Annotated in this window: 56 protein-coding genes (1 of these 56 running past the window's edge); 26 read left to right on the forward strand and 30 right to left on the reverse strand. The window is 71.5% G+C overall.

Annotated features, from left to right (window positions below):
- Positions 1 to 216: 216 nt before the first annotated feature.
- The 4 genes from ACFV46_RS01670 (at position 217) to ACFV46_RS01685 (ending at position 4364) form a co-directional block, all read left to right on the forward strand.
- On the forward strand, positions 217 to 915 hold the full coding sequence (locus tag ACFV46_RS01670) for a TerB family tellurite resistance protein (RefSeq protein WP_361923809.1): 699 nt from the start codon (positions 217 to 219) through the stop codon (positions 913 to 915).
- A 75-nt stretch (positions 916 to 990) separates the two neighbouring features.
- Entirely contained in the window at positions 991 to 1401 is a 411-nt protein-coding gene (locus ACFV46_RS01675) for a VOC family protein (protein WP_361923807.1), read from the forward strand.
- A 2-nt stretch (positions 1402 to 1403) separates the two neighbouring features.
- Positions 1404 to 3767 carry an ATP-binding cassette domain-containing protein gene (locus ACFV46_RS01680; RefSeq protein ID WP_385496694.1) on the forward strand — a complete coding sequence of 788 codons (2364 nt, stop codon included), beginning with the start codon at positions 1404 to 1406 and terminating at the stop codon, positions 3765 to 3767.
- 180 nt (positions 3768 to 3947) lie between these two features.
- Positions 3948 to 4364 (forward strand): helix-turn-helix transcriptional regulator, encoded by a 417-nt coding sequence (locus ACFV46_RS01685; RefSeq protein ID WP_385496760.1) that lies wholly within the window; start codon positions 3948 to 3950, stop codon positions 4362 to 4364.
- Between the two features lie 63 nt (positions 4365 to 4427).
- Here the strand turns inward: ACFV46_RS01685 and ACFV46_RS01690 are convergent, their stop codons facing one another.
- Positions 4428 to 5348 (reverse strand): hypothetical protein, encoded by a 921-nt coding sequence (locus ACFV46_RS01690; protein WP_385496695.1) that lies wholly within the window; start codon positions 5346 to 5348, stop codon positions 4428 to 4430.
- Positions 5345 to 5869: a SigE family RNA polymerase sigma factor gene (locus ACFV46_RS01695; RefSeq protein WP_385496696.1), complete on the reverse strand. Its 525-nt coding sequence runs from the start codon at positions 5867 to 5869 to the stop codon at positions 5345 to 5347. Before ACFV46_RS01695 ends, ACFV46_RS01690 begins: the two co-directional genes overlap by 4 nt.
- A gap of 81 nt (positions 5870 to 5950) precedes the next feature.
- Here ACFV46_RS01695 and ACFV46_RS01700 point away from each other — a divergent pair, with 81 nt between their 5' ends.
- Positions 5951 to 6388: a protein-tyrosine phosphatase family protein gene (locus ACFV46_RS01700; RefSeq protein WP_385496697.1), complete on the forward strand. Its 438-nt coding sequence runs from the start codon at positions 5951 to 5953 to the stop codon at positions 6386 to 6388.
- Positions 6389 to 6395: 7 nt separating this feature from the next.
- Here the strand turns inward: ACFV46_RS01700 and bla are convergent, their stop codons facing one another.
- Entirely contained in the window at positions 6396 to 7322 is a 927-nt protein-coding gene (gene bla / locus ACFV46_RS01705) for a class A beta-lactamase (RefSeq protein WP_385496761.1), read from the reverse strand.
- 63 nt (positions 7323 to 7385) lie between these two features.
- Entirely contained in the window at positions 7386 to 7919 is a 534-nt protein-coding gene (locus tag ACFV46_RS01710) for an N-acetyltransferase (RefSeq protein WP_361923797.1), read from the reverse strand.
- A 181-nt stretch (positions 7920 to 8100) separates the two neighbouring features.
- Between ACFV46_RS01710 and ACFV46_RS01715 the strand changes: the two genes are divergently transcribed.
- The 6 genes from ACFV46_RS01715 to ACFV46_RS01740 all read left to right on the forward strand — a co-directional run bounded on the left by ACFV46_RS01715 (position 8101) and on the right by ACFV46_RS01740 (position 14675).
- Entirely contained in the window at positions 8101 to 8898 is a 798-nt protein-coding gene (locus tag ACFV46_RS01715) for an SCO2525 family SAM-dependent methyltransferase (protein ID WP_361923795.1), read from the forward strand.
- A gap of 72 nt (positions 8899 to 8970) precedes the next feature.
- A complete protein-coding gene (locus tag ACFV46_RS01720) occupies positions 8971 to 10821 on the forward strand; it encodes an SCO2524 family protein (protein WP_376726552.1) in 1851 nt (616 codons plus the stop codon).
- 3 nt (positions 10822 to 10824) lie between these two features.
- The gene (locus ACFV46_RS01725) at positions 10825 to 11742 is read left to right on the forward strand and encodes an SCO2523 family variant P-loop protein (RefSeq protein WP_151783910.1); all 918 of its coding nucleotides are present in this window, start codon (positions 10825 to 10827) and stop codon (positions 11740 to 11742) included.
- Complete coding sequence (locus ACFV46_RS01730; RefSeq protein ID WP_361923792.1) at positions 11739 to 12719, forward strand: SCO2522 family protein; 981 nt, start codon at positions 11739 to 11741, stop codon at positions 12717 to 12719. The genes ACFV46_RS01725 and ACFV46_RS01730 overlap by 4 nt, the downstream gene beginning before the upstream one ends.
- 1 nt (position 12720) lies before the next feature.
- Positions 12721 to 13695 carry an SCO2521 family protein gene (locus ACFV46_RS01735; RefSeq protein WP_385496698.1) on the forward strand — a complete coding sequence of 325 codons (975 nt, stop codon included), beginning with the start codon at positions 12721 to 12723 and terminating at the stop codon, positions 13693 to 13695.
- A gap of 44 nt (positions 13696 to 13739) precedes the next feature.
- The gene (locus ACFV46_RS01740) at positions 13740 to 14675 is read left to right on the forward strand and encodes a DUF6879 family protein (protein ID WP_361923788.1); all 936 of its coding nucleotides are present in this window, start codon (positions 13740 to 13742) and stop codon (positions 14673 to 14675) included.
- On the opposite strand, the gene ACFV46_RS01745 is transcribed toward ACFV46_RS01740, so the two are convergent.
- Positions 14659 to 14853, reverse strand: a complete 195-nt coding sequence (locus tag ACFV46_RS01745) for a DUF397 domain-containing protein (RefSeq protein ID WP_385496700.1) — start codon at positions 14851 to 14853, stop codon at positions 14659 to 14661. The genes ACFV46_RS01740 and ACFV46_RS01745 overlap by 17 nt on opposite strands.
- Positions 14835 to 15665, reverse strand: a complete 831-nt coding sequence (locus ACFV46_RS01750) for a helix-turn-helix transcriptional regulator (protein WP_361923785.1) — start codon at positions 15663 to 15665, stop codon at positions 14835 to 14837. The genes ACFV46_RS01745 and ACFV46_RS01750 overlap by 19 nt, the downstream gene beginning before the upstream one ends.
- An 86-nt stretch (positions 15666 to 15751) precedes the next feature.
- Here ACFV46_RS01750 and ACFV46_RS01755 point away from each other — a divergent pair, with 86 nt between their 5' ends.
- From ACFV46_RS01755 to ACFV46_RS01770, 4 genes are all read left to right on the forward strand, one after another.
- The gene (locus ACFV46_RS01755; RefSeq protein WP_376726548.1) at positions 15752 to 15985 is read left to right on the forward strand and encodes a hypothetical protein; all 234 of its coding nucleotides are present in this window, start codon (positions 15752 to 15754) and stop codon (positions 15983 to 15985) included.
- Entirely contained in the window at positions 15982 to 16197 is a 216-nt protein-coding gene (locus ACFV46_RS01760) for a hypothetical protein (RefSeq protein ID WP_361923783.1), read from the forward strand. The genes ACFV46_RS01755 and ACFV46_RS01760 overlap by 4 nt, the downstream gene beginning before the upstream one ends.
- A 110-nt stretch (positions 16198 to 16307) precedes the next feature.
- Complete coding sequence (recO, locus tag ACFV46_RS01765) at positions 16308 to 17054, forward strand: DNA repair protein RecO (protein WP_062669369.1); 747 nt, start codon at positions 16308 to 16310, stop codon at positions 17052 to 17054.
- A 27-nt stretch (positions 17055 to 17081) separates the two neighbouring features.
- Positions 17082 to 17921 carry an isoprenyl transferase gene (locus ACFV46_RS01770; RefSeq protein WP_361923779.1) on the forward strand — a complete coding sequence of 280 codons (840 nt, stop codon included), beginning with the start codon at positions 17082 to 17084 and terminating at the stop codon, positions 17919 to 17921.
- Positions 17922 to 17990: 69 nt separating this feature from the next.
- Here ACFV46_RS01770 and ACFV46_RS01775 read toward each other — a convergent pair whose 3' ends face one another.
- From ACFV46_RS01775 to ACFV46_RS01795, 5 genes are all read right to left on the reverse strand, one after another.
- The gene (locus tag ACFV46_RS01775) at positions 17991 to 18392 is read right to left on the reverse strand and encodes a hypothetical protein (protein WP_361923777.1); all 402 of its coding nucleotides are present in this window, start codon (positions 18390 to 18392) and stop codon (positions 17991 to 17993) included.
- 125 nt (positions 18393 to 18517) lie between these two features.
- Positions 18518 to 18934: a Fur family transcriptional regulator gene (locus ACFV46_RS01780; protein WP_055620854.1), complete on the reverse strand. Its 417-nt coding sequence runs from the start codon at positions 18932 to 18934 to the stop codon at positions 18518 to 18520.
- A gap of 60 nt (positions 18935 to 18994) precedes the next feature.
- The gene (locus tag ACFV46_RS01785; protein WP_385496701.1) at positions 18995 to 19897 is read right to left on the reverse strand and encodes a metal ABC transporter permease; all 903 of its coding nucleotides are present in this window, start codon (positions 19895 to 19897) and stop codon (positions 18995 to 18997) included.
- On the reverse strand, positions 19897 to 20664 hold the full coding sequence (locus tag ACFV46_RS01790) for a metal ABC transporter ATP-binding protein (RefSeq protein WP_361923773.1): 768 nt from the start codon (positions 20662 to 20664) through the stop codon (positions 19897 to 19899). Before ACFV46_RS01790 ends, ACFV46_RS01785 begins: the two co-directional genes overlap by 1 nt.
- A gap of 20 nt (positions 20665 to 20684) precedes the next feature.
- A complete protein-coding gene (locus tag ACFV46_RS01795; protein WP_376726547.1) occupies positions 20685 to 21650 on the reverse strand; it encodes a metal ABC transporter substrate-binding protein in 966 nt (321 codons plus the stop codon).
- Positions 21651 to 21813: 163 nt separating this feature from the next.
- Here ACFV46_RS01795 and ACFV46_RS01800 point away from each other — a divergent pair, with 163 nt between their 5' ends.
- The 3 genes from ACFV46_RS01800 to ACFV46_RS01810 all read left to right on the forward strand — a co-directional run bounded on the left by ACFV46_RS01800 (position 21814) and on the right by ACFV46_RS01810 (position 24479).
- Positions 21814 to 23196 (forward strand): glycine--tRNA ligase, encoded by a 1383-nt coding sequence (locus tag ACFV46_RS01800; protein ID WP_151783899.1) that lies wholly within the window; start codon positions 21814 to 21816, stop codon positions 23194 to 23196.
- 97 nt (positions 23197 to 23293) lie between these two features.
- Entirely contained in the window at positions 23294 to 23959 is a 666-nt protein-coding gene (locus tag ACFV46_RS01805) for a 1,4-alpha-glucan branching protein (RefSeq protein WP_361923769.1), read from the forward strand.
- Between the two features lie 7 nt (positions 23960 to 23966).
- On the forward strand, positions 23967 to 24479 hold the full coding sequence (locus ACFV46_RS01810) for a GNAT family N-acetyltransferase (protein ID WP_385496702.1): 513 nt from the start codon (positions 23967 to 23969) through the stop codon (positions 24477 to 24479).
- On the opposite strand, the gene ACFV46_RS01815 is transcribed toward ACFV46_RS01810, so the two are convergent.
- On the reverse strand, positions 24480 to 25526 hold the full coding sequence (locus tag ACFV46_RS01815; protein WP_385496703.1) for a chitinase: 1047 nt from the start codon (positions 25524 to 25526) through the stop codon (positions 24480 to 24482). It abuts the gene before it with no gap.
- A 162-nt stretch (positions 25527 to 25688) separates the two neighbouring features.
- On the opposite strand from ACFV46_RS01815, the gene ACFV46_RS01820 reads away from it, so the two are divergent.
- Positions 25689 to 26696 (forward strand): aldo/keto reductase, encoded by a 1008-nt coding sequence (locus ACFV46_RS01820; protein ID WP_385496704.1) that lies wholly within the window; start codon positions 25689 to 25691, stop codon positions 26694 to 26696.
- A gap of 41 nt (positions 26697 to 26737) precedes the next feature.
- Positions 26738 to 27337 (forward strand): TetR family transcriptional regulator, encoded by a 600-nt coding sequence (locus ACFV46_RS01825; protein ID WP_361923761.1) that lies wholly within the window; start codon positions 26738 to 26740, stop codon positions 27335 to 27337.
- A 4-nt stretch (positions 27338 to 27341) separates the two neighbouring features.
- On the opposite strand, the gene ACFV46_RS01830 is transcribed toward ACFV46_RS01825, so the two are convergent.
- The 7 genes from ACFV46_RS01830 to ACFV46_RS01860 form a co-directional block, all read right to left on the reverse strand.
- Complete coding sequence (locus ACFV46_RS01830) at positions 27342 to 27965, reverse strand: GNAT family N-acetyltransferase (RefSeq protein ID WP_361923759.1); 624 nt, start codon at positions 27963 to 27965, stop codon at positions 27342 to 27344.
- Positions 27962 to 28177 carry a hypothetical protein gene (locus ACFV46_RS01835; protein ID WP_361923757.1) on the reverse strand — a complete coding sequence of 72 codons (216 nt, stop codon included), beginning with the start codon at positions 28175 to 28177 and terminating at the stop codon, positions 27962 to 27964. The genes ACFV46_RS01830 and ACFV46_RS01835 overlap by 4 nt, the downstream gene beginning before the upstream one ends.
- Positions 28178 to 28271: 94 nt before the next feature.
- A complete protein-coding gene (locus tag ACFV46_RS01840; RefSeq protein ID WP_385496705.1) occupies positions 28272 to 30539 on the reverse strand; it encodes an FtsX-like permease family protein in 2268 nt (755 codons plus the stop codon).
- On the reverse strand, positions 30536 to 31222 hold the full coding sequence (locus tag ACFV46_RS01845) for an ABC transporter ATP-binding protein (RefSeq protein WP_376726542.1): 687 nt from the start codon (positions 31220 to 31222) through the stop codon (positions 30536 to 30538). The genes ACFV46_RS01840 and ACFV46_RS01845 overlap by 4 nt, the downstream gene beginning before the upstream one ends.
- Positions 31223 to 31342: 120 nt before the next feature.
- Positions 31343 to 31678, reverse strand: coding sequence for a hypothetical protein (locus ACFV46_RS01850; protein WP_385496706.1), 336 nt, complete (start codon positions 31676 to 31678; stop codon positions 31343 to 31345).
- The gene (locus ACFV46_RS01855) at positions 31657 to 31824 is read right to left on the reverse strand and encodes a hypothetical protein (RefSeq protein ID WP_385496707.1); all 168 of its coding nucleotides are present in this window, start codon (positions 31822 to 31824) and stop codon (positions 31657 to 31659) included. Before ACFV46_RS01855 ends, ACFV46_RS01850 begins: the two co-directional genes overlap by 22 nt.
- A 97-nt stretch (positions 31825 to 31921) precedes the next feature.
- Complete coding sequence (locus ACFV46_RS01860; protein ID WP_385496708.1) at positions 31922 to 33367, reverse strand: MFS transporter; 1446 nt, start codon at positions 33365 to 33367, stop codon at positions 31922 to 31924.
- A gap of 79 nt (positions 33368 to 33446) precedes the next feature.
- On the opposite strand from ACFV46_RS01860, the gene dusB reads away from it, so the two are divergent.
- Positions 33447 to 34589 carry a tRNA dihydrouridine synthase DusB gene (dusB, locus tag ACFV46_RS01865; protein WP_361923746.1) on the forward strand — a complete coding sequence of 381 codons (1143 nt, stop codon included), beginning with the start codon at positions 33447 to 33449 and terminating at the stop codon, positions 34587 to 34589.
- A 13-nt stretch (positions 34590 to 34602) separates the two neighbouring features.
- Here dusB and ACFV46_RS01870 read toward each other — a convergent pair whose 3' ends face one another.
- The 3 genes from ACFV46_RS01870 to ACFV46_RS01880 form a co-directional block, all read right to left on the reverse strand.
- A complete protein-coding gene (locus ACFV46_RS01870; RefSeq protein WP_385496709.1) occupies positions 34603 to 36420 on the reverse strand; it encodes a sulfatase-like hydrolase/transferase in 1818 nt (605 codons plus the stop codon).
- A 154-nt stretch (positions 36421 to 36574) separates the two neighbouring features.
- Positions 36575 to 38515, reverse strand: a complete 1941-nt coding sequence (locus ACFV46_RS01875; protein WP_385496710.1) for a glycogen debranching N-terminal domain-containing protein — start codon at positions 38513 to 38515, stop codon at positions 36575 to 36577.
- The gene (locus ACFV46_RS01880; RefSeq protein ID WP_385496711.1) at positions 38512 to 39993 is read right to left on the reverse strand and encodes a hypothetical protein; all 1482 of its coding nucleotides are present in this window, start codon (positions 39991 to 39993) and stop codon (positions 38512 to 38514) included. The genes ACFV46_RS01875 and ACFV46_RS01880 overlap by 4 nt, the downstream gene beginning before the upstream one ends.
- A 121-nt stretch (positions 39994 to 40114) precedes the next feature.
- Here ACFV46_RS01880 and ACFV46_RS01885 point away from each other — a divergent pair, with 121 nt between their 5' ends.
- Positions 40115 to 41311: an ROK family protein gene (locus tag ACFV46_RS01885; RefSeq protein ID WP_361923740.1), complete on the forward strand. Its 1197-nt coding sequence runs from the start codon at positions 40115 to 40117 to the stop codon at positions 41309 to 41311.
- 477 nt (positions 41312 to 41788) lie between these two features.
- The gene (gene ppdK / locus ACFV46_RS01890; RefSeq protein WP_361923738.1) at positions 41789 to 44509 is read left to right on the forward strand and encodes a pyruvate, phosphate dikinase; all 2721 of its coding nucleotides are present in this window, start codon (positions 41789 to 41791) and stop codon (positions 44507 to 44509) included.
- A gap of 227 nt (positions 44510 to 44736) precedes the next feature.
- Here ppdK and ACFV46_RS01895 read toward each other — a convergent pair whose 3' ends face one another.
- From ACFV46_RS01895 to ACFV46_RS01905, 3 genes are all read right to left on the reverse strand, one after another.
- Positions 44737 to 45519: a ZIP family metal transporter gene (locus ACFV46_RS01895; protein ID WP_376726536.1), complete on the reverse strand. Its 783-nt coding sequence runs from the start codon at positions 45517 to 45519 to the stop codon at positions 44737 to 44739.
- A gap of 79 nt (positions 45520 to 45598) precedes the next feature.
- On the reverse strand, positions 45599 to 46042 hold the full coding sequence (locus ACFV46_RS01900; RefSeq protein ID WP_376726535.1) for a VOC family protein: 444 nt from the start codon (positions 46040 to 46042) through the stop codon (positions 45599 to 45601).
- A gap of 95 nt (positions 46043 to 46137) precedes the next feature.
- Positions 46138 to 46965, reverse strand: coding sequence for an alpha/beta fold hydrolase (locus tag ACFV46_RS01905; RefSeq protein ID WP_376726534.1), 828 nt, complete (start codon positions 46963 to 46965; stop codon positions 46138 to 46140).
- 536 nt (positions 46966 to 47501) lie between these two features.
- Here ACFV46_RS01905 and ACFV46_RS01910 point away from each other — a divergent pair.
- Together ACFV46_RS01910 and ACFV46_RS01915 are read left to right on the forward strand one after the other, a co-directional pair.
- Complete coding sequence (locus ACFV46_RS01910) at positions 47502 to 47966, forward strand: LAETG motif-containing sortase-dependent surface protein (RefSeq protein WP_385496713.1); 465 nt, start codon at positions 47502 to 47504, stop codon at positions 47964 to 47966.
- 65 nt (positions 47967 to 48031) lie between these two features.
- Complete coding sequence (locus ACFV46_RS01915) at positions 48032 to 48958, forward strand: oxidoreductase (protein WP_385496714.1); 927 nt, start codon at positions 48032 to 48034, stop codon at positions 48956 to 48958.
- Between the two features lie 41 nt (positions 48959 to 48999).
- Here the strand turns inward: ACFV46_RS01915 and nirD are convergent, their stop codons facing one another.
- From nirD to ACFV46_RS01930, 3 genes are read right to left on the reverse strand one after another with little or no spacing between them, the layout of a single operon-like run.
- On the reverse strand, positions 49000 to 49350 hold the full coding sequence (gene nirD / locus ACFV46_RS01920) for a nitrite reductase small subunit NirD (RefSeq protein ID WP_361923730.1): 351 nt from the start codon (positions 49348 to 49350) through the stop codon (positions 49000 to 49002).
- Positions 49347 to 51959, reverse strand: a complete 2613-nt coding sequence (gene nirB, locus ACFV46_RS01925) for a nitrite reductase large subunit NirB (RefSeq protein ID WP_385496715.1) — start codon at positions 51957 to 51959, stop codon at positions 49347 to 49349. Before nirB ends, nirD begins: the two co-directional genes overlap by 4 nt.
- Positions 51959 to 53170 (reverse strand): NAD(P)/FAD-dependent oxidoreductase, encoded by a 1212-nt coding sequence (locus ACFV46_RS01930; RefSeq protein ID WP_385496716.1) that lies wholly within the window; start codon positions 53168 to 53170, stop codon positions 51959 to 51961. Before ACFV46_RS01930 ends, nirB begins: the two co-directional genes overlap by 1 nt.
- A gap of 191 nt (positions 53171 to 53361) precedes the next feature.
- Between ACFV46_RS01930 and ACFV46_RS01935 the strand changes: the two genes are divergently transcribed.
- Positions 53362 to 54144: a sulfite exporter TauE/SafE family protein gene (locus tag ACFV46_RS01935; protein ID WP_376726529.1), complete on the forward strand. Its 783-nt coding sequence runs from the start codon at positions 53362 to 53364 to the stop codon at positions 54142 to 54144.
- A gap of 6 nt (positions 54145 to 54150) precedes the next feature.
- Here the strand turns inward: ACFV46_RS01935 and ACFV46_RS01940 are convergent, their stop codons facing one another.
- Together ACFV46_RS01940 and ACFV46_RS01945 are read right to left on the reverse strand one after the other, a co-directional pair.
- A complete protein-coding gene (locus ACFV46_RS01940; RefSeq protein ID WP_361923722.1) occupies positions 54151 to 54828 on the reverse strand; it encodes a class F sortase in 678 nt (225 codons plus the stop codon).
- 82 nt (positions 54829 to 54910) lie between these two features.
- Positions 54911 to 55262 carry the 3' portion of a hypothetical protein gene (locus tag ACFV46_RS01945; protein WP_361923720.1) on the reverse strand. Its footprint extends 167 nt past the window's final position, so the window shows 352 of its 519 coding nt (coding positions 168-519); its start codon lies off the right edge, out of view; its stop codon occupies positions 54911 to 54913.

The following is a 55262-nucleotide window of genomic DNA, read 5'->3' on the forward strand; positions in this document are numbered from 1 at the left end:
GCACCCCGCCGCCCGCGGCCGGGGGGGGGGGCGTGCCCGGGGCGACCCCCCCAACACCACCACGCCGGCCGCCGGGGGGGGGGCCCACGCCTGTTTCCGGCCAGCACAACGTGCAGGTCACGGAGAGGTCTCGTCCGGGGTACTGACTCCACGTCCAGGATGTGGCTAACATCACGCAAGCGCGGCGATGTTGCCGTGGCGTTACGGAGGTGCGACGTGCTGCCAGGACGGGGACGAGACGGCCGTGCCGCCAGGCTTGCGCGCCTCGTGGGCACCCGCACCGTGTGGACGGCCGCCGGCGACGGCGAGTTCTTCTGCCCGGGGTGCGGGGGCGACCGCAACTACCAGCGGCTGACCGGACACCGCCGCTTCACCCTGCTCGGCGTCCCGGTACTGCCGCGCGGCGAGACCGGCCCCGTCGTCGAGTGCGCCGCCTGCCGCCGCCACTTCGGCACCGACGCCCTGGACCACCCGACCACCACCCGCTTCTCCGCGATGCTCCGCGACGCCGTGCACACCGTCGCCCTCGCGGTGCTGTCGGCGGGCGGCACCAGCGCCCGCCCCGCCCTGGAGACCGCCGCGGCCACCGTGCGCGCGGCCGGCTTCGACGACTGCACCGAGGAACAGCTCAGCGCCCTGGTCGACGCGCTCGCCGCCGACACCGGCCGGGTCCTGTCCGAGCCCTGCGGCCCCGGCCTCGCCATAGAGCTCCACGAGGCCCTGGACCCGCTCGCCCCGCACCTCGCCCCCGCCGGCCGCGAGTCGATCCTCCTCCAGGGCGCCCGCATCGCCCTGGCCGACGGCCCCTACACCCCCGCCGAACGCGACACCCTCGCGACGGTCGGCGCCGCCCTCACCCTGTGCGCGGACGACGTGGCGGGCCTGCTGGCAGCGGCGGCACGGACGCCTTCCTGAGCCCGTGCGGGTGCTCCGGCGACGAGGTCAGGAATCGAGAAGCGCCGCCCCCCGTCCGCCGCTAGCGTGACGGACATGGACATCAGCATTCACGCCAGCTTCATTCCGCACGACGATCCGGAGGCCTCCCTGGCCTTCTACCGTGACGCCCTCGGCTTCGAGGTCCGCAACGACGTCGGGCAGGGCACGATGCGCTGGATCACCGTGGGTCCGCCCGGACAGCCCGACACCTCGCTGCTGCTCGCGCCGCCCGCCGCCGACCCCGGCGTCACCGACGACGAGCGCCGGGTCATCGCCGAGATGATGGCCAAGGGCACCTACGGCTGGCTGCTGCTGGCCACCGCCGACGTCGACGAGACCTTCGAGAAGGTGCAGGCCGCCGGCGCCGAGGTCGTGCAGGAGCCCACCGACCAGCCGTACGGCATCCGCGACTGCGCCTTCCGCGACCCCGCGGGCAACCTCATCCGCATCCAGGCCAGGGGCTGACGATGACCGAGCCGCACATCGCCGACAGCCACGATCTGATCCGTGTGTACGGGGCGCGGGAGAACAACCTGAAGGACGTCAGCATCGAGATCCCGAAGCGCCGGCTGACGGTGTTCACCGGTGTCTCCGGCTCCGGCAAGAGCTCGCTGGTGTTCGACACCATCGCCGCCGAGTCGCAGCGGCTGATCAACGAGACCTACAGCGCGTTCCTCCAGGGCTTCATGCCGAATCTGGCCCGGCCCGAGGTCGACGTCCTCGACGGACTGACCACCGCCATCACCGTCGACCAGCAGCGCATGGGGTCCGACCCGCGCTCCACCGTCGGCACCGCCACCGACGCCAACGCGATGCTGCGCATCCTCTTCAGCCGGCTCGCCGAGCCGCACATCGGGCCGCCCTCCGCCTACTCCTTCAACGTCGCCTCCGTCTCCGCGAGCGGCGGCCTCACCGTCGACCGGGGCGCCGACCGGACGAAGACCGAGAAGGTCACCTTCAGCCGTACCGGCGGCATGTGCACCCACTGCGAGGGCCGGGGCCGGGTCTCCGACATCGACCTCACCCAGCTCTACGACGACTCCAAGTCGCTCGCGGAGGATCCCTTCACCATCCCCACCTACACGGGAGACGGGTGGGTCGTGCGGGTGATCACCGAGTCCGGCTTCTTCGACAAGAACAAGCCGATCCGCGAGTACACCAAGAAGGAACGGCACGACTTCCTCTACCGGGAGCCCACCAAGGTCAAGATCAACGGCGTCAATCTGACGTACGAGGGCCTGATCCCCAAGCTGCAGAAGTCCTTCCTGTCCAAGGACCGCGAGTCGATGCAGCCCCACATCCGCGCCTTCGTGGACCGCGCCGTCACCTTCGCCGTCTGCCCCGAGTGCGACGGCACCCGGCTCAGCGAGCAGGCCCGCTCCTCCACGATCGAGGGGCGGAGCATCGCCGACGCCTGCGCCATGGAGATCCGCGACCTCGCCGAGTGGGTCCGCGGCCTCGACGAGCCGTCGGTCGCGCCCCTGCTCGCCAAGCTCCGGCACACCCTCGACTCGTTCGTGGAGATCGGCCTCGGCTACCTCTCCCTGGACCGGGCCTCGGGCACGCTGTCCGGCGGCGAGGCGCAGCGCACCAAGATGATCCGCCACCTCGGCTCCTCGCTCACCGACGTCACCTACGTCTTCGACGAGCCGACCGTCGGACTGCACCCGCACGACATCGAGCGCATGAACAACCTGCTGCTGCGCCTGCGGGACAAGGGCAACACGGTCCTCGTCGTGGAGCACAAGCCGGAGACCATCGCGATCGCCGACCACGTCGTCGACCTGGGCCCCGGCGCGGGCACGGCCGGCGGCACCGTCTGCTTCGAGGGCACCCTCGAGGGCCTCCGGCAGTCCGACACCGTCACCGGCCGCCACCTGGACGACCGCGCCAAGCTCAAGGACACGGTCCGCACCCCCACCGGCACCCTGGAGATCCGCGGAGCGGACGCCAACAACCTCCAGAACGTCGACGTCGACATCCCGCTCGGTGTGCTGTGCGTCGTCACCGGCGTCGCCGGCTCCGGCAAGTCCTCCCTCGTGCACGGTTCGATCCCGGCGCCCGAGGGCGTCGTCTCCGTCGACCAGACGCCGATCCGCGGCTCGCGCCGCAGCAACCCGGCGACCTACACGGGGCTCCTGGAACCGGTCCGCAAGGCGTTCGCCAAGGCCAACGGCGTCAAGCCGGCCCTGTTCAGCGCCAACTCCGAGGGCGCCTGCCCCACCTGCAACGGCGCCGGAGTCGTCTACACCGACCTGGCGATCATGCAGAGCGTCGCCACCACCTGCGAGGACTGCGGCGGCAGGCGGTTCGACGCCTCGGTGCTGGAGTACCGCCTCGGCGGCCGGGACATCAGCGAGGTGCTCGCGATGTCCGTGACCGAGGCCGAGGAGTACTTCCGCGAGGGCGAGGCCCGCATCCCCGCCGCGCACCGGATCGTCCAGCGGCTGGCGGACGTCGGACTGGGCTACCTCACCCTCGGCCAGCCGCTGACCACCCTGTCCGGCGGTGAGCGCCAGCGCCTCAAGCTGGCCGTGCACATGGCCGACAAGGGCGGCGTCTACGTCCTCGACGAGCCGACGACCGGTCTGCACCTGGCCGACGTCGAGCAGTTGCTCGGCCTGCTGGACCGGCTGGTGGACTCCGGCAAGTCCGTCATCGTCATCGAGCACCACCAGGCCGTCATGGCCCACGCCGACTGGATCATCGACCTCGGGCCCGGCGCCGGTCACGACGGCGGCCGGATCGTCTTCGAGGGCACCCCCGCCGACCTGGTCGCCGCGCGCTCCACCCTCACCGGTGAGCACCTCGCGGCCTACGTGGGCGGCTGAGCGCCGATGTGCCTGACGGGATCACCGGCCATGGCCCTGCTGACGTCCCGCTCCCGCCTGCTGCGGGAGTGGACGTCCCCCAAGGTGCCCGGCCAAGATGTGGGGGTGACGTCCCACCGCTCCACGCCCGACGAACAGCGCCTGCGCACCCTGGTCGCGCTGCGCCGTGTCCGCGACCGGATGGACCGGGAGTACGCGCAGCCGCTCGACGTCGAGGCCCTCGCCCGCGGCGTCCACATGTCGGCCGGCCACCTCAGCCGCGAGTTCCGGGCCGCCTACGGCGAATCGCCCTACGGCTATCTGATGACGCGGCGCAACGAGCGCGCGATGGCCCTGCTGCGCCGCGGCGACCTCAGCGTCACCGAGGTCTGCTTCGAGGTCGGCTGCTCGTCCCTGGGCACCTTCAGCACCCGCTTCACGGAGCTGGTCGGCATGTCGCCGAGCGCCTACCGGCGGCAGGAGACCGGCGCCGCGGCCGGCATCCCGTCCTGTGTGGCCAAGCAGGTGACGCGGCCGATGCGGAACCGGGAGGCGCCGTTCTCCCTGGCCGCCGCCGTCAACGGCACGGCACCGGCGGGCGCCCGCGCCGCCTCGTGACGGCGGGCCGGGAGCGCCCTCCCCGGCGCGGCGCCCCCGGCCCTCCCTCCTTCGCGGGACGTCCTACGGCAGGGAGCCGTCCCAGTACTTGTCGTCGTCGGAGTCGTAGACCAGCTCGCCCCCGGCGTCGTACCCCTTGATGTGCGGTGCCCGCGTGACCTGCTCGTTCAGCACGCCGGACGCGACGAACCGGCCGTCGTCCACGGTGACCTCCGCGCTCGAGTCGCCGTAGGAGACGGTCACCCGGGCCACCGACGGCTTGGCCGTGCCGATCACCGCCCAGCGGAACGGCAGCTTCCAGCGGCCGTGGTCCAGGACCGTCTGCTGGAAGAGCCGGTTGCTGTTGGGGTTCACCAGCACCGCGCCCGCGTCCGGGATGTCGTCGCTCTCGTCGGGGAACCCGGTGATGCCCTGCGTCACCCCGTCCTCGAGCCGGCAGATCAGCGAGGACCGCTCCTCGTCGTCTGCCTGCGCGACCACGAAGACGCCGTCGCCCCCCGTGTTGGAGTCGCCGGTGCTGCGCATCGCCAGCACGATCGCGTACGCGTCCGGCGGGGCGAGACCCGGCCGGCCGGGCCAGTCGCGGGTGAACTCCGAGTCCAGGCAGTTCTCCAGCCCGTCCCTGGCCTGCCGGTAGGTGATCCCGTCGAACAGGGCCGCCGTCGCCCGGTCCGGCTCCGCGCTCGGCGTCGGGGACACCGACGGCGTGGCCGTGCGCGAGGGCGTCGGGGCCGCCGCCGTGCTGCCCTGGGCGCTCCCGGTCCCCAGCCCGTACACCGCGGCGGGCACCGCCGCCAGTGTCGCCAGCGCCGCTCCCGCCACCGCCACCCGGCGCCGCCGCTCCAGCGCGCCCCGCCGCCGGATCTGCGGATAGGGCGCCGCGGACGGCCGGATCGTGTAGGCGTCCTCGGCGAGCAGCTCCCTCAGTTCGCCCTCGAAGTCCCGCTCGTCATCCGTCACTTGCCGCTTCTCGTCGTCGTTCACCGGTTGCCTCCCTGACCGGACGGGGTCCTCCGGGCGAGCCCCGGATACGTACGCAACTTCGCCAGCCCTTTGGACGCCTGGCTCTTGACCGTCCCCACGGAGCAGCCGAGCAGATCGGCGACCTCCGTCTCGGACAGGTCCTCCCAGTACCGCATGACCACCACCGCCCGCTGTCTGGGCGGCAGTTGGGCCAGGGCGCCGAGCAGCGCACCGCGCTCGTCGACCCCCGCGTAGCCCTCGTCGCGTCCCGCGCGTTCCGGCGGGGCGTCGGTCAGCGCCTCGGAGACCCGCCGCTTACGGAACCGGTCGCTGTTGCAGCTGACCAGCATCCGCCGGACGTACGCCTCCGGGCTGTCCGCGCGCGACACCCGCCGCCAGGAGCGGTACGCCTTCGCCAGAGCCGTCTGGGTCAGGTCCTCCGCGTGGTGCGCGTCGCCGGTGAGGAGATACGCGGTCCGCACGAGGTGCGACCATCGCGCTCTGACGAATTCCTGGAACTGGGCCTCTGGTTCGGCCTGCATCAAGCACCCTCCCTCGCCCCACAGACCACCACCGCCCCGGAATCGGTTGCCCGGCGCGCGCCGCCCGGTTCGAATGGGACGGTGGAGACCGAGAAGCAGTGGCACGAGGGCGACCCGGGGGTGCTGAGGCTGCCGTCCGGGCGGCTCGTGCGGGGGCGCGCCCTGCGCCGCCCCCTCGACCCGGCGGCACCGCCGCCCACCTACGGCGTCTATCTGCTGGGCCGCAGGCCGCCCGAGGCGGACTGGGAGATCCACTGGATCCGCTGGCCCGACTTCCGCCTCCCCGCCGACCGGGCCGCGGCCCGCGCGGCGCTCGCGGCGGCCTGGGAACGGGCCCCGGAGGAGCGCGTCGAGATCGCCTGCGGCGGCGGCCGCGGCCGTACGGGGACGGCGCTGGCGTGTCTCGCGGTGCTGGACGGCGTGCCGGCCGGGGAGGCCGTGGGCTTCGTGCGACGGCACTACGACCGGCACGCCGTGGAGACGCCGTGGCAGCGGCGTTACGTGCGGACCTTCAGGTGAGCGACGTTCAGGTGAGCGTGTCCGCCACCAGCCGCGTCGCCTCGGCGATCAGCTCGTGGTCGTACGCCGCGTCCTGCTCGGGCCGGGTCGTCATGACCGCGAGGACGAGCGGGACGCCCGCCTCCGTCCAGGCGATCCCGGCGTCGTTGTTCGCGCCGTAGGAGCCGCCGCCGGTCTTGTCGGCGACCGTCCACGGCGGCGGCAGGGCCGCGCGGAACCGGTTGGCGCTGGTGGTGTTGTGCAGCATCCAGTGCGTGAGCCGGGCCCGGTCGCGGGCGTCGAGGGCGTCGCCGAGGATGAGCCGGGCGTAACTGCGGCCGATCGCGCGCGGGCTGGTGGTGTCGGTGACCCGCCACGGTTCCGCCGAGTTCAGCTCGGTCTCCCAACGGTCGAGCCGGGTCACCCGGTCGCCGATCGAGCGGGCGAAACGGGTCACCGCCGTGGGGCCGCCGATCTGGCGCAGCAGCAGGTTGCCGGCCGTGTTGTCGCTGAACCGGATGGCGGCGTCCGCGAGTTCGGCGACGGTCATGCCGGTCTCCAGGTGCGCCCGGGTGACGTCGGAGTTGGCCACCAGGTCGGCCTCGGTGTAGTGGATCCGCCGGGCCAGCACCTCGCCGTCGTGGTCGAGGTCGCGCAGCACGGCAGCGACGGCGAGCGGCTTGAACAGGGAGCACACCGGGAAGCGTTCGTCGGCGCGGTGGGCCACGGTCCGGCCGGTGCCCACGTTGTGGGCGAACACGCCCAGCCGGGCGCCGTGGCCGCGCTCCAGCTCGCGCAGCCGGGCCCGGACGTCACCGCCGGTCGTGGCGTGGGCCGGCCCGGCGGCCAGGGCGGCGGCCGCGGTGCCCGCCGTGAGGAGCAGGGCGCGGCGGCTGAGGGGGGAGGGTGTGGGGGAGGGAATCGTGCTCTCCTTCGGTCGAGGGACGTCGACGATCTACTGATCATCGACGCCGCCGCCCCGCTCTTGGTTGCGCGCGCCGTTCCTACGGGACAGCCCTTAGCCCGGCCCCATCTCCAGCACCATGATGAGCCGGTCCTCGCCCGGCCCCAGGTAGCCCCGGTGCACGCGGCCGTCCGTGGAGAAGCCCAGGGTGCGGTACAGCGTGATGGCCGCCGCGTTCGTCGGCTCCACGGTCAGCCGCACCTCGTGCACCCGATCCCGGCGCAGTTGCCGCAGCACCTCCAGCATCAGCCGTCTGCCGAGGCCCCGGCCCCGCTGGTCGGCGCTGACGGCGAGGCTGAGGACCCAGCACACATAGCCGTCCGAGGTGGTCACGAACAGCACATAGCCGTGCAGGCACTCCCCGTCGTCCAGGACGAGGATGCGGTCCCCGTGGACGTCGATGTGCTGCCGGAGGACGAAGTACGGGTACGGCTCCTCGGGGAAGACCTCCCGGTCCACGCGCAGCAACTCGGGCAGATCGGCCTCGGTGACGCCCCGCATGGTCAGGGGCCGTTCGGCGCGGTCGGCGAAGAACGCCTGGTCGGTGTGGTGTCCCGAGAAAGGGAAACGTTCCTCCGGTAGCGCCATCAGCCGCCCCCTGTGTGATGGAATGCCGTCACTCGTGCAGGTGAGTACCCGTTGCCCGCCGTTTCGGGTGCTCACCGAGGTCCGCCCCATCTTGAGCAGCGCCGTTCCCGCTGGACAAGACCGCACTGTGCCTATGCCTCAACGCGCTCCCGATGCGCCTCCTTTTGGTACCGTTGGTGGAATGACCCAGAGATCGTCGGGGGGCGTCCAGGTGATGAATGCCGATGTGCCATGGGACGCGGCATTCGACTCGATCGCCTACCTTGATCACAATTACCGCGCCTTACAGGCGGAGGACGCGGAGATCCTGCACATCATCCGGGACCATTTCGGCGACCATTTCCGGAAGCAGGGCGTCGGACCGGTCAGCGGGATCGACGTGGGAGCGGGGGTGAACCTGTACCCGGCCCTGGCGATGCTGCCCTGGTGCGACGAGATCACCCTCTTCGAGCGCTCGGCGTCCAACGTGGACTACCTGACGAGCCAGATCGACGGCTACGACGAGACCTGGGACACCTTCTGGTCCGTCCTCTGCCGCAAGGACTGCTACCGCTCCCTGGACATGGACCCGCGTGAGCGCTTCCGCAAGGTCGTCCACGTCGAGCAGGGCGACATCTTCGACCTCTGGCGGCACGAGGGACGCTGGTCCGTGGGCACCATGTTCTTCGTCGCCGAGTCGATGACCGCCGTGCACGACGAGTTCCGGCTCGGCGTCGAGAGATTCATGCGCGCCCTCGCCCCGGGCGCCCCCTTCGCCACGGCCTTCATGGAACATTCGAAGGGCTATCACGCCGGAGAGCATTTCTTCCCGGCGTGTGACGTGGGAGAATCCGAGGTGCGCGCGAGCCTCGAGGCATTCGCGGGTGACTTCAAGGTCCAACGACTCGAATCCGCGGCAGCCGTACGCGACGGATATTCGGGGATGATCGTCGCCTACGGCTGGCGCGCGAATTCGGATTCGGCCATTCCGGTCGACTGATCGACGAGGCTTCACAACAGCACAGCGGTATTCCTCAAGTGATGGCAGTGCGGCCTGTGTGAGGGGCATGGGATGCAGATCAAGCCACGCCAGCATCTGCTGGACATCTGGCAGGCGATTGCCCGCCACTCTTTCGACGGGGGAGAGTGGCAATGGGGCGACTGGGGCAAGGAGAGCAGCGTCGCCGACGCCGAGCGGCTGCTCTGCCTGCTCTATCCCGCCACCGAGATCCCCGCCTTCCGGCTCGACGACCCCGACACCACACAGGAGGACGTCCAGCAGGTCCTGAAGAAGGCCGGAGGACGCCTGGACATCCCGGCCAACCTCGTGACCGCCGCGGCCGAATTCATGCGGACGCACACCGGTGAGGACAAGAGGCCCACGTTCGCGGGCGGCTACTACTTCGGCTCCGCGGACAAGAAGAAGGAACTCACCGAGGAACAGCGCCAATTGGGCGTGGTCGACTCCTACTCCATGTCGATCACCCTGTGCCTCGCCCTGCTCGGTTTCCTCAAGGTCTACGAGACCAGGACCCGGCGCTCCGACATCAAGGAGACCATCGCCGAACTGCGCTCCGCCACCAGCAACCGCCTCACCGCCGCCATGGTGAGCCTGCTGCGCTCCTTCGTCGTCAACGTCTTCGACACCGACTCCTCCCAGGGCCGCACCCTGACCGAACTCCTCGGCCAGCAGCGGCTGTCGCAGCGCCAGGTGCTGAACAAGTTCCAGACGCGCTTCCGTTCGCTGCGCGCGGCGATCAACGAGAGCGTGTTCCTCGGCATCGACATCCAGGAAGGACTCAAGGACGAGAACCAGCTCTTCGAGTGCGGCTTCTCCTGGACCATGGTCAAGGACGCCCCCGAGGTCGAGACGAGCGAACCCATCGGGCCGCAGCCCGAGGGTGTCGCCAACCCGGTGCCGTACCTGTACTTCACCGTGGTCGCCCTCGACGGTATCCAGGACCTGTTCTCCGACCGCACCCTCACCCTCGGCCTGCTCAACACCGAACAGCAGAGACTGGCCGAGTCGCTGCGCCTGCGGTGGGAGCTGACCCAGCAGTACTGGTCCGGCATCGCCCGCTTCGACGCCGACCGCTGGCCCCTGGAGGACATCCCCTGGCGCACGACCGGACAGAAGCTGGAGTCCGAGTACTTCTCCCTCTCCGTCGCCGCCATCCTCGTGCACGACCTCATGCGTCGCCGGGCCACCGACGACGACCTGACCCGCACCGTCGGCGTCATGGAGCGCCTCGCCGAGCGCGGCCGCATCACCAGCCGCATGGTCCGCGACGACCCGATCGTCCACGAGCTGCACAATGTCGGCGTCGCCCTGCCGCTGCAGGGCAGCGAACGCCTCGGCCCGCCCATGACCTGGGCCATGACCGACTTCTCCGCGCAGCTGCTCAAGCGGACCGTCCAGCTGTGCACCCTCTCCCGCAACCTGGCCTCCCACGACCGGCTGCTCCGCCTCGCCGAGGACGTCTTCGACCACATGTGGCGCCGGCGCATCCGCGACGGCGAGGGCGTCGGCCTGTGGGACAACATCCACGCGGCCTACCCGGAAGCCGAGATCCACCAGCGGCGCGTCCCGGTGTCCTGGAGCATCACCGAGCGGGTCACCGAGGTCATGGTGCAGGCCAACGTCATGTACCGGCAGCCCCCGATCCGCAGCAACGAACTGACCGAACTGGCCCGGGCGCTGCTCAGCGAGTCCGCCCACCTGCTGGGCAACGAGCAGATGGAGCCCGCCCCCGCCGACGCAGGCCGGCACGGCATGCAGCTGCGCAACATCGAGGTCAAGCTGCGCCGCGCCCGCAGCCTCGTCGAGGAGCAGCCCGGCACCGCCTACGCCCTCACCCTCGACGTCCTCGGACAGCTCGACTCGCTCGCCCGCGCCCGCGAGGCCGCGGACCGGGGAGTGTGAGACGTGCTGATCTTCTCCGCCTCCGACAAGGGGGGCACCGGCCGCTCGGTGACGAGCGCCAACCTGGCCTACCACCGCGCCATGGCCGGTGACGACGTCTGCTACCTGGACTTCGACTTCGGCTCGCCGACCGCGGCGGCCGTCTTCGACGTGGCCGACGCCCGCCAGGCCACCGAGGACCACGGTCTGCACGCCTACCTGATAGGAGAGGTCGGCGAACCCGCCCGCATCGACGTCTGGGCCGAGACCGAGCACCAGGTGCTGCGCTTCCCGCCGCCCGGCTCCGGCCGGCTCGTGCTGATGCCCGGCGACGTCAGCGGCGGCGAGTTCGCCACCAGCGAGGACAACCTGCACCGCTGCGTCGACCTCCTGATGAACCTCTCCTACGAGTTCGACCTGGTCATCGTCGACCTCAGCGCCGGCCGCTCCTACGCCGTCGACATGGTCCTGGAGGCCACCGCACAGCCCGAGATGAGCGAGGTCACCGCCCGCTGGCTGGTCTTCCACCGCTGGACCCGCCAGCATGTGGCGGCCGCCGCGAGCCTGGTCTTCGGCAAGCGCGGCATCCTCGCCGGCGGCGTGGAACGCGGACACGGCGAGGAGGAGCTGCGCAACGCCATCCGCTTCGTCCGGGCCGCCGTGCCCGACCCCGAGTCGCCGCTGTGGTCCCAGGTCTCGCCCACCCAGTCGGCGTGGATGCGCAAGACCGACGGCGACCTCAAGCAGCTCGCCTCCACCCACGGCATCGGCTACAGCATGGTCCTCGGGTCCGTGCCGCTCGAACCGGTCCTGCAGTGGCGGGAGCAGCTCATCACCGACGAGGACGTCCTCGACAGCCAGATCGCCAACCAGGAGACCTGGCAGGCCCTCAGCCGCCTCGCCGAACGCCTGACCGACGACAAGTACTGGGAGCCGGCATGAGCGAAGCCGTCTTCCAGGAGACCACCGCCCAGCCGCGCACCCAGTCCGTGCCGCTGGCCCATCTCTCCCTGGAGATCGGCCACCTCTACATGGAGGACTACGAGGCCGGACCCAAGCGGCTGGGCGAGCACTTCGCGGAGGTCCGCGTCTGGGCGGACGCCGTACGGGCCTCGGCGGCCCGGCGCGGCAGGCGCCCCCGCATCAGCACCTGCTTCCTGATCGACGACTACTTCAGCCGTTTCTCCACCCCGGCCGAACTCGTCCCCATGATCCTCAAGGAGGCCGAGAAGGCGGGCCTGGTCATCGACTACCTGGCCCGCGAGTCGGCCTGCGCGGTGGCCGACCGGGTCGAGCTCGCCGAGTCCGTCATGCACCGCCTGGTCGAGTCGCCGCCGCCCGGCAGCCACGGCTCGCGCCCGCCCGTCAGCCGTACCGGCTGGCTGGCCAACGGCGAGCGCAGCCCCTCGACGTCCCGCAGCGCCCTCGGCGCGGTCAAGGGCTGGGAGCCGCCGCAGGAGACGGCCGCCCGCAACCACTCCATCTTCATGGACGTCGAGCTGTGGTCGGAGAAGGACGGCCGGCGTCTGTGGTCCTGCCCCTTCCTGGCCGCCGTGTGGCAGCTCGCCCGTCTCGGCCTGCTGCGGCACCTGGGCGAGCCGGTCCTGGTGCCGACCGGGTGGGAGGGCGCGGACTTCCCGCAGGAGTGGGACCGGCTGCCGCCGGTGGTCAAACTCAGCGACACCACCGCGGCGTTCAGCGCCTACCGCACCTGCAGCCTGATGCCGAACCGCTTCGTCGCCGTGGAGGACGCCGTACGGCTCATCCTCGACCAGATAGACGTCGACGCGGGCGCGCTGCGGCAGGTCGCCGAGCGGTCCGCCGCCGAGGGCGTGCCGGTGCCCGCCGCGGTGGCCCAGCGCGCCACTTACGTCTTCTACGAGGAGCCCGGCGACTCCGCCGAGGCCGAGGAGACCTGAGATGACGGCGGCCCCGGTCCACCCGGCGCGTTCGGTCCTCGCCTGCGGCGAGGTGCGCACCTGTCTGCTGCCGTCGCTCCAGGCCCTCGACATCCGGGCCGCCGCCCAACTGCTCCGGCTCCGCGCCGACGAACCCGTACGGGTCTCCGAGCGGCCCTCCATGCACGCGCTGTCGCCCGAGGTGCTGACCGGCGTGGACTGCCGGCTGCCGTCCTCCAACGGCAGCAAGGTCCGGGGCGTCGGCACGGTCGCCGCCCGCGCGGCGCTGACCGAGGGCCGGCTTCTGCAGACGACCGCCTGGTTCAGCGTGCCGGCCACCGGACCCGACCTGCGCCGGCCCTGGGGTCAGTACCTGGTGCGGCCGGGCCTCGTCGAGCCGTTCGGCAAACTGCCCGAGCAGGCCACCGCGGACGGCGTGCTGCGCGGCGCCGGACGCGGTGAGCTCGACCTCGGGGTGATCGCCGAGGGGCTGCTGGCCCAACTGCGGCGGCACGCGCTGCTCGACCGCCGGGTGCCGTTCAAGTCCAGCCCGACCCGGCTGCGGTGGGTGGCGCGGCGCGAACCGGCGGGGGAGCGGGCCTCGCTGACGAGTTTCACACTCGCCGAGGGGGGACTGCGCACGATGGAACTGCGCCTCCCGGCCGATGTCCCGGCCGCCTCAGCCGCCGGCCTCTGCGAGGATCTCGCCCTGCACGACTGGCTTTTGACGACCGTTCAGCACATGCTGGACAACAGCAGGCTCGGTGCGGCGGGCGGCCCGCCCGTGATCGAGACCCTGCAACCGGTCGTCGTCCACCTGCTGCATCTGTGGATGCCGCGGGCCCACGTGGACCCCGCGCTGGCCCATCTGTGGGACGTACTGGAGGAGCGGCCGGGATTCTCCCGTCAGTGGGAGAACCTGAGCCGGCGTATCAGGGACCGACTGGCCCTGCAGGCCGTGGCGGCGCCGCAGCAGGCGCTCAGCGACGCGCGCTGAGGGGAGTCACCGCAGCACAACCGGAACCCGACGGGGGATGACAGATGAGCGTGACGTCATTAGGGAACGGGAACGGCGGCAGGAACCAGCCGCAGCCGCAGAACCCGGGGCGGCACAAGGTGCTGCTGAGAGTGCTGGTCGCGGGTGTGGTGGGTGCCGTGACCTTCCTCCTGAGCGGTCTGCTGAACCAGGAGGACGACAACCTGTGGGAGTGGACGATGTCCATCTCCCTGGGCTGTGCGGTGCTGATCGTGCAGTACCTGGTGGACTTCGGTGAGCGGTTCGAGAAGGTCGACCAGGGCTTCGCCGAGATCCTCTCCGCCACCGAACTGTTCAGCCAGGTCGACGGATCGGTGCTGCGCTCGGAGGAGGTGAGCCGGCTCGTCCTCGGCTACACCCGGGTCCGCGAACGCGGCGGCGACATCATGCAGGCCTTCGCCGAGAAGGAACTCGGGCGCCTGGCCCGGATGATGGAGGGGCTGGGCAGCGGCACCGCGGACTGCCCCGGCGAGAACCACGAGTGGCTGATCGACCTCACCGACTGCACCAAGATGACCCTGGACGCCACCAGCACCTCCGTGGACCGGGAGTTCTGGTACAGCGGGCCGGCCGAGCGGTATCTCGCGGCGCAGGAGAAGGCGATCCGCCGGCGGGGCGTGGAGATCCGCCGCCTGTTCATCGTCCGCACCGAGGACGAGGTCACCCCGGAACTGCGGGCGCTGTGCGACGACCACCGCAGGCGGGGCATCGACGCGCGGATCGCGGTGCGGTCGCTGATGGAGTCCAACCCGAGGGTGAGCGACTTCATCGTCTTCGACGGCGAACTGTGCCACGAGACCAAGCCGGACCAGGAGAACAACCCGGACAGCACCCTGCTGAGCGCCGATCCGGACCACATCGAGGACCACGTCACGCAGTTCACGGACCTGTGGGCCGAGGCGGAGCGGCAGCAGACGCCGCGGGTCACCTCAGAGACGTGAGGAACCCTTCCCAGGCGTGAGCGGGGAACAGCAGCACGGGGCCGTCCGAGGCGAGCTTGGAGTCCCGGACGGGAACGGTGCCGGGGATGCCGCGGGCCATTTCGAGGCAGTTGCCTCCGTCGCCGTTGCTATAAGTGCTCCGGTGCCAGCGAGCGCCGCTCAGGTCGTCCGTGTGCATCGTCTGAAGTCCTCAGCTGCCGACTCGATCAGGGCCAGGGACGCGTCCGGAGACAGCGCGGCGCCCCTGAGCAGATCGTAGGCGCGGCTCGCACGCTTCACCACCGCCGGGTCGTCCAGGACGCTGCCCGAAAAGGACGTCTCCGTATAGGCAGTTGGCGGTGCGTCGTCGAACTCCATGAGGCGCAGCGAGCCGTTGTTCGCGACCGCTCCCGCTGCGAAGGGAAGCACCTGGAGCAGCACCTTGCGGCCGCGCGCGGCCGCCGCCAGATGCTCCAGCGCCCGCGCTGCGACGTCCGGGCCGCCGACCGGCACGCGCAGCACCGTCTCGTGCACGATCGCGCAGTACTCCGGCCGTGCGGCGTCCTCCAGGATCGCCGACCGCTCGGCGCGCGCCGCGACCCGCTCCTCGACGAGATCGTCGGTCGCGAACGGCTGCGTCGCCACCACGAGCGCCCTCGTGTACGCCGGTGTCTGGAGGAGCCCCGGAACGACGGAGGGCTCCCAGTCGCAGATCCTCGTCGCCAGCCTCTCCAGCTCCGCCGTCTTCGCGAAGTAATCCGCGTACCGCCGGTCCCTGATGAGCTTCTGCCAGAGACGCTCGAAAATACCGTCGGTTTGCAGGGCGTCGTCAATCCTCTGAGCGATATCGGGCTGAGGCTTTCGAATCGCCTGTTCGAACTGGCCGATGTATCCGCCCGACACGAAAACCCGGGCCCCCAGTTCCGACTGCGTAATACCGGCGTTCTCCCGGCGCCTCTTCAGCTCCGCCCCGAAGAACTCCCACGCCGCCTGACGTGAACCGTTGGCCATGGCAACCCCCCTGCCCTGCGGTGCACTTGTAGTGCACGGACTCCCGCCGAGTGTAGGCGCCACGCGTCACTATGGACCCGGGATGCGTGAAATCCGAATTCGAGGGGAGCAAGGTGACGGAACGGCACTCGGCGCACTGCGTCGAAGAAGCGGAGGAAGTGGTGAAGGAATTGCGGGCCGCGCTGGAGAAGGCAGGAATTACGCTCCCGACACTCCGGATCGATCCGGCGAGTCTCGCGCGTGAGGCGCCGTGCCCGCTCGTCGAATTGGGCCGCTGCCCGGTGGACACCGCGCGGCGCCTCGCGGCGGTGCTGCGGTGAAGCCGTCCATCGGGTCGTATGTCTATGACACTCTTTCGGGTCGAATCGGCGTGGTGATGGGCCACGAGGGCCCGTACGTGCAGCTGCGGCCGCACGGCGGCGGCAGGGAGTGGGACGCCGACCCGGTGTCGGTGCGCCCCGCCACCCCTGCGGAGCGGCTGCGCGTGGCGACGGCGTACGCGAACGCCCGCAGCAGGGGCGAGGTCCCCTGAGGGGGCGCCTCCGGCACTCAGCGCCACCGCCCCGGCACCGTCCGCACCGGCGGGGCGCTGGGTGCCCCCGACCGCACCCGCCGGTCACCCGCGTACGCGACAATGAGGGCATGAGTCTGTTCCGCGACGACGGCATCGTGCTGCGCACCCAGAAGCTGGGTGAGGCGGACCGGATCATCACCCTGCTCACGCGCGGGCACGGACGGGTGCGGGCCGTGGCCCGCGGGGTCCGGCGCACCAAGTCGAAGTTCGGGGCGCGGCTCGAACCGTTCTCCCATGTCGACGTGCAGTTCTTCGCGCGGGGGAGCGAGCTGATCGGGCGCGGGCTGCCGCTGTGCACGCAGAGCGAGACCATCGCCCCCTACGGCGGCGGCATCGTCACGGACTACGCCCGCTACACCGCCGGGACGGCCATGCTGGAGACCGCCGAGCGGTTCACCGACCACGAGGGCGAGCCGGCCGTCCAGCAGTACCTGCTCCTGGTCGGGGCGCTGCGCACCCTCGCGCGCGGCGAGCACGAACCGCACCTCGTGCTCGACGCCTTCCTGCTGCGCTCCCTCGCCGTCAACGGGTACGCCCCGAGCTTCGGGGACTGTGCCAAATGCGGCATGCCGGGACCGAACCGCTTCTTCTCCGTGGCCTCGGGGGGCTCGGTCTGTGTCGACTGCCGGGTGCCCGGTAGCGTCGTACCGTCGCCGCAGACCCTGGACCTGCTGGGCGCGCTGCTCACCGGTGACTGGGAGACCGCGGACGCCTGTGAGCCGCGGTACGTCCGGGAGGGCAGCGGGCTGGTGTCCGCCTATCTGCACTGGCACCTGGAGCGCGGGCTGCGCTCGCTCCGGTACGTCGAGAAGTAGAAGAAGCCAAAGGGAGACGAGAAACACATGGCCGTGAGTGGGTTCCTGGGGCGCCGGCGCCGTGAGTACAGGACGCCGGAGCCGCACCCGTCCGGTGCCCGCCCGCCCAAGCTGCCGGGCGAGCTGGTCCCGAACCATGTGGCGATCGTCATGGACGGCAACGGTCGCTGGGCCAAGGAGCGGGGCCTGCCGCGCACCGAGGGCCACAAGGTGGGCGCGGAGCGCGTGCTGGACGTCCTGCAGGGCGCCATCGAGATGGGTGTCGGCGCGATCTCGCTGTACGCCTTCTCCACCGAGAACTGGAAGCGCTCGCCGGACGAGGTGCGCTTCCTCATGAACTTCAACCGGGACTTCATCCGCAAGACCCGCGACCAGCTCGACGAGCTGGGCGTGCGGGTGCGGTGGGTGGGCCGGATGCCCAAGCTGTGGAAGTCGGTCGCCCGGGAGCTGGAGATCTCCCAGGAGCAGACCAAGGACAACGACAGGCTGACCCTGTACTTCTGCATGAACTACGGCGGGCGCGCCGAGATCGCGGACGCCGCGCAGGCGCTCGCCGAGGACGTGCGGGCCGGACGGCTCGACCCGTCCAAGGTCACCGAGAAGACCTTCGCGAGGTACCTGTACTACCCGGACATGCCGGACGTGGACCTGTTCCTGCGGCCCAGCGGCGAGCAGCGCACCTCCAACTACCTGCTGTGGCAGAGCGCGTACGCCGAGATGGTCTTCCAGGACGTGCTGTGGCCGGACTTCGACCGGCGTGACCTGTGGCGTGCCTGCCTGGAGTTCGCCTCGCGCGACCGCCGCTTCGGCGGCGCCATCCCGAATGAGGAACTGCTGGCCATGGAGGGCCGCCCCGAGGAGGCCTGACCTGCCCCGGCACACGGGAACGGCCCCGTCCCACCGAGGTGGGACGGGGCCGTTCGCGGTTCCGTGGACCTAGTGGTCGTTGAGGAACGTGTAGTCCTTGCACTCGCCGTCGGGCGCCCGGCAGAACTTGAAGCCGATGCGGGTGTTCTCCGGCAGGTCGAACTTGCCGCCCATGCTGGCCTTGCGGGTGGCGGTGTTGCCCTCGCCGCCGACGGTGAACGAGTAGCGCGGATTGCCGCTCGGGCTGCCGATGTACACGTTCATCGTCACACCGCGGCCGTCGGCGTCGTTGTCCTTGATCGTGACGACGTCACCGTACTCGTTGAAGAAGCCGGTGCCGCTCCAGTCGACACCCGGCACGTTCCCCCAGGCATCCCCCGTGTGCATGGTGTGGTCCGCGGCCACCGCCGAATTGGCGACGGCCAGCACCAGGGCGGCGCTCGCGGCGGTCACACCAGCGATACGTCCCATTCTCAAGTTGTACTCCCCTGTTTCCTGTGTGGCTCCTGTGGTCGCAGAAGCCATGACGATCATACAAACACATGATCGGAAACAGGTCACTTGGATATGTGATCCGGACAACTGTCCGGCAGGGGTCAGCAGTTGGCGGACGCGCAGTCCGCGCAGGTGCCGAAGATCTCCACCGTATGCGCCACGTTCACATAGCCGTGCTCGGCGGCGATGGCGTCCGCCCACTTCTCCACGGCCGGACCCTCGACCTCGACGGCCTTGCCGCAGACCCGGCAGACGAGGTGGTGGTGGTGCTCACCGCTGGAGCAGCGGCGGTAGACGGACTCGCCCTCGGAGGTGCGCAGGACGTCGACCTCGCCGGCCTCGGCGAGGGACTGCAGGGTGCGGTAGACGGTGGTGAGCCCGACCGAGTCGCCCTTGTGCTTGAGCATGTCGTGCAGATCCTGGGCGCTGCGGAACTCGTCGACCTCGTCGAGGGCTGCCGCCACGGCGGCGCGCTGCCGGGTGGCTCGGCCCTTCACGGGCGGTCCTGCCGTCGTCACCGTTGCCTCCTCACGTCTGCGCCTTGCCCGCGCCATTGTGCCAGCCTGACCTGTGCCCGGTCAGACGCCGACCCTGCCCGCGCTGTCCCCGCTGTCCGGAACCGCGCACTCCACAGGGTCCCCGGCCGGCTGCGCCGCCGCCAGGGCCCGAGCGCGTCGCCGGGCCAGCGGGGTCGCCAGCGCGGTCAGCACGATGAACGCGCCGATGGTCAGCAGCACGATCGTCGCGCCGGGCGGGACGTCCTGGTAGTACGAGGTGACCGTGCCCCCGATCGTCACGGTCACACCGATCGCCACGGCGATCGCGAAGGTCGCCGCGAAACTGCGGGACAGCTGCTGGGCGGCCGCCACCGGCACCACCATCAGCGCGCTCACCAGCAGCAGCCCGACCACCCGCATCGCGACCGTCACCGTCACGGCCGCCGTGACCGCCGTCAGCAGGTTCAGCGCCCGCACCGGCAGGCCCGTGACCCGCGCGAACTCCTCGTCCTGGCTGACCGCGAACAGCTGGCGGCGCAGCAGCAGCGTGATGAGGACCACGAACGCCGCGAGGATGCAGATCGCCGTCACATCCGACTCCGACACCGTGGACAGCGACCCGAACAGGAACGAGAGCAGGTTGGCGTTGGCCCCGCCGGGCGCGAGGTTGATCAGCAGCACGCCGCCGGCCATGCCGCCGTAGAAGAGCATCGCCAGGGCGATGTCGCCGCGGGTCTTGCCGTACCAGCGGATCAGCTCCATGAGCACCGCGCCGAACACCGAGACCAGGGTGGCGGTCCACACCGGCGACCAGGACAGCAGGAAGCCGAGGCCGACGCCGGTCATGGCGACGTGGCCGATGCCGTCGCCCATCAGCGCCTGGCGGCGCTGCACGAGGTAGATGCCGATCGCCGGCGCGGTGATGCCCACGAGGATCGCGGCGAGCAGCGCCCGCTGCATGAAGTCGTAGTTCAGGAATTCCATCAGCTCAGCAGTCCCGTCCGGATCGGTTCGGCGTCGTGAGCCGCGTGCGGGTGTACGTGGTCGTGGCCGGGCAGCGCGTGCTGGCCGACCGCCTTCGGGGGCGGGCCGTCGTGCAGGACACAGCCGTCGCGCAGGACGACGGCCCGGTCGATCAAGGGCTCCAGCGGGCCCAGTTCGTGCAGCACGAGCAGGACCGTGGCGCCGGCCGCGACCTGCTCGCGCAGGGTGTGCGCGAGGACCTCCTGGCTGGCCAGGTCGACGCCCGCCATCGGCTCGTCCATGATCAGCAGTTCCGGCTCGGCGGCCAGGGCGCGGGCGATGAGCACCCGCTGGTGCTGGCCGCCGGACAGCGCGTCGACCGAGTCCTTGGCGCGGTCCGCCATGCCGACGAGCTCCAGGGCGTTCCGGACGGCGGCGCGGTCGGCCTTGCGGAACAGGCCGAAGCGGGTGCGCGAGAGCCGGCCCGAGGAGACGATCTCGGCGACCGTGGCGGGGACGCCGCCCGCGGCCGTCGTGCGCTGCGGGACGTAGCCGACCCGCGCCCAGTCGCGGAAGCGGGCCCGGGGGGTGCCGAACAGCTCGATCTCGCCGGCGCTCACCGGCACCTGGCCGATGACGGTGCGCACGGCCGTCGACTTGCCGGAGCCGTTGGCGCCGAGCAGGGCGACGACCTCGCCGCGGCGCACGCCGAGGTCGATGCCGCGCAGGACCGGGCGCGAGCCCAGCTCGGCGCGGACGCCGCGCAGCGAAATGACGGACTCGCTCATGCCGTCCTCCAGAGAGTGGGTCATCGGGCGCCCAGCGCCGTCTTCAGGGCCGTGAGGTTGGCCTCCATGACCGCGAAGTAGTCGTCGCCCCTGGACTTGCCGGTGATGCCCTCGAGCGGGTCGAGGACGTCCGTCCTGAGTCCCGCGTCGCGGGCGAGGGTCTTCGCGGTCTTGCCGGACACCAGGGTCTCGTAGAACACGGTGGTCACCCCGTCCGCCCGGGCCTCGTCGCGCAGTTCCTTGATCCGGGCCGGGCTCGGCTCGCTCTCCGGGTCGACGCCGGAGATGGCCTCCTGGGTCAGGCCGTAGCGCTCGGCGAAGTAGCCGAAGGAGGCGTGGTTGGTGAAGAAGACCTTGGTCTTCGTGTTCTTCAGGCCCTCGCGGAACTCGGTGTCCAGCGCGTGCAGCCGGTCGACCAGCGCGTCGGTGTTCTTCCGGTAGTCGGCCGCGTGCTCCGGGTCCGCCTTCGCGAACGCGGTCCCCACACCCTCGGCGACCTCCGCGTACTTCACGGGGTCGAGCCAGACGTGCGGGTCGAGGCTGTGCGCGTCCTCCTCGGAGTGCTCCTCCCCGGAGTGCTCCTCGCCGCCGTGGTCGTGCTCGACGTCGCCGTGGTCCTCCAGCTTCGTGAGGTGCGCGGCGTCGATCTTCGTCTTCAGGTCCGCCTGTTCGATGGCCTCGTCGACGGACGGCTGGAGTCCGCTGAGGAACAGCGCCGCGTCGGACTCCTCCAGCTCGGCCCGCTGGTGGAGGCTGAGCTCCAGCTCGTGCGGCTCCTGGCCGGGTTCGGTGAGCGTGGTGACGTGCACATGGTCCCCGCCGATCCGCTCCGCGAGGAACTGCATCGGATAGAACGACGTGACGACATCGAACTTTCCGCCGCCGGCGGCGGCGCTGTCCGTCGAGCAGGCGGACAGGGAGCCGATCCCGAGGACGGCGACGGCCGCGAGGGCGGCCCCGGATATGTGAGGTCGTCGTACGTTCATGACACTCATTTTCAACTGCACTGGAAACCATTGTCAACAAGCGTGTTCAGGCGTCCACGGAGCGCTACCGATTTGATTGGAGGGCAGGCCCCGCCGGTACCCTGAAGCATTCGCTGTAGAAGCGCCTCGCTTCGTCGCCCGTCGTCGTAATGAAGAGAGCACCGTGGCCGCCGACAAGATCGACACCATCGTCAGCCTGAGCAAGCGCCGTGGCTTCGTATTCCCCAGTAGTGAGATCTACGGCGGCACGAAGGCCGCCTGGGACTACGGACCGCTGGGTGTCGAGCTCAAGGAGAACCTCAAGCGCCAGTGGTGGCGTTACATGGTGACCTCGCGCGAGGACGTCGTCGGTATCGACTCGTCCGTGATCCTCGCGCCCGAGGTGTGGGTCGCCTCCGGTCACGTCGCCACCTTCACGGACCCGCTGACCGAGTGCACCTCCTGCCACAAGCGGTTCCGCGCGGACCACCTGGAGGAGGCGTACGAGGCCAAGAAGGGTCACGCCCCCGAGCACGGCCTCGCCGACATCAACTGCCCGAACTGCGGCAACAAGGGCCAGTTCACCGAGCCCAAGCAGTTCTCGGGTCTGCTGTCGACGCACCTCGGCCCCACCCAGGACTCCGGCTCCGTCGCCTACCTGCGTCCCGAGACCGCCCAGGGCATCTTCACCAACTTCGCCCAGGTGCAGACCACCTCGCGCCGCAAGCCGCCGTTCGGCATCGCCCAGATGGGCAAGTCCTTCCGCAACGAGATCACGCCCGGCAACTTCATCTTCCGCACCCGCGAGTTCGAGCAGATGGAGATGGAGTTCTTCGTCAAGCCGGGCGAGGACGAGAAGTGGCAGGAGTACTGGATGGAGCAGCGCTGGAACTGGTACACCGGTCTCGGCCTGCGCGAGGAGAACATGCGGTGGTACGAGCACCCGAAGGAGAAGCTCTCCCACTACTCCAAGCGCACCGCTGACATCGAGTACCGCTTCCAGTTCGGCGGCAACGAGTGGGGCGAGCTGGAAGGTGTGGCCAACCGCACCGACTACGACCTCTCCGCCCACGCCAAGGCCTCCGGCCAGGACCTCTCCTACTTCGACCAGGAGGCCGGCGAGCGCTGGACGCCGTACGTCATCGAGCCCGCGGCCGGTGTCGGCCGCGCGATGCTGGCGTTCCTCCTCGACGCCTACATCGAGGACGAGGCGCCCAACGCCAAGGGCAAGATGGAGAAGCGGACCGTGCTGCGGCTCGACCCGCGCCTCGCGCCGGTGAAGGTGGCCGTGCTGCCGCTCTCCCGCAACGCCGACCTGTCCCCGAAGGCCAAGGGCCTCGCCCAGGCGCTGCGCCAGAACTGGAACATCGAGTTCGACGACGCCGGCGCCATCGGCCGCCGCTACCGCCGCCAGGACGAGATCGGCACGCCCTTCTGCGTCACCGTCGACTTCGACACGCTGGAGGACAACGCGGTCACCGTCCGCGAGCGCGACTCCATGAAGCAGGAGCGCGTCTCCCTCGACCAGATCGAGGGCTACCTGGCGAGCCGCCTGATCGGCGCCTGACCGCCCGGAAGACCGTCATGGGGTCCCCGTCGTCCGTCCTGGGCGGCGGGGACCCCGCGTCGTATCCCGCCCCCGCCCGTCCGTGAGAATCTGCGGCATGGCCATCATCCACCGCACCACCCTCACGCCGACGAAACTGGAACTGCTCGCCGCCTGGCTGCCCTCGCGCCCCTGGTACGCCGGTTCCGGCGAGCCCCGGCCGGAGAAGGCCGGCGGCTTCCGGCTGGACGACCCCGAGGGCGAGGTCGGCGTCGAGTTCATGGTGATCACCGACGCGTCGGCCCCCGGAGCGGCCGGGTACCTCGTCCCGATGACGTACCGCGGCGCCCCCCTCGACGGGGCCGAACACGCCCTCATCGGGACCAGTGAGCACGGCGTCCTGGGCCGGCGCTGGGTGTACGACGGCTGCCACGACCCGGTGCTGGTCGCCGAGTTGCTCGCCCTGATCGACGGGCGGGCCGAGGCGCAGGCGCAGAGCGTCTCCGACGCCGTCGACCGGGACGTCACCCGCTCCCGCACCGGCCCCGCGCTCAAGGGCGGGCAGTCCGGCCTCCCGGTCGCCGAGGACTCCGCACACGGCACCCGCGTCGCCACGGCCGACGGCTCGCTCCTGCTGCACCGCGTGCTGAGCCCGGCCCTCCAGGGCGCCCCGGAGCTGCCCGACGGCGCCCTCGGGCACGTCGGCGGCGTCTGGAGCCTGCCGGACGGCACCCGCGCCCACGGCCTCTTCGTCACCCTGCACCCCGGAACGGGCCAGGACTGAGGGCCGTATGGAGACGCCCCTCTCCGACGGGACGGTCACCCTGTCCCCGCTCGGTCCGGACGACGGCCCGGCCCATCTCGCGGGCGAGGACGAGCAGTTGATCCGCTGGCTCAGCGGAGGCCCCGGCACCCCCGAGGGCGTCGCGGCGTATCTGCGGCACTGCACCGCGCAGTGGGCCGAGGGCGGCTCCCTGCGGGCCTTCGGCATCCGCGTGGACGGCGGCCGGACGCTCGCGGGGACGATCGACCTGCGCTTCGCGGCGGAGGGTCTCACGCGGGGCCAGGTGAACGTCGCGTACGGCCTCTACCCGGCCTGGCGCGGGCGGGGTCTCGCCACCCGGGCCGTCCACCTGGTCTGCCGGTACGCGGCCGCCGAGGGCGCGCGGGCGGTCGTCATCCAGGTCGAGCCGGGCAACGCGGCGTCCGTCGCCGTGGCCCGCCGGGCGGGGTTCACACCCGGCGGGCAGCGGTTCGCGGACGACGGGACGCTCTTCGACCGGTACATCAGGGAACTGCCGTGATCAACGGCCCTGCAGCGCCTTGACGTTGTCGCCGAAGGCCCAGTTCCTCGAGCCGTCCCAGTTGAGCGACCAGGTCATCAGGCCCTTGAGGGCGCCGCCGTAGTGCCGCCAGGCCTCGCCGACCTGGGCCGGCGTCAGGTGCCCGCCGCCCGCGCCCGGCTGCGCGGGCAGACCCGGCACCTGCTTGCCGTAGGGGACCCTGATCGTGGTGCCCTGCACCACAAGGCCCTTGTCGAGACAGTCGGTCTGGGCGACGAAGCCCTGGACGGTGCCGGCCTGGTAGGAGTCGCCGGAGCAGCCGTACATGCTGCCGTTGTAGTACTGCATGTTCAGCCACCACAGGCGCCCGTTGTCGGCGTACTTCTTGATGACCGGCAGATAGGCGCCCCAGATGGAGCCGTAGACGACGCTGCCGCCCGTGACGTACGCCGTCTCCGGGGCCATCGTCAGGCCGAAGCCGGACGGCATCCGGGCCAGGATGCCGTCGATGATCCGGATGAGGTTGGCCTGCGACGCGGACAGCTGCCCGATGTTCCCGCTGCCGGTCAGGCCCGTCTCGATGTCGATGTCGATGCCGTCGAAGTTGTACCGCTTCAGGATCGGGACGATCGTGTCGACGAACCGGTCCGCCACCGCCGTCGAGTTGAGGTCGATGCCGGCGGTGGCACCGCCGATCGACATCAGGATCGTCGCGCCGGCCGCCTTCGCCGCGCACATCTCCGCGGGGGTCGCCACCTTCACCCCGCTGTCCATGCCGTCCTCCCACAGCGCCGTGCCGTCGGAGCGGATGACCGGGAACGCCGCGTTGATCACGTTGTAGCCGTGCTGCGCGATACGGGAGTCGGTGATCGGGGTCCAGCCGAAAGGCGGGTGGACCCCGTTGGCGGCGCCGTCCCAGTTCTCCCAGTAGCCCTGGAGCACCTTGCCGGCCGGTTTCGGCTTCACGGCGCAGGTGTCGGCGGCGGACGCGGGGGCGGCGACGGGGAGTTGGGCGAGAGCGGCCGTCGTCAGCGCGACGGCGAGCACGCGCAGGGCGCGGCGGAGCATACGGGCCTCCCGGTGGGGGGTGCGGTGAGGTGTCGTAGGCATGACAGTGCTCGTGGTCCAGACCTTTCGTCAAGAGGTCTGGACCAGTCTTCTCGAAGCTGACTGACAAGTATCAGCTGACAGATATTGAAATCTGTCAGTTGTTACGGCACAGTGGAGGACATGACGATGCCAACCCGACCCCTCGGAACCACCGGCCCCCAGGTCTCCGCCCTCGGCCTCGGCTGCATGGGCATGTCGGCGCTCTACGGCGACGCGGACCGGGCCGAGTCGATCGCCACGATCCACGCCGCCCTGGACGCGGGCGTCACCCTGCTCGACACCGGCGACTTCTACGGCATGGGTCACAACGAACTCCTCATCGGCGAGGCCCTGCGCACCGCACCCGCCGAACTGCGCGAGAAGGCGCGGGTCAGCGTGAAGTTCGGCGCGCTGCGCGGCCCCGACGGCGAATGGAGCGGCTACGACGGCCGGCCCGCCGCCGTGAAGAACTTCGCCGCCTACTCCCTGCAGCGCCTCGGCGTCGACCACATCGACGTCTACCGGATCGCCCGGCTCGACCCCGACGTGCCCATCGAGGAGACGGTGGGCGCCATCGCCGAACTGATCGAGAAGGGCCACGTCCGGCACGTCGGCCTCAGCGAGGTCGGCGCCGAGACCATCCGCCGCGCCGCCGCCACCGCGCCCGTCACCGACCTGCAGATCGAGTACTCCCTGATCTCCCGCGGCATCGAGGAGGCGATCCTGCCCACCACCCGCGAGCTGGGCATCTCCATCACCGCCTACGGCGTGCTCTCCCGCGGCCTGATCTCCGGGCACTTCACGCGCGACCGCCAGCTCGCCGCGCACGACTTCCGGGCCCACTCGCCCCGCTTCCAGGGCGACAACCTCCGGCACAACCTGGACCTCGTCGACGCGCTGCGGAAGATCGCCGAGCGCAAGGGCGTCTCCGTGGCCCAGATCGCCATCGCCTGGGTGCTGTCCCGGGGCGAGGACATCGTGCCGCTCGTCGGCGCCCGCACCCGCGAACGGCTCACCGAGTCGCTGGGCGCCCTCGACGTCACGCTGGGCGAGGCGGACCTGACGGCGATCGAGGAGGCGGTGCCGCCGGGCGCCGCGGCCGGCGACCGCTACCCGGCCCCGCAGATGGCGCACCTGGGGACCGAGTAGTGCCCGCGGCGCCCCACGACACGCCGGGTACCGTCTAGGACATGCCGTCGACGTCTCCGACCCTGACCGCCGAGCGCATCCTCGAAGCGACCGAGGAGGTGCTGCGCCGCCACGGCCCGGCCAAGGCCACCGTGGTCGACGTGGCCCGCGCGCTCGGCGTCAGCCATGGCAGCGTCTACCGGCACTTCCGCACCAAGGCGGCGCTGCGGGAGGCCGTGACCAAGCGCTGGCTGGACCGGACGACGGGGCTGCTGGCGGAGATCGCGGGCGCCCCCGGCCTCGACGCGGAGACCCGGCTGCGGGAGTGGCTCGCGGCCCTGTTCGCCGCCAAGCGCCGCAAGGCGTTCGACGACCCGGAGCTGTTCGCCACGTACTCGGTGCTGACCACCGAGACCGCCGAGACGGTCGTGAGCGAGCACATCGCCGACCTCACCGGCCAGCTCACCGCGATCGTGCGGGACGGCGTCGCGTCCGGCGCCTTCACCGCCGCGGACCCGGCCGTCGCCGCCCGCGCCCTGTTCCGCGCGACCGACCGCTTCCACGACCCGCACTACGCCCGGGAGTGGGAACAGCCCGGTGTGCGGGACGACTTCGACGTCCTGGTGGACCTGCTGATCCGGGGGCTGCGGGCCCCCGCCTGAGCCGTCACCCGGCGCCGGACACCTCCGTGCTCCGCCCGAGATAGGTCACCGGACCGGCGTCCGGCACCGCTATCTCGTGGAAGCCCAGCCGGTCGTAGAAGGCCCGCGCGCCGGTGTTGGCGGTCACCATGCACAGATGGACGCCGGGAACACCCCGCTCCCGCAGGGCCCCGAACAGGGTGTGCATCAGCGTCCGCCCGTACCCCTTGCCCTGCCAGCCGGGCAGCAGGTCGATGTGCAGATGGGCCGGGAAGGCGGCCACCTCCGGCACCAGCATGCGCTCCGGGGTGTGCAGCAGACGCGCGATCTCCTCGTCCGGGGTGCGCGGTTCGGCCGGGTCCGGGTAGCGGCCGGCGATCCGCGGCAGCCACTCCGCCCGGTAGTCCTTCACGAACCGCGCGGTGTCCGCCGTCCCCACGACATAGCCGACGGCCCGCCCCCGGCCGTCGTCCAGCACGAACGCCAGCTCCGGCTCCAGGACGACGTACGGCAGCGCGAAGGCCGCCGCGAAGACACCGGGGTCCGTGTAGTACGGCCGGCTGTCCCCTCCCAGATGCGCCGTGCGCACACAGATGTCCTCGACCGCCGCGCGGTCACCTGGCTCGTACGGGCGGACATGACTCGTCATTCGCGATGCGTCTCCGTCGGGTCCACGGTGGCCTGGTGGGCCTCCGCCAAGTGCTCCTCGGCCTTCAGCCACGGCAGGAACTGCGCCGCTCTGCGCCACCCGCAGGTCTCGCATCTCAGCGTGCGCTGCGGCCCCTTGCGCACGACCCGAACGACATGCACCCGCCCGTGCTGATCCCAGCGGCTCACCTTGCTCGTGTTGATCTCCAGCATGACGCCTCCAGCGTCCGAGGACAACGGCCCGTGGGGCGGGGCCGCGCAGCAAGGAGTGTGCAGTAACGCCCCGGACGGGCGATACCCCTCCGGGTCAGTCCCGGCGGATCAGCTCGGGGTCGATCCGCCGGCCCGTCAGCGGAAGCGTGCCGACGACGGCGGCGACGAGAACTCCGGCGGCGCAGACCAGCAGCACCGGCACGCCCGGGCCGTCCCAGAAAACCTCGCCGCCGCCCGTGACCAGGTAGGCGGTCTCCGCCAGCTTGCCCGCGACCAGGGCCAGGACGAGACCGATCGCGAGCGGCAGGACGACCTGGAGACACTGGGCCGCGCGCAGGACCCGGGGCCGGGCACCGATGAGCGCCAGGGCGGTGACCTGCGGCCGGCGTTCCACAGCCCGGTCCGTCACCGACACCAGGAACGCGGCGACGCCGATGACCAGGCCCATCACCATGCCCGCCACGAGGAGCGTCTTGATGACCGTGAGCTGCTGCAGCGCCTCGATGTTGACGCCCGCCGGGTCCACGTCGGCGGTCGGCGCGATCGCGCCGACGGCGTCCAGCACCGAGCGGACCGTCGACGGGTCCGAGGACGAGGCCAGGACCAGCGTGGCCGAGGCCGGGACGGCGCCCGGCGGCAGTTCGCCGGGCGGGACCAGCAGGGAGGCGTTGGACACGTGTGTCACGCCCCGGCCCGCGTACCGCACGGTGTCCTTCGGTACCGGGACCCGCAGGGTCAGCCGTCTGCCGTCCTTCTCCAGCGCGAACTCGGACGTCCCGAACGGCTCGTCCCCGGTGTTCGGGTCGGACAGCCGCATGACCTCGCCGTCCTTGCAGCCCTCCACCCGGCTGGTCAGCGCGGCCAGTTGGGCGCAGGTGGCGACCAGGGCGTCGGCCTGGTCGTCGTCGGCTTCGCTGTCCAGGTCGTCGTCGAAGGCCATGACGACGGCGGACACGTCCACGCCGGGGATCTCCCGCAGCCGCCGCTGCTGGTCGCCGCTCAGCTGCGCCATCGGCAGCCCGTACTCCTGGGTGGGCGAGGTGGAGCGCGAGACCTGGCTCAGCTCCACCAGGACGCCCTGGGCGAGGGACGCCGAGAACACGAGCAGGACCAGGCCGGAGACCACGCGCAGGGCGCTGCCCGGCTCGACCTCGTTGCGGCGCATGGCCAGGCTGAGAGCGAGGTTCCCGGACCGCGCGAGGCGCTTGGCCGGCAGATACGTCAGCAGGGGCAGCGCGAGGACCAGACCGAGGCCGGTCATCAGGACCCCGGCCGGCATGAGCAGGGCGTTGAACCCGTCGCTGCGCGCCGGGTGCTCGCCGAGACCGGTCGCGGCGAAACCGGCCGTGATGCCGAGGCCGGTGACGAACAGCAGGCCCCAGTGGACCCGGGGCGCCCGGGGAGCCGCCGTACGGCGGGTCGCCAGCGGGTTGCGGGCCGCCGCGCGGGCGCTCGCCCGGCCGACGAACCAGGCCAGCGCCGGGCAGCCGAGAAGACAGACGGCCGCCGTCCCCGCCGACACCGCGCCGTCGGCGGCGTACCACTTCAGGCCGGGCAGGCCGGTCCGGGCGACGACCTGGTTGAGCAGCCAGAACTCACCGAGGCCGAGCGCGGCGCCGAGCAGGGCCGCCATGACGGTCTCGGCGGCGTTGACCCGCTGCGTGCCCTTGGTGCTCATGCCCAGCAGGCGCAGGGCGGCGAGCCGGCGGTTGCGGCTGGCGGCGGAGAGCCGCGCGCACACCGACAGGAAGACCGCGAGAGGCAGCAGGACGAGGGTCGCCAAGGTGAAGCGGAGGGCGTCCAGGGTGGACGGATCGACCACCCGCGAGGGCGGGTAGTCCTTGCCGAAGCTCTTCAACCCCCTTGCTTCGGAGCCCAGTTGAGACCGGGTCGCGCCGACGTACGCGTACAGCTCGTCGGGATCGGTCAGACCGGCAGCGCGGATCAGGCCCTTCTCCGTGCCCGGCAGCAGACCGCTCAGACCGGGCTCGCGCCGCAGCTGCTCGTGCAGGGCGGGGGAGACGTACACCTCACCCGGGCGGGGCAGCCGGTCCAGGCCGGGCGGCGGGGTGGGAACGTCCTCGCGGCCCAGGGCGACGAAGACGCGGCCGAACGGCCGGGAGCCGTGCGGGTCCCGGAACTCCTGCACCCATGTATGCCGGGGCTCCGGCTTCCCGATGTACAGGCGGGGCGAACGGGCGGCGGCCCGGCCGTCGTGGGCGTCGAGGATCGCCGGGATCGTGAGGACGAGGGCGAGGCAGCACACGCCGAGCGAACCGCCCAGCGTCATCAGTGCGAACCGGGCGCGGTTGCCCCGGCCGGAGCCCAGCAGCAGCCGCAGACCGAGCAGGAACTCCCTCATCGCGCCGACCCCTCGGGGGCGAGGACGCCGTCCGTCATCGTGTAGCGGCTGTCGGCGCGGGCGGCCACCGACGCGTCGTGGGTGACCAGCAGTACGGCGGTGCCCTGTGAGCGGGCCAGCTCCAGGAACTCCTCGAGAACCGTGCCGGCGTTGGCGCTGTCGAGGGCGCCGGTCGGCTCGTCCGCGAACACCACGGCGGGCCGGTGCACCAGGGCCCGGGCGACGGCGACGCGCTGGTTCTGCCCGCCGGACACCTGGGACGGCCGCCGCTCCCGCAGATCGGCGATCCCGAGCCGCTCGAGCACCTCGACGGCGGCCTTCAGCGCGGGCCGTCTACGCCGTCCGGCGAGCCGCAGCGGCAGGGCGGTGTTCTCCTCGATGGTCAGCTCGGGCAGCAACTCGCCGTACTGGAAGACGAATCCGAACCGCTCCCGGCGCAGTGCGCTGATCCCGTCGTCGTCCAGCTCCGCGAACGACCGCCCCTCGAAGCTGATCGTCCCCCGGTCCACGGGCAGCACCCCGGCCAGGCAGTGGAGCAACGACGACTTCCCGGACCCACTGGCCCCGGTGATCGCCGCGACCTCCCCCCGCGCGAGCGCGAGATCCGCCTCCCGCACGGCAGGCGTGGAGCCATAGGCCAGGGCGACGTCCTGAGCGCGCAGAACGGGCGAGGACGCGGACATGGAACTGGACGCACGGCTGTTGATCGTGTCCCCCGAGGGCCGGAGGGCCCCGGCTGGTCAGACCGGGGCCCCGAGAGATGCGTTTTCGATCGGTCGGCGGTGTGCCCCGCCGGCTTCCTTCTAGCGGTGGTAAGACTTCGTCACCGAGCAGTTGTCCGGCCGCAGAGAACCCCGGTATCGGCAGGCGCGTATCCAGGCGTCGTCGGTGTGCAGCGCGGCCCCGTCATAGCTGAGCTTGTCCAGCGGGACGGTCTTCCTCTGCTTGCCGTTGAACCGGCTCCAGTCGTAGCCCTCGACGCGGACCTGCATGTAGACGTTGTGCCCGTCACCGTTGTCCGTGTCCTTGAGGCTGCCCTTCCAGTGGAAGGCGCCGTGGTTGGTGTGCGACGGCTCGAACTTGTACTTGCCGTCCTTGAACTGCACCCCACCGCTGTTCAGCTTGGGGATGCCTTCCACGCGGCGCGCGCCTCGGCGGTGCTGGGAGCCTCCCTGTCGGCGGTGGCGAACGCCGTGCCCATGCCGGTCAGGAACAGCCCTGCCGCGAGCGCGCTGACAGCCAGCTTTCGATTCACTTGTTCTTTCTCCCGTTTTTCCGATGTCACAAACTGATCATCGGCGGGGGAGACAGTAACAAGTCCTGCACGTTCGGTTATTGACGCTTCAATCGCACCAAATGACCTGCCACCCGCGGGGCCATCGCTACGCCCCCGCCCGAGAAGCCTCCCGTACCTCCGGTGCCTCCAAAGATTCCGCCGTGCGGGCCGCTGTCGTGCGGGCCCAGGGGCCTGTCGTGAGGAGGCCCACCAGGAGGACGAGGAGGCCGCAGGTGGCGACGATCCACCAGGCGGGGCGGGCCGCGGTGACGAAGGCGGTGCGGTAGGCGGCCGTGCCGACGCCGGAGGCGAGGACCGCGCCGACCACGGCGACGCCGAGCGCCTGGCCGAGCTGGCGGCTGGTGGAGGCGACGGCGGCGGCGACGCCCGTCTGGGCGCGCGGCATGCCGGAGACGGCCGTGTTGGTGATCGGGGCGTTCACGAAGCCGAAGCCGAGGCCGAACAGGACGTAGCCGAGGACGAGGGTCACGTCGGACGTCTCCGCCTCGAACGCGGCGAACAGCACCCCCGAGACCGTCATCGACAGGCCGGCTATCAGCAGGGGCAGGCGGGGGCCCCGGTTGCCGACCACGCGGCCCGCCAGGGGTGCGCACACGAAGCACAGCGCGGCCATCGGGAGCATCCACAGGCCCGCGTGCAGGGCGTCCAGGCCGCGCACGTTCTGCAGGTACAGCGTCGACAGGAACAGGAACCCGCCGAGCGCCGCGAACGCGCTGACCGCTATCACCGTCGCCCCGCTGAACGGCGCCGAGCGGAAGAACCGCAGGTCGATCAAGGGCTCGGCGCGGCGGGGTTCGTGGAGGAGGAGGGCCACGAGGGCTGCCAGGGCCAGGCCGCCGAAGACCAGGACCTCGGTGGTCGGGGCGGTCGGGGCCTCGATGATCGCGTAGGTCAGCGCACCGAAGAGCACCATGACCAGCACCTGCCCGACCGGGTCGGGACGGCGCGGCTTCGCGGCCCGGGACTCGGGGACGAAGCGCAGCGTCAGCAGGAGCGCCGCGAGCCCCACCGGCAGGTTGACCCAGAAGATCGACCGCCAGCCGACCGTCTCCACGAGCAGGCCGCCGATCAGCGGTCCGGCCGCCATGGAGATGCCGACCACCGCGCCCCACACCCCGATCGCCCGTGCCCGTTCCCGCGGGTCCGTGAAGGTGTTGGTGATGATCGACATGGCGACCGGGTTGAGCATCGACCCGCCGACGGCCTGGACCATGCGGAAGGCGATCAGCGCGTTCAGGTCCGGGGCGAGGGAACAGAGGGCCGAGCCGATCGTGAAGACGACCAGGCCCGCCATGAAGACGCGCTTGCGGCCGACGCGGTCCGCCGTCGAGCCCGCCAGCATCAGCAGGGAGGCGAGGACGAGGGTGTAGGCGTCGATCGTCCACTGCAGGCCCGACGTGCTCGCGTGCAGATCGCGCTGGAGCGCGGGCAGGGCCACGTTGAGCACGGTGTTGTCGAGGCTCACGATCAGCAGGCTCATGCAGCAGATCGCCAGGACCAGCAGACGTCGGCGAGGGGACAGCTCGGGCATGCGGCCCAGCGTACGCCGACTTCAATAGTGCGTCTAACTAATGACCAGGGCATCCTTCGCCGTGCGCGACAATGGGTGGATGCCCACGACCGTCCCGCCCGTGCAGATCGGCCCGCACACCGTCCGGCCGCCCGTCGTCCTGGCCCCCATGGCCGGGATCACCAACGCGCCCTTCCGCACCCTGTGCAGGGAGTTCTCCGGCGGCAAGGGGCTGTTCGTCAGCGAGATGATCACGACCCGGGCCCTGGTCGAGCGCAACGAGAAGACGATGCAGCTCATCCACTTCGACGCGACCGAGCGGCCCCGGTCCATCCAGCTGTACGGCGTCGACCCGGCCACCGTCGGCAAGGCCGTCCGCATGATCGCGGAGGAGGACCTCGCCGACCACATCGACCTGAACTTCGGCTGCCCGGTCCCCAAGGTGACCCGCAAGGGCGGCGGCTCCGCGCTGCCGTACAAGCGGAACCTGCTGCGCGCCATCCTGCGCGAGGCCGTCAGCGGGGCCGGCGACCTGCCCGTCACGATGAAGATGCGCAAGGGCATCGACGACGACCACATCACCTACCTCGACGCCGGACGGATCGCCGTCGAGGAGGGCGTCACCGCCATCGCCCTGCACGGCCGCACCGCCGCCCAGCACTACGGCGGCACCGCCGACTGGGACGCCATCGCCCGCCTCAAGGAGCACGTCCCGGAGATCCCCGTCCTCGGCAACGGCGACATCTGGTCCGCCGAGGACGCCGTGCGCATGGTGCGCGAGACCGGCTGCGACGGCGTCGTCGTCGGACGCGGCTGCCTGGGGCGCCCGTGGCTCTTCGCCGACCTGGTCGCGGCGTTCGAGGGGCGCACCGAGGACATCGCCCGCCCCTCGCTGCGCGAGGTCGCCGACGTCATGGTCCGGCACGCCACCCTGCTCGGCGAATGGATCGGTGACGAGACCCGCGGCGTCATCGACTTCCGCAAGCACGTCGCCTGGTACCTCAAGGGCTTCGCCGTCGGCTCCGAGATGCGCAAGCGGCTCGCCATCACGTCCTCGCTCGAGGAGCTGCGCGCGGGCCTGGACGAGCTGGACCTCGACCAGCCCTGGCCCACCGGCGCCGACGGCCCCCGCGGCCGTACCTCCGGCAACAACCGGGTCGTCCTCCCGGACGGCTGGCTGAAGGACCCGTACGACTGCGCGGGCGTCGGCGAGGACGCCGAGCTGGACACCTCCGGCGGCTGACCAGCTCCCTCCGTCACCCCGACGGGTGCGGGGTCGAGCCGAACGCCGTCAGGAACCGGTCCCGGAACGCGTCCATCCGCCACACCGGCGCGTCCTTCGCGGGCTTCAGGCCCTCCGTCCAGTGCCAGCCGGCGATCCTGTCGAGCACCTTCGGGTCCTTCGCCACCAGCGAGACCGGGACGTCCCGGCTCGCCCGCTCGCCGCTGACCCGGGCGATCGGCTGATGGTCGCCGAGGAAGACGAGCACGGTGTCCTTCGTCCCGTAGCGCTCCAGCCACTGCGTGAGGCTGGTGACCGAGTACTGGATCGAGCGGCCGTACTCCTTCCGGGACTCGGTGGAGTCGGTGAGGATGTCCGACGGCCTGCGGCCCGCCTTCTCGATCGGCCCGAACACCGAGCCGTCGCCGACGTCGTCCCAGTCGACCATCTTCGGGATCGGCGCCCACGGCTGATGGCTGGACGTCAGGATGACGAACGACATCAGCGGCCGGTCGTGCGGGCGGCCGTGCACCTGCCGCTGGAACGCCTCCAGGGCGTACTGGTCCGGCATCGTCGACCAGCTGAACTTCGGCCCCCGATAGCCGAGTCGGTGGGCGTCGTACACCCGGTCCAGGCCGTACCACTCCGACTCCGGCCAGCCCTTCTGCACGCCCGGCATCACCCCGACCGTGTCCCAGGCGCCCGTCTTCTGGAAGGCGCGGGTCAGCGTCAGGTGGTCGCCCGCGGTGACGGTGCGGTAGCGCCGCTGGTTGTCGATCCACAGGCCCGACATGGTCGTGGAGTGCCCGAGCCAGCTGCTCCCGCCGTACGTCGCCGACGTCAGCCATCCGCTGCGCGCCTGATAGCCCGCCGCCGCCAGCGCCTCCGTGCTCGCGTCGAGGGTACGGCCCACACCGGGCGCCATGACCGGGTCCTCCAGGGCGCTGCGGCCGTAGCTCTCGATGAACGTGAAGATCACGTCCTTGCCCCGCAGATCGGGCAGCAGCTGGCCGGGTGGCGTGTTCCCGAACGTGTCGGCCTTGGCGGTCTCGGCGAACGCGGCCTCGTCCCGCAGCGACTCCACCGTCCGCACCGCGTGCGCCTTGAGGGCGCCCGCCGCGCGGTCGGTGGCCACCGGCAGCCCCGCGATCTGCAGGCCGAGCGCGGCGCAGACGACCCAGACCACACCGGCGGCGAGCGCGCCCCGGCCGGCCCGGACCCGGTGCCGGGCCAGCACGTTCGCCAGCCGGACCGTCGCCGCCGCCATCACGGCGATCAGCAGCAGCGCCAGCACGGCGAGGCCGACCGCCGCTCCGGTCGCCACGGCACCGCCGAGCGTGTCGGCGACGTACGACTTGGCGTCGGGCAGCAGGCTCCAGTCCAGCGCGGCGTTGAAGCCGCGGCCCAGGTATTCGTTGAACCCCATGTCGAGCAGGTTCAGCAGGGTCACCACGGCGAGCCCCACCCCGTACAGCACCGCCGCCACCAGCCGTGGCCGCCGCGGCAGTACGACCGTCACGGCCACGCCGAGGATCGCCTCCGCCGGGATCCGGGTGAACCGGTCCGGCCGCAGTCCGGGGAACGTGTTCGGCAGGAGCAGCGCGCCGATCACGAGCAGCGCGGCGATCGCCGTGACCGACAGGCTCAGGACCCGGGCGGCCGCGGGGTACCGGGTGCGCCAGGCACGCCGGAGGCGGGCGAGACGGGACCCGGAGGCGGGCGGGGCCTCCTCGGGCGCCCCCACGGTCCCCGCCCTCTCTTCGTCCCCGCTCCCCTCCCCGGCCGGAGCAGCCGCCGCGCCGGTGGAGTCGTCGTCGGGGCGGCGTCGGCTGAGGCGTGTGAAGACAGGCACCCGGAGGTCCTTCCCGTACGTAACCCGGTGGGGTGGCGACCCGGCGTGGGGGCCCGGGGCCGCCACCGTTCCGTACGGGTGGGTGACCTGGTGCGTTCAGGCGGCCGGGCCGGGAGGCGGCAAACAGCGCGCAAACACTCGGCCAACTCCGGTGTCAGGCGCCCCCGACAGCGGTCAGGAGCGCCAACGGGGCCGCCGCCGAACGGGATTCACGGACACACGCGTGCGGGTACGGCACCGGCCCCGCCGGGTGCGTGTCGCGGCCGTAGCCCGCGATGACCTCCGGCAGCCGGTGCCCGGTCGCCGTCGCCGCGTCCACGAGCCCGTGCGCGACCGTGCGGGCCTCGTCGTGCAGCCCGTAGCGGGCCAGGCCCAGGGCGATCAGCGCGTTGTCGTGCGGCCAGACCGAACCCCGGTGGTAGGAGAGGGGGTGATACGCCGCCTGACCCGAGGCCAGTGTGCGCACGCCCCAGCCCGAGAAGAAGTCCGGCTCCAGCAGCCGCCGCCCCACCGCCTCCCCGTACTCCTTGTCCAGCAGCCCCGACCACAGCAGATGCCCCGCGTCCGACGCCAGCGCGTCGAGCCGGTTGCCGTCGCCGTCGAGGGCCAGCGCGGGGAAGTCGTGCTCCCGCATCCAGAAGTCCCGCTGGAAGCGGTCGCGCAGATCACCGGCCGCCTGCTCCAGCAGCGCCGCGTACGTCTCGTCGGCCCACACCGTGCGCGCGAGCACCGCCGTGCGGCGCAGGGCGTCGTACGCGTAGCCCTGGGCGCCCGCGGCCATCACGGGGCCGCCGGGGCGGGTGCCGTCGGCGGAACAGATGGCGCCGGGGGAGTCCTTCCAGTTCTGGTTGGCGAGGCCGCCCCGGTCGGCGCGGTACACCAGGTAGCCGCGCGAGGTCAGCCCGCCGTGGTCCAGCATCCAGCCGACCGCCGCGCGGGCGTGCGGCTCCAGGCGCCGGGCGAGCGCGGTGTCCCCGGTCCGCTCCACGTACGCGCCGAGGACGACCAGGAACAGGGGCGTGGCGTCGACCGAGCCGTAGTACCGGGCGTACGGGACCTGCCCGAAGTGCGCCAGCTCGCCGTGCCGCACCTCGTGCACGATCTTGCCGGGCTGGGCGACGGACTCGGCGTCGGTCGTCGTCGCCTGGGTCGCCGCCAGGGCGGACAGGACGGCGGCGGCCGGGCGCGGGTGGTACGGCAGTGCGAACAGCGAGGTCAGCAGCGCGTCCCGGCCCAGCAGCGTCAGGAACCAGGGGGCCCCGGCCGCCGGCACCCGCAGGTCCTCCCCGTCGAGGCCGGCCGCCGGGACCTGGAGCGCGGCCAGGTCCGCCAGCCCCCGGGCGCACGCGGCGGCCAGCTCGGGCCAGCCGGTCGGGAAGGCCACGCCCTCGACGAACTCGCTCTCCTGCGCCAGCAGTTGATCGGCGAGCGCGCCGGGGGAGCGGGGCACGCGTAAGGCCCGCGTGTCCCCGTGCGGACGGGCCATCACCCGCAGGGTCAGCTCGCGCGTGCCGTGCGGTTCGAGGTCCAGGGACCACACCAGGCGGCGGGCGCCGGTCCCGGTCTCCTCGACGGCGTCCGGCTCCGGCTCGGCCGTCACGGTGGTCGTCGACCGCCAGGTGCCGCGCCGGTAACCGAACTCGACGCCATGGTCGAGGACGTGACGGGAGCGGGTGGCGCCGGACTTCACGTAGGTGCGGTGGTCGGAGCGCAGTTCGAACTGGTCGGCGAAGTCGGCGTCGGCGGTGACCGCGAGACGGATCGTCGTCGGGACGGGCCGGTTGCTGGTCACCCGCAGGCACTCCACGAACGACCCGTCCCCCACGGCCTGTTCACGGAAGAGTGTGTACGCGGGCGGCTCGGAGCGCCCGCCGCGCGGGACCAGGACACAGCGCGCGGTGTCCCCCTCGGCGACCGGGGTCAGTGCCTCGGGCACCGCCCCGTCCACGGTGAGCTGCCAGCGGCTGAGGTGCCGGGCGTCGCGGACGAACAGCCCGTCCGGGGAGCCGATGCCCCGTACCCCGCTGATGTCCCCGCCGTCGCCGACGGCCGCGAACGTCCCTCCGTACACGAGCAGATGATGCCGGTCCGTCATCGCCGGTCCCCTCCCTTGACTTCCCTGTGTCCCTTGAATCCCTGGAATCCCGTGGTGTCCTCGAACTCCCCGACGGCGGCGGACGCGTCGGCACCGCCGGCCCCGTCGGGGAGTTCGGCCCCGTCGTGCAGCAGGTCGAGGGTGAGCGCGGCGGTCCAGCCGAAGCCGGTGGCCCCGCAGGCGGCGCCGGTGTACGGGTCGACGTACTCGGCGAAGTCCGAGGCGGCGGCGAGGTCCAGCAGGGCCGTGCGCAGGGCGCGGGCCCGCTCGTGCTCGCCGTGGACGCGCAGGCCCCGCTCCAGCAGCCAGCTGGTGTTGAACCAGGCCGGGCCGCGCCAGTAGCGGTGCGGGTCGAAGGCCTCGCCGAGGAGGTCGTAGGACGGGGCGAGGCGGGTCGTGGTGCCGAGGCCGAAGTGCGGGCCGCAAGCCGTGCGCACCAGGCGGGCGGCGATGTCCCGGGGCAGCGTCGGCAGCAGCAGCGGGATCAGCCCCGACACACAGCGCTCGGGGACGAGGCCGCCGCCGCGCACGTCCCGGCAGAGGAACATCCCGCGCGCCGGGTCCCAGGTCCGCTCGATCAGCGCCGCCGTGAGCCGCTCGGCGCGCGCCCACCGGGCCGTGCCGGTCGCCCCGAGCTCCCGCGCGATCCGGGCGAGCGCCTGCTCGGAGGCGATCAGCAGGGCGTTGAACGCCGGGTCCTCGACGGCGAACTCGCCGCCGCCGTCGGCGTATCCGCCGTCCCGGTAGTCGGCGGCCAGCCGCACGTACCGCCCGTAGTCCAGGTCCGTCGGACGGTCCTCGGGCGAGCCGTGGTCGAGGTCGGCGCGGCGGAACGTACGGGCCGGCGCCGGGGTGACCCGGGAGAGCGGGGCGTCCCAGGCCGGGCTGTTGTCCATGCCCTGCTCCCAGGGGTGCACGACCGACGCCAGACCGCCGCCGCCCAGGTCACGACGGTGCAGCAGATAGCGGTGCCAGGCGGCCAGCCGGGGGTACACCCGCGTGAGGAAGCCGCGCGCCCGGGACAGGCCGGGGTCGGCGCGGTGCACCAGCCAGGCCGCCAGGGCGTGCACCGGTGGTTGCACGATGCCGGAGGTCTGTACGGTGCGCGGGGCGCCCGCGGCGCGCCCCGCGGTGGAGGAGCGCCAGAAGTCGGGGCTCGGGAAGTACGCGTCGAGCGGGACGGAGGGGTTGAACACGATGTGCGGGATCCGTCCGTCCCCCCACTGGGCGCCGAGCAGCGTCTCCAGCTCGGTCTGCGCCCGTAACGGTGAGACGTGCCGCAGGCCGATCGCGATGAACGCCGAGTCCCAGGACCACTGGTGGGGATACAGACTGCGGGCGGGCACCGTGGAGCCGCCGGTCCAGTTCTCCGCCAGCACGCGGGCCGCCCTGACGTGCGTCCCGTCGACGTCCGGGGGTGGATCGTATGCGATGTCAGCTGCCGTGCGAAGCGCCGTGAGTTGGGCGGTGCGATCCACTCGGGACTCCCCGAAAGACATCCGGCCGACCGGGTTCGGTCAGGGCCACCGTAGAGTTACGTCTATTTAACACGCAAAACTCAATATGTAATGCAAGCTTGAGAAACACAAGGGGGTGTGCATGAGCGCACGGGGTCAGGTCAGCGCCGGGGAGCTGCTCCAGCTGGTGCGGAGCGGACGGGCCGTCACACGCGGTGCGCTCCAGCAGGCCACCGGACTGTCCCGGGCCACCGTCGGACAGCGCCTGGACCGGCTGTTCCGGGCGGGCTGGCTGCGCGAGGGCGCCGGGGGGCCGGTGGACTCCCCGCTGGGCGGACGTCCCTCCATCACCCTGGAGTTCGACGACTCCCACGCCGTCGTCCTCGCCGCCGACCTGGAGACCCGGCACGCCCGCGCCGCCGTCCTGACGCTGACCGGCGAGATCCTCGCCGAGCACAGCGGCACCCTGGTCGTCGAGGACGGGCCGGACGCGGTGCTGGGCGACCTCGGCCACTGGTTCGGCGAACTGCTGGAGAAGGCCGGGCACCGCGCCGAGGAGGTCTGCGGCATCGGCCTCGCGGTCCCCGGGCCCGTCGACACCGCCTCCGGACGCGTGGTCCAGCCGCCGATCATGCCGGGCTGGGACGGCTACGACATAAGAGGACGGCTGGCCAGGGCCTTCACCGAGGCCACGGGCGCCCCACCGGTCCCCGTCCTCGTCGACAACGACGCCAACCTCATGGCGTACGGGGAACAGCGCACCGGCTTCCCGGACTGTTCGGCGTTCGTGCTCGTCAAGGTCTCGACCGGTATCGGCGCCGGGGTCGTCGTGGACGGCTCGCTCTTCCGGGGCGTCGACGGGGGCGCCGGCGACATCGGGCACATCCGGGTCGGCGCGGAGGCGCTCTGCCGGTGCGGTTCGTACGGCTGTCTGGCCGCCGTCGCGAGCGGGGGCGCCGTGGCCCGGCGGCTGGCGGAGGACGGGGTGCCGGCCGCCTCCGGCTCGGACGTACGGGATCTGCTCGCGGCCGGGCACCCGGCGGCGTCCGCGCTGGCCCGGGAGGCCGGACGGCAGGTCGGGGACGTGCTGGCGACGGTCGTGACGCTGCTGAACCCCGGGGTGCTGATGGTCGCCGGGGATCTGGCCGGAACGGCGTTCCTCACCGGCGTGCGGGAGCTGCTGTACCAGCGGGCGCTGCCGCGCTCCACCGCTCATCTGCACGTGGTGACCTCGCGGCTGGGGGAGCGGGCCGGCCTGGTGGGCGCCGGGGCGCTGGTCGTGGAGCACCTGTACGCGCCGGAGCGGGTGGAGGAACGGCTGGTGGCGCTGGGGGTGTGAGGCCTGGTGGGGCCGAGGGTGTGTGGCCTGGTGGGGCCGGGTGTGCGAGGTCCGGTGGGGCCGGGTGTGTGACGGTCGTGTTTCCGTTCGGCGACGCGTCCGCATGGTGAAATCCAGGTCCGTGTGGCAGCGTGATTCTCGCCACCCTTGATAAGGGTGACGCTCAGATGAGCGGATCTTGAGCGGCTGCACTTCTCCAAGGGGTGGCACTGGGTGCCACCCCTTGATCGTTCATCGATCGAACTCAGACGTGAGGTAAGTGCGCTCATCTGAGCATTGCAGTCCGCTTCTGTGCGGTCCTGCGTTCAAGAAGTGAAAACATATGCCCGTCCTGGCTTGCCAAGCTTTGACTTTCGATCCACTGGCGGACGGGTGGTTACAGGCGCATGACGCGTCAGTGGACGTACCCAGGTGCCTTCGATCTGGGTATGTTCCTCGCCGTCAGGGCAGCCACCACGTCCTCGAGGGAGTCGAGCCGTGTCGGAAAACAAAGATCCTCACGTAACGAAGTTCGTTTACGACTTCACCGAGGGAAACAAGGACCTCAAGGACCTCCTGGGCGGCAAGGGCGCCAACCTCGCCGAGATGACCAACCTGGGACTTCCCGTACCTCCCGGCTTCACCATCACCACCGAAGCCTGCAAGGTCTACCTCGACAGCGGCGAGGAGCCGGCGGCACTGCGTGACGAGGTGAGTGCGCACCTCGACGCCCTCGAGCAGAAGATGGGCAAGAAGCTCGGCCAGGCCGACGACCCGCTGCTCGTCTCGGTCCGCTCCGGCGCGAAGTTCTCCATGCCCGGCATGATGGACACCGTCCTCAACATCGGCCTCTCCGACAAGTCGGTGCAGGGCCTCGCCAAGCAGGCCGGCGACGACCGCTTCGCGTGGGACTCCTACCGCCGCCTCATCCAGATGTTCGGCAAGACCGTCCTCGGCGTCGACGGCGACCTCTTCGAGGAGGCGCTGGAGAAGGCCAAGGAGGCCAAGAAGGTCACGGTCGACACCGACCTGGAGGCCGCCGATCTCAAGAAGCTGGTCACCGCCTTCAAGAAGATCGTCAAGAAGGAGGCCGGCCGGGACTTCCCGCAGGACCCGCGCGAGCAGATGGACCTCGCCATCAAGGCGGTCTTCGACTCGTGGAACGGCGACCGCGCGAAGCTGTACCGCCGCCAGGAGCGCATCCCGCACGACCTCGGCACCGCCGTCAACGTCTGCTCGATGGTCTTCGGCAACCTCGGCCCCGACTCCGGCACCGGCGTCGCCTTCACCCGCGACCCCGCCTCCGGTCACCAGGGCGTCTACGGCGACTACCTCCAGAACGCCCAGGGCGAGGACGTCGTCGCGGGCATCCGCAACACCGTGCCGCTCGCCGAGCTGGAGACGATCGACAAGAAGTCGTACGACCAGCTGATGCAGATCATGGAGACGCTGGAGAACCACTACAAGGACCTCTGCGACATCGAGTTCACGATCGAGCGCGGTCAGCTGTGGATGCTCCAGACCCGCGTCGGCAAGCGCACCGCGGGCGCCGCGTTCCGCATCGCCACGCAGCTCGTCGACCAGGGCCTGATCGACGAGGCCGAGGCGCTCCAGCGCGTCAACGGCGCCCAGCTCGCACAGCTGATGTTCCCGCGCTTCGACGAGAGCGCGAAGGTCGAGCAGGTCGGCCGCGGCATCGCGGCGTCGCCGGGCGCCGCGGTCGGCAAGGCGGTCTTCGACTCGTACACGGCCGTCAAGTGGTCGCGGTCGGGCGAGAAGGTCATCCTGGTCCGCCGCGAGACGAACCCCGACGACCTCGACGGCATGATCGCGGCCGAGGGCATTCTGACCTCCCGCGGCGGCAAGACGTCCCACGCGGCCGTCGTCGCGCGCGGCATGGGCAAGACCTGTGTCTGCGGCGCGGAGGAGCTGGAGGTCGACACCAAGCGCCGCCGGATGACGGTGCCCGGCGGCCACGTCGTCGAGGAGGGCGACGTCATCTCCATCGACGGCTCCAGCGGCAAGGTCTACCTGGGCGAGGTCCCGGTGGTCCCCTCCCCGGTCGTGGAGTACTTCGAGGGCCGGATGCACGCGGGTGCCAGCGACGCCGACGAACTGGTCGAGGCCGTGCACCGGATCATGGCGTTCGCCGACCGCAAGCGCAGCCTGCGGGTGCGCGCCAACGCCGACAACGCCGAGGACGCGCTGCGCGCCCGCCGGTTCGGCGCCCAGGGCATCGGCCTGTGCCGCACCGAGCACATGTTCCTCGGCGACCGGCGCGAGCTGGTGGAGCGGCTGATCCTGGCGGACACGCAGGAGGACCGCGAGGCGGCTCTCGCGGAGCTGCTGCCGCTGCAGAAGAAGGACTTCGTCGAACTGTTCTCGGCGATGGACGGCCTCCCGGTGACGATCCGTCTGCTGGACCCGCCGCTGCACGAGTTCCTGCCGGACATCACCGAGCTGTCGGTCCGCGTGGCGCTCGCGGAGTCCCGCCAGGAGCCCCACGAGAACGAACTGCGCCTGCTCCAGGCCGTGCACCGCCTGCACGAGCAGAACCCGATGCTGGGCCTGCGCGGCGTACGCCTCGGCCTGGTCATCCCCGGCCTGTTCACCATGCAGGTCCGGGCGATCGCGGAAGCGGCCGCCGAGCGCAAGAACGCCAAGGGCGACCCGCGCGCCGAGATCATGATCCCGCTCGTCGGCACGGTCCAGGAGCTGGAGATCGTCCGTGAGGAGGCCGACGCGGTCATCGCGGAGGTCGAGGCGGCGACCGGCACGACGCTGAAGCTGTCGATCGGCACGATGATCGAACTGCCGCGCGCCGCGCTGACCGCCGGCCAGATCGCCGAGGCGGCGGAGTTCTTCTCCTTCGGCACGAACGACCTCACCCAGACGGTGTGGGGCTTCAGCCGCGACGACGTGGAGGCCTCCTTCTTCACGGCGTACCTGGAGAAGGGCATCTTCGGCGTCAGCCCGTTCGAGACGATCGACAAGGACGGCGTCGGCTCCCTGGTCGCCGCCGCCGCGAAGGCCGGCCGCGCCACCCGCCCCGACCTGAAGCTCGGCGTCTGCGGCGAGCACGGCGGCGACCCGGAGTCGGTCCACTTCTTCCACGAGGTGGGACTGGACTACGTCTCCTGCTCCCCGTTCCGCATCCCGGTGGCCCGCCTGGAGGCCGGCCGCGCGGCGACCCAGTCGGAGGGCAGCGACCACCGCTGACCCACCCCGGAACCCGGAGTCGCCGTCCGTCCCCGACCCTCAACACCGATGGGCGGCGACTCCGGAGCACGAAGAAGGGCGGCACCCTGTGCGGGGGTGCCGTCCTTTGTGCGTCAACCGCCGCGACTGTGGCCCACGCCGCCGGCTGACTTGGTGGTGTCTCTTTCGCCCGCGCGGGACGAGCTGACCGACCGGCGGGCCACAGCCCCACGCCGATCAGATGGAGATCAGCTGGCCAATCCGATGACCAGCCACATGAACGCCACTCCCACAAGGGTGAACAAGAGAGTCGCCCGGGTCGGATGGGGACTGTGCGCCTCGGGCAGAATGTCCGAAGTCGCCAGGTAGAGAAGGAAACCGGCGAAGAAGCCCAGGAATATGCTCAGGACTTTTTCGGAGATGGTGAACGCCAACGTCACCGATGCGCCTGCGAGCGGAGCCGCGGCATCGGCCGCGACAAGTGCGAGACCTTTCCGTCGGTCATTGCCGTACAGCTGGGTGATGGTGAAGGTGTTGAACCCGTCCGCGAAGTCGTGGGAGATCACGGCGATGGCGACCACAGTGCCCGTGGTCCCGCCCGCCTGAGTCGCCGCTCCGATCGCGAATCCGTCAAGAAAGCTGTGTCCCACCAACGCGCCCGCGGCGGCGATTCCCAGTCCGTGGACCGGTCTGTCCGAAGATGCGTGACCGTGGTGGTGAGGCGGTGAGAACGGGTGCGAGTGAGGCGCGTACTCCTCCTCATGTGCGCGGTGGATGGCCACACAACGTTCCGTTATGTGCAGTACGAGGAAACCGGCAATGAAAAGGAGCAACGGGACAGGGACCCCGAACGTCTCCGTCTCGTTCGTTTCCAGCGCCTCGGGCAGCAGGTCGAACCCCACAATCCCCAGCATCAGGCCCGCTGTGAGGCCGAGCACGAGATGTCGTCGGTCACCCACATGTTGCGCGACCCAGCCCCCGAGCAGGGTGGTGGCGGTGGCGCCGGCTGCTATCAGTATGGGAGCGGCCATCATGATCTCCCATCACGGATGGAGGCCGAGTGCCACGCGTTGGTCGCCATTCCTGCACCGGGGACCTTTTCCGCGGTCCCTAGCCGATCGGGCTCGCGCCTTCCTGGAACACATTGATGAGGTTTCCGTCGGAGTCCCGGATCGCGGTGGAGATGCTGCCGTCTCCGAGATCCATCTGCTCCCAGACCGTCGTCACACCCAACTCGCGGAACGTCCGCGTCACGCTCGCCAGGTCCTCGACACGGAACACGAGGGCCTTGTTACCGATCGCACGTACGTGGTCAGGAGGATCTGCCGTCAGTTCGGGCACGCGGACGCCGCCGGCAGGCTGGAGCAGTTCGAGCCGGAAACCCGGACCCTCCAGGAACGCCACGTCGGCTCCGATGGCCTCGAAGCGGGACTTCGCCAGGAGGGTGAGGCCGAAAACCCGGTGCCACCAGGCGATGGAGGCGTCGAGGTCGCTCACGGAGGTCGTGACGTTGTGCAGGCTGTAGGCGAAGGGGGGTTGATCGGCTGCACTCATACGGATCCCTCAGGTGCGAGCCCGAGTCCGTCCCGCTGCGGTGCGGGCCGAGGGAGCGGAGCCTCGGCGCACGGCTGCGGGGCCACGGGTGGTCTTCAACCGCGGGCGAATTCGAGGAGGTCCTTGTTGAAGGTCTCGGCGTACTTGGGCACCATGGCGAGACCGTGCGGCGCGCCCTCGTAGACCTTGTACTCCACGTCCTTGACGATCTTCGAGGACTTGGCGCCTGCGGAGACGATCGGAACGATCTGGTCGTCGTCGCCGTGCACGATCAAGGTGGGCACGTCGACCTTCTTGAGGTCCTCGGTGGTGTCTGTCTCGGAGAACGCCTTGACACAGTCGTAGGCGCCCTTGATCCCGACGGTCATGCTCCAGAGCCAGAACTCGTCGCGCGTGCCCTGGGAGACGGTGGAACCTTCGCGGTTGGCGCCGTAGAACGGGGCGCTCAGGTCCTTGTAGAACTGGGACCGGTCCGTCGCGACGCCATCGCGGATCTCGTCGAACACCTCGATCGGCAGACCCTCGGGGTTCGCTTCCGTCTTGAGCATGAGAGGCGGAATCGCCCCCAGCAGGACCAGCTTCGCGACCCGGCTCGTACCATGACGGCCGATGTACCGGGTGACTTCGCCGCCCCCGGTGGAGTGACCGACCAGGATCACGTTCTGCAGGTCTTCGGCTTCGATGACCGCGGCCAGGTCATCGGCATAGGTGTCGAGGTCGTTGCCGTCCCAGGTCTGCCCGGAACGTCCGCCCCCGCGCCGGTCGTGTGCGATGGCCCGGTAGCCGTTGTCCGCCATGAGCTTCATCTGCGGATCCCAGGCGTCCGCGGTCAGCGGCCAGCCGTGGGAGAAGACCACGGGCTGGCCTGCGCCCCAGTCCTTGTAGAAGATTTGCGTGCCGTCACTGGTGGTGGCGAAAGGCATGATCTGCTTTCCTCTCGAAGCCGGCTTGTACCGACCTGCGTCACGCCGTCCAGGGCTGTGACGAAAGTGGTTACATGCTGCGAATTTCACCCTAGCTCCGAGGTTCCGCTTCAGCGCGCCGAGAACAATTGGTGACTCGCCATGCCGCTTCCCGTTCGTCAACTGCCTGTGCGGAACGGCACGTTGTGCGGCGAATGGCCTGTGTATTCAAGGTCAATAACCGCTGGCAAAGCCGATCCGATGCGGCTTCGGTCATCGAGGCACTGGCGGTCCCGGGCCCGGCGCCGCTGCCGTCCATGGACGACATGATCCATGCGGAGAGCTACTGTCCGGTCACGTCACGTTAGGGTCACGGGTCTCCCATATCGCCCCGTCGCCGCCACGGCCCCTGGCTAGGTTCGTCACCTCTTGAACCACCCCTCGGGTGCGCTCGCACCACGCGCACCGCTCGGATCCCTCACGTCACGCCAGTCACCGTCGTGGACCGAGCCGACCGTGCCGATCGAGCCGCCCGAGTCCCCAGGGAAGGACCCGCCGTGTACCCGCTCCGTACCCCCGGCGCCCTCGTCGCCGCGCTGGCACTGGCCGCGCTGCCCGCCACCGCCGTCGCCCACGACGGGAACCACCCGTTCACGAACTGCGCCGAGGCGTACGCGAGCGGGTACGCCGACATCCCCCGCGGCGACCGGCACTACGGATCCCATCTGGACCGGGACGGCGACGGCCTCGGCTGCGACAGTCCGCCCGCCGGCTTCGTCCCGGCCGACGACAAGAAGTCCGACGACAAGAAGTCCGACGACCAGGGCTCCGAGGACAAGCAGTCCGACGACTCACAGACCGGGGTCGGTGCCGCCGCGGACGACGGCGGCCGGGACGGCACCGACCTCGCCGAGACCGGCGGCTCCGACAGCACCCCGTACATCGCGGCGGGCGGCCTGGTCGCCGTCCTCGCCGGGGGCTCGGTGATGCTGGCGGTGCAGCGGCGGCGCTCGAACCGCTGACGTGCGGCGGGCCGGTCCGGTCGTTCGTAGGCTGGCATCACCGGCACCGCGCGGAAGGAGCCCGCATGTCCCGCTGGAGCACCCGTGACATTCCGGCCCTCGACGGCCGGACCGCCGTCGTCACCGGGGGCAACGGCGGCATCGGCCTCGCCACGGCACGGGAGCTGGCGGCCCACGGGGCGCGGGTGGTGCTCGCCTGCCGCAGCGAGGCCCGGGGCGCGGAGGCGGGGGACCGGCTGGTGACGGAGGTCCCCGGAGCACGGGTCGAGGTGCTGCGCCTGGACCTGGCCGACCTCGGCTCGGTGCGCGCGTTCGCGGAGACGTTCCCGTACGGCCGGCTCGACCTGCTGGTGAACAACGCCGGGGTGATGGCCCTGCCGTACGGGACGACGGCCGACGGGTTCGAGACGCAGTTCGGCGTCAACCACCTGGGGCACTTCGCGCTCACCGGACTGCTGCTGCCCCGGCTGCTCGCGACGCCGGGCGCCCGCGTGGTGACCGTCTCCAGCCCGGCGCACCTGATGGGGAACATCGACATCCGCGACCTCAACAGCGAGCGCTCGTACCGGCGGTGGACCGCCTACGCCCGGTCCAAGTCGGCCAACCTGCTCTTCACCCACGAGCTGGCACGCAGGCTGGCCGCGCGCGACGCGGACGTGGTGGCCGCCGCGGCCCACCCCGGGTACGCGGACACCGGGCTCCAGGCCGCCGGGCCGCGCATGGCGGGCAACCGGACCGGCGAACGGCTCGCGCACCTCGGCAACCGCCTGTTCGCCCAGCCGGTGACGGCGGGCGCGCTGCCCGTCCTGTACGCGGCCACCGCCCCCGGTGTCCGCCCCGACTCCTTCACGGGCCCGGCGTTCCTCGACTGGCGCGGCGCCCCGGCCCCCGCGCGGCGGGCCCCCTGGACGACGGACGACCGGGCGAGCGCCCTGCTGTGGGAGCACTCGGCCCGGCTGACCGGGGTCGACCCCGGGGCCCTGCGGCCCTGAGCGTCGGTCCCGAGGCACTGAGGACCCATGTCACTGGACGCTCAGCCCGCCCGCACCTCGTACGTCGTCACCCGCACCGTCTCGTCGTCCAGGCACTGCCCCGTCCCCAGGTCGAACCGCTGCTTCAGCAGCGGGGAGGCGACGAAGGGGCGGCCCCGGTGGGTGCCGGTCAGGCCGCGGGAGAGGACCGCCGCGCCGCCGAACGGGTCGCGGTTGTCGATGGCGTACAGGCGGCCGGACCGGTCCCGGAACAGGGCCACCTGGCCCCCGTCCGGCAGCAGGGCCGCCACGCCCCGGCCCGGCAGCAGCCGGGTCAGGTCGCAGACCGGCAGCCAGTGGCCGCCCACCCGGACATGGACCTTCACATCGGTGATCTCGGGAGCCAGGGTCATCGCTGGGCGCTTCCTTCCAGGACGTCTTCGGCGCGGGGACGCAGGCCGATGGACAGCAGGGGCAGGTCGGGCTTGATCTGGTCGCGCTCCGGGACGAAGCCGACGACCGGGTCGGGGGTGTCGGGCGCGTTCACGAAGGACACGAACCGGGCCAGCTTCTCGGGGTCGTTGATGGTCTCGGCCCACTCGTCGCGGTAGTGCGAGACATGGGCCGCCATCAGCGACTCCAGCTCCTCGCAGATGCCGAGGGAGTCCTCCACGACGACCTCGCGGACGTGGTCCAGGCCGCCCGGGATGCGCTCCAGCCACACGCTGGTGCGCTCCAGACGGTCCGCGGTGCGGATGTAGAACATCAGGAACCGGTCGATCAGGCGGATCAGTTCGGCGTCGGACAGGTCCTGCGCCAGCAGGTCGGCGTGGCGCGGGGTGGCGCCGCCGTTGCCGCCGACGTACAGGTTCCAGCCGTTGGCGGTGGCGATCACGCCGAAGTCCTTCGACTGGGCCTCCGCGCACTCGCGCTGGCAGCCGGAGACCGCCGACTTCAGCTTGTGCGGCGACCGCAGCCCCCGGTAGCGCAGCTCCAGGTCGATCGCCATGCGGACCGAGTCCTGCACGCCGTAGCGGCACCAGGTCTGCCCCACACAGGACTTCACCGTACGCAGCGACTTGCCGTAGGCGTGGCCCGACTCGAAGCCGGCGTCGACCAGCCGGGCCCAGATCAGGGGCAGCTGCTCGACGCGGGCGCCGAACATGTCGATCCGCTGGCCACCGGTGATCTTCGTGTACAGGCCGAAGTCCCGGGCGATCTCGCCGATCACGATGAGGCCCTCGGGGGTGACCTCGCCGCCGGGGATGCGCGGGACGACCGAATAGGAGCCGTTCTTCTGGAGGTTGGCGAGGAAGTGGTCGTTGCTGTCCTGCAGGGCCGCCTGCTCGCCGTCCAGGACGTAGCCGCTCGCGCCGATCGTGGGGGCGAGGGACGCGATGATCGACGCGACCGTGGGCTTGCAGATCTCGCAGCCGTCGCCGCCGCGGGCGCCGTCGCGGCCGTAGCGGTCCAGCAGGTCCTGGTAGGTGGTGATGCGCAGGGCGAGGACGATCTCGTACAGCTCCTCGCGGGTCTGTGCGAAGCAGCCGCACAGGCCCTTGTCGACCTCGACGCCGGACGCCTCCAGCTCCGCGGTGACGAGCTGGCCGAGCACCTTCACGCAACTGCCGCAACCCGTACCGGCCTTGGTGCACTTCTTCACCTCGGGCACGGTGGTGCACCGGTGCTCGGTGACCGCGCCGCGGATCGTGCCCTTGGTGACGTTGTGGCAGGAGCAGATCACCGCCTCGTCGGGCAGCGCGGCCGGGCCCAGCTGGGCGGGGGCGCCCGCGCCGGCCGGCAGCACCAGCGACTCGGGGGAGACCGGCGGGACGGACCCGGTGAACGCCCGGAGCGTGCCGTACGCCTCCGCGTCCCCGACCAGGATGCCGCCGAGCAGGGTGCCGTCCCGGCCGACGACCAGCTTCTTGTACAGGCCCGCGCGGGAGTCCGAGTACACGACTTCCAGGCAGTCCTCGGTGGTGCCGTGCGCGTCCCCGAAGGAGGCCACGTCCACACCGAGCAGCTTCAGCTTGGTGGACAGGTCGGCGCCGGTGAAGGACGCCTCGTCCTCGGCGATCGTCGCGGCGGCCGTCTCGGCCTGCTCGTAGCCGGGGGCGACCAGGCCGTACACCCGGCCGTCCACGGCCAGGGCGCACTCGCCGATCGCGAACACGGACGGGTCGGACACCGTACGGCAGCGCTCGTCGACCGCGATGCCGCCGCGCTCGCCGACCGTGAGGCCGCAGTCGCGGGCCAGCTGGTCGCGGGGGCGGACACCGGCGCTGAACACCACCATGTCCGTGGCGAGTTCGGAGCCGTCGGACAGCTTCATGCCGGTCACGGCACCCGAGTCGTCGACCACGATCTCCTGCGTGCCGACCCCCGTGTGCACGCTCAGGCCCATGTCCTCGATGGTGCGCAGCAGCGCGGCGCCGCCGCCCTCGTCGACCTGCACCGGCATCAGGCGCGGCGCGAACTCCACGATGTGCGCCTCCACCCCGAGCCCCTTGAGCGCGCCGGCGGCCTCCAGACCCAGCAGTCCGCCGCCGACCACGGCACCGGTGGTGGCCCGGGACTTCGCGTAACTCTCGATCGCGAGCAGGTCCTCGATCGTGCGGTAGACGAAGCAGCCGTCGGCGTCCTTGTTCGGCACCGGCGGCACGAACGGGTACGAGCCGGTGGCGAGGACGAGCGTGTCGTAGGCGAAGACCTCACCGGAGCGGGCGGTGACCTCGCGGGCCTCCCGGTCGACGTGGACCGCCGGGTCACCGACGTACAGCTCGATGCCGTGCGCCGCGATGAACTCCGCGTCCGTCAGCGACAGGTCCTCGGGCGTGCGGCCCGAGAAGTACGAGGTGAGCGCCACACGGTCGTACGCCGGACGCGGCTCCTCGCACAACACGACCACGCGGTGCGTGGCGGTCAGGCCGCGCTCGGCGAGCGCCTCGAGGAAGCGCTGGCCGACCATGCCGTGGCCGACGAGCACGATCGTGGGGGTCGCCCCGGGGGTGGCCGTCATCAGGAGCCTCCATCGTTGGTGAGCAGGTGCAGCAGGGGGGCGTCACCGGGGAGCGGCTCGGCGCCCTCCCAGGCGCGGGCGAGCGCGCCGACGGTGCCGAGTTCGCCGACGAGGACCCCGCCGACCAGGCGATCGTCGCGGACGACGACCTTGCGATAGGTGCCGCGGGTGGCGTCGGTGAGCTGGACGACGTCGTCGCCGGGCCGGGCCTCCGTCTCGCCGAACGCGGCGAGGTCGAAGAAGCCCTCGCCGGCCAGCGTCAGCCGGGTCAGCGCGCGGGTGCCGGTGTAGCGGGCGGTGCCGTCCCCGGCGAGCGAGGCGGCGAGCACGTCGGCCTGTTCCAGCGCGGGCGCGGCGAGCCCGTACACGGTCCCGGCGTGCTGCGCGCAGTCGCCGACGGCCCGGATGCGCGGGTCGGAGGTGCGCAGACAGTCGTCGACGACGACGCCCTTGGCGACCTCCAGGCCGGCCGCCGTGGCGAGCCCCACCCGGGGGTGCACCCCGCAGGCCAGCACGACGAGGTCGGCGTCGAGCGCGTACCCGTCGGCCATCTCGACCGAGCGGACCGCTCCGCCGACGCAGCGCACGTCCCGGACGCGCAGCTCGGTGTGGACCTCGACGCCGAGTCCGGTCAGATGCCGCCGGACCAGGGCGGAGGCGGCCGGGTCGAGCTGACGCTCCATCAGCCGCTCGGACTGCTGGGCGAGCACGACCTGGGCGCCGCGCAGCGCCAGCGCCCGGGCGGCGGAGACCCCGAGGAGCCCGCCGCCGATGACGACGGCCCGCACGCCGGGCCGGACCGCCTTGGACAATCCGAGGCAGTCGTCCAGGGTGCGGAAGGCGTGGACGCCCTCCGGCAGCACGTGGTCGGGGCTGAACAGGCCGCGCAGCGGCGGCAGCACCGGGTTGGAGCCGGTGGCCAGGACGAGGGTGCCGTATCCGATGGCCCGCCCGTCCGCGAGGCGCACGGTGCGTGCCGCGCGGTCGATGCCGGTGACCCGGCCGCGGACCAGCCCGGCGGGCTCCGGCAGGGCGATCACCTCCGGGCTGTAGCGCCCGGCCAGCACCTCGGCGAGCAGGACCCGGTTGTACGGGCGGTGCTCCTCGTCGCCGACGAGCGTCACGTCCGTGCCGAGCTCGCCGAGCCGCCGGGCGAGCCGTACGCCCGCGAGGCCGGCGCCGATCACCACCACACGCGTATTCGAGGTCATGCCGACGAGCCTGCGGGCCGGGTGTTTCCCGGCAGCATCCCTTCTGTTTCCCGTGCGGAACGCTGCCCTCAACAGGAGCGGGGTACGGATGTGAGGGTTCGACGGGCCAGGTGGGGGGGTGTGAGGGGTGCCGAAGCTCGGAAGACCCTCATGTGCGTGGACCGTGCACGCACCGCTGTAGGGTCTCGGCCATGCCCGAGATATCCCTGACCATGGTCGTCGTCCTGTGCCTCGCGGCCCTCGCGGCCGGATGGATCGACGCCGTGGTCGGCGGCGGGGGACTCCTGCTGCTGCCCGCCCTGCTGCTCGGCCTGCCCGCCGGCACCCCGGCCGCGTACGCGCTCGGCACCAACAAGGCGGTGGCGATCGTCGGCACGACGGGCGCCGCCGTGACCTACGTCCGCAAGGCGCCCGTCGACGTCGGGCTCGCCGTGCGCATCGGGCTCGCGGCGCTCGCCGGCTCCAGCGGCGGCGCCTTCTTCGCGGCCGGCATGAGCACCGAGGTCCTCAAGCCCGTGATCATGGTGGTGCTGCTCGCGGTGGGCGCCTTCGTCATCCTGCGCCCCGCCTTCGGCACGGCCCCGGCGCCCGGCCCGGTCTCACGCCGCCGCGTCCTCGCCGCGATCGGCCTCGCGGGCCTCGGCATCGGCTTCTACGACGGTCTCATCGGCCCCGGCACCGGCACGTTCCTGGTGCTGGCGCTCACGGCCGTGCTGCACCAGGACCTGGTCACGGCGTCCGCGACCGCCAAGATCGTCAACTGCTGCACCAACGCCGGGGCGCTGGCCACCTTCGCCTGGCAGGGCACGGTCTGGTGGCAACTGGCCGCCGTGATGGCCCTGTTCAACCTGGCGGGCGGCACCGTCGGGGCCCGTACCGCCCTGAAGAAGGGCAGCGGCTTCGTCCGGATCGTGCTGCTGACGGTCGTGTTCTCGCTGGTGGCGAAGCTGGCGTACGAGCAGTGGCTCGCCTGAGCGGCCTCAGCGGCTGCCCGTCAGATGCGCGAAGACGACCACGTTGCCCCGGTAGCCGGTCGCCCGCGAGTAGCCGCCGCCGCAGGTGATCACCCGCAACTCGGGGCGGGCCGCCGGGCCGTACACCTTCTCGTCCGGGAAGTTCTTCGCGTCGTACACCTCCACGGCGTCCACGGTGAACACGGCGGTGCCGCCGTCGCGCCGGTCCACCTCGATGGTGCCGCCCTTGCGCACGGCACCGAGCCGGTAGAACACGGCGGGCCCGTCGGCGTTGTCGACATGGCCGGCGACGATCGCGGTGCCCGTCTCACCGGGCGTGGTCCCGGACTCGTACCAGCCGGCGAGGTCCGGGCGTCCGGCGGGCGGCACGTCGAGGCTGCCGGAGGACGTCAGCCCCAGGCCGGTCAGTGGCGCGTCGACCCGGATCGCGGGGATGCGGATGCGGTCGGGCGGGGAGGGGGGCAGGGCCCGCGCGGCGGTTCCGGCGGCCCGGGCGCCGGCGCCCGGGGCGTCCGTGCGGGCGGCCTGCGCCGCCGACGGCTGCGGCGGCGGGTGCTCGGCGCCGCCGGCCAGCAGCAGCACGGCACAGCCGAGCGCCAGCACACTGGCCGCGGCTATCGCCACGTCGCCCATCCTGCGGTCACTGCGCACCTGTGCCTCCTGGGCTCTCCTGTCGGCCCTCATCCCCCTCCGGGCCGCGAGGGGCGTCGGACCCGGAGGGGGAGAGGACGTGCGGTACCGGCGGACGGACAGCGGAGGGTGTCCGTCAGATCCCGTCGCCTCTCGCCCGGCGATGCAGGAGCCAGGTACCGCCCGCGGCGGCGACGGCGAGAGCCGTCACACCGGCCGCGGTCCGTACGGGGTCGTGGCCGAACGCGCCGCCGACCCCCGTCTTCACACTTCCCCGTGGATGCGTCTGCCCGCGCGGCGCGGTCAGCGTGACCACCAGGTCGCCGGCGACCCGCTTGCCGCCCTCCGCGCAGGTCGCGACGATCTCGTACGTGCCCGGCTGGGCGCTCGGCGGCACCCGGAACCGCCCGGCCGCCTGCTCGTCGTGGGTGCTGGGCGCCAGCGTGAACGCTCCGGCGCCCACCGCGCTGGCGTCACCGGCGGCGGCG

Source organism: Streptomyces sp. NPDC059852 (genome assembly GCF_042731455.1).
In the GTDB taxonomy this organism is placed as follows: Bacteria; Actinomycetota; Actinomycetes; order Streptomycetales; family Streptomycetaceae; genus Streptomyces.

What these genes read in the sequence shown, in the direction of transcription:
- ACFV46_RS01675 (WP_361923807.1), top strand. Translation starts at nt 991, where the DNA reads ATGGACATCAGCATTCACGCCAGCTTCATTCCGCACGACGATCCGGAG.
- ACFV46_RS01680 (WP_385496694.1), top strand. Translation starts at nt 1,404, where the DNA reads ATGACCGAGCCGCACATCGCCGACAGCCACGATCTGATCCGTGTGTAC.
- ACFV46_RS01685 (WP_385496760.1), top strand. Translation starts at nt 3,948, where the DNA reads ATGGACCGGGAGTACGCGCAGCCGCTCGACGTCGAGGCCCTCGCCCGC.
- ACFV46_RS01695 (WP_385496696.1), bottom strand. Translation starts at nt 5,869, where the DNA reads ATGCAGGCCGAACCAGAGGCCCAGTTCCAGGAATTCGTCAGAGCGCGA.
- ACFV46_RS01710 (WP_361923797.1), bottom strand. Translation starts at nt 7,919, where the DNA reads ATGGCGCTACCGGAGGAACGTTTCCCTTTCTCGGGACACCACACCGAC.
- ACFV46_RS01715 (WP_361923795.1), top strand. Translation starts at nt 8,101, where the DNA reads ATGACCCAGAGATCGTCGGGGGGCGTCCAGGTGATGAATGCCGATGTG.
- ACFV46_RS01720 (WP_376726552.1), top strand. Translation starts at nt 8,971, where the DNA reads ATGCAGATCAAGCCACGCCAGCATCTGCTGGACATCTGGCAGGCGATT.
- ACFV46_RS01730 (WP_361923792.1), top strand. Translation starts at nt 11,739, where the DNA reads ATGAGCGAAGCCGTCTTCCAGGAGACCACCGCCCAGCCGCGCACCCAG.
- ACFV46_RS01735 (WP_385496698.1), top strand. Translation starts at nt 12,721, where the DNA reads ATGACGGCGGCCCCGGTCCACCCGGCGCGTTCGGTCCTCGCCTGCGGC.
- ACFV46_RS01740 (WP_361923788.1), top strand. Translation starts at nt 13,740, where the DNA reads ATGAGCGTGACGTCATTAGGGAACGGGAACGGCGGCAGGAACCAGCCG.
- ACFV46_RS01745 (WP_385496700.1), bottom strand. Translation starts at nt 14,853, where the DNA reads ATGCACACGGACGACCTGAGCGGCGCTCGCTGGCACCGGAGCACTTAT.
- ACFV46_RS01750 (WP_361923785.1), bottom strand. Translation starts at nt 15,665, where the DNA reads ATGGCCAACGGTTCACGTCAGGCGGCGTGGGAGTTCTTCGGGGCGGAG.
- recO (WP_062669369.1), top strand. Translation starts at nt 16,308, where the DNA reads ATGAGTCTGTTCCGCGACGACGGCATCGTGCTGCGCACCCAGAAGCTG.
- ACFV46_RS01770 (WP_361923779.1), top strand. Translation starts at nt 17,082, where the DNA reads ATGGCCGTGAGTGGGTTCCTGGGGCGCCGGCGCCGTGAGTACAGGACG.
- ACFV46_RS01775 (WP_361923777.1), bottom strand. Translation starts at nt 18,392, where the DNA reads ATGGGACGTATCGCTGGTGTGACCGCCGCGAGCGCCGCCCTGGTGCTG.
- ACFV46_RS01785 (WP_385496701.1), bottom strand. Translation starts at nt 19,897, where the DNA reads ATGGAATTCCTGAACTACGACTTCATGCAGCGGGCGCTGCTCGCCGCG.
- ACFV46_RS01790 (WP_361923773.1), bottom strand. Translation starts at nt 20,664, where the DNA reads ATGAGCGAGTCCGTCATTTCGCTGCGCGGCGTCCGCGCCGAGCTGGGC.
- ACFV46_RS01795 (WP_376726547.1), bottom strand. Translation starts at nt 21,650, where the DNA reads ATGAACGTACGACGACCTCACATATCCGGGGCCGCCCTCGCGGCCGTC.
- ACFV46_RS01805 (WP_361923769.1), top strand. Translation starts at nt 23,294, where the DNA reads ATGGCCATCATCCACCGCACCACCCTCACGCCGACGAAACTGGAACTG.
- ACFV46_RS01810 (WP_385496702.1), top strand. Translation starts at nt 23,967, where the DNA reads ATGGAGACGCCCCTCTCCGACGGGACGGTCACCCTGTCCCCGCTCGGT.
- ACFV46_RS01815 (WP_385496703.1), bottom strand. Translation starts at nt 25,526, where the DNA reads ATGCTCCGCCGCGCCCTGCGCGTGCTCGCCGTCGCGCTGACGACGGCC.
- ACFV46_RS01820 (WP_385496704.1), top strand. Translation starts at nt 25,689, where the DNA reads ATGACGATGCCAACCCGACCCCTCGGAACCACCGGCCCCCAGGTCTCC.
- ACFV46_RS01825 (WP_361923761.1), top strand. Translation starts at nt 26,738, where the DNA reads ATGCCGTCGACGTCTCCGACCCTGACCGCCGAGCGCATCCTCGAAGCG.
- ACFV46_RS01830 (WP_361923759.1), bottom strand. Translation starts at nt 27,965, where the DNA reads ATGACGAGTCATGTCCGCCCGTACGAGCCAGGTGACCGCGCGGCGGTC.
- ACFV46_RS01835 (WP_361923757.1), bottom strand. Translation starts at nt 28,177, where the DNA reads ATGCTGGAGATCAACACGAGCAAGGTGAGCCGCTGGGATCAGCACGGG.
- ACFV46_RS01840 (WP_385496705.1), bottom strand. Translation starts at nt 30,539, where the DNA reads ATGAGGGAGTTCCTGCTCGGTCTGCGGCTGCTGCTGGGCTCCGGCCGG.
- ACFV46_RS01845 (WP_376726542.1), bottom strand. Translation starts at nt 31,222, where the DNA reads ATGTCCGCGTCCTCGCCCGTTCTGCGCGCTCAGGACGTCGCCCTGGCC.
- ACFV46_RS01860 (WP_385496708.1), bottom strand. Translation starts at nt 33,367, where the DNA reads ATGCCCGAGCTGTCCCCTCGCCGACGTCTGCTGGTCCTGGCGATCTGC.
- dusB (WP_361923746.1), top strand. Translation starts at nt 33,447, where the DNA reads ATGCCCACGACCGTCCCGCCCGTGCAGATCGGCCCGCACACCGTCCGG.
- ACFV46_RS01875 (WP_385496710.1), bottom strand. Translation starts at nt 38,515, where the DNA reads ATGACGGACCGGCATCATCTGCTCGTGTACGGAGGGACGTTCGCGGCC.
- ACFV46_RS01885 (WP_361923740.1), top strand. Translation starts at nt 40,115, where the DNA reads ATGAGCGCACGGGGTCAGGTCAGCGCCGGGGAGCTGCTCCAGCTGGTG.
- ACFV46_RS01895 (WP_376726536.1), bottom strand. Translation starts at nt 45,519, where the DNA reads ATGGCCGCTCCCATACTGATAGCAGCCGGCGCCACCGCCACCACCCTG.
- ACFV46_RS01900 (WP_376726535.1), bottom strand. Translation starts at nt 46,042, where the DNA reads ATGAGTGCAGCCGATCAACCCCCCTTCGCCTACAGCCTGCACAACGTC.
- ACFV46_RS01905 (WP_376726534.1), bottom strand. Translation starts at nt 46,965, where the DNA reads ATGCCTTTCGCCACCACCAGTGACGGCACGCAAATCTTCTACAAGGAC.
- ACFV46_RS01915 (WP_385496714.1), top strand. Translation starts at nt 48,032, where the DNA reads ATGTCCCGCTGGAGCACCCGTGACATTCCGGCCCTCGACGGCCGGACC.
- nirD (WP_361923730.1), bottom strand. Translation starts at nt 49,350, where the DNA reads ATGACCCTGGCTCCCGAGATCACCGATGTGAAGGTCCATGTCCGGGTG.
- nirB (WP_385496715.1), bottom strand. Translation starts at nt 51,959, where the DNA reads ATGACGGCCACCCCCGGGGCGACCCCCACGATCGTGCTCGTCGGCCAC.
- ACFV46_RS01930 (WP_385496716.1), bottom strand. Translation starts at nt 53,170, where the DNA reads ATGACCTCGAATACGCGTGTGGTGGTGATCGGCGCCGGCCTCGCGGGC.
- ACFV46_RS01935 (WP_376726529.1), top strand. Translation starts at nt 53,362, where the DNA reads ATGCCCGAGATATCCCTGACCATGGTCGTCGTCCTGTGCCTCGCGGCC.
- ACFV46_RS01940 (WP_361923722.1), bottom strand. Translation starts at nt 54,828, where the DNA reads ATGAGGGCCGACAGGAGAGCCCAGGAGGCACAGGTGCGCAGTGACCGC.